The 56,577-nt window shown below is 70.2% G+C and carries 49 protein-coding genes and 1 pseudogene (1 of these 50 only partly in view); 22 read left to right on the top strand and 28 right to left on the bottom strand.

Translation table 11 applies throughout. The annotated features are described in order from the left end of the window. The 3 genes in view from RCO28_RS36925 to RCO28_RS36915 are tightly spaced (at most 1 nt apart) and all read right to left on the bottom strand, a layout consistent with a single transcriptional unit that may run on beyond the window. Positions 1-668 carry the start of an urease subunit alpha gene (locus RCO28_RS36925; RefSeq protein WP_308945759.1) on the bottom strand. Its footprint begins 1,036 nt before the window's first position, so 668 of the gene's 1,704 nt are visible here — the first part of the coding sequence; it begins with the start codon at positions 666-668; its stop codon lies off the left edge, out of view. A 1-nt stretch (position 669) separates the two neighbouring features. Beyond that, positions 670-990, bottom strand: coding sequence for an urease subunit beta (locus RCO28_RS36920; RefSeq protein ID WP_308945758.1), 321 nt, complete (start codon positions 988-990; stop codon positions 670-672). Then, positions 987-1,289 carry an urease subunit gamma gene (locus RCO28_RS36915; RefSeq protein ID WP_308945757.1) on the bottom strand — a complete coding sequence of 101 codons (303 nt, stop codon included), beginning with the start codon at positions 1,287-1,289 and terminating at the stop codon, positions 987-989. The genes RCO28_RS36920 and RCO28_RS36915 overlap by 4 nt, the downstream gene beginning before the upstream one ends. Positions 1,290-2,019: 730 nt before the next feature. Here RCO28_RS36915 and sigJ point away from each other — a divergent pair. The 3 genes from sigJ (at position 2,020) to RCO28_RS36895 (ending at position 5,069) form a co-directional block, all read left to right on the top strand. Continuing rightward, positions 2,020-2,910 carry an RNA polymerase sigma factor SigJ gene (sigJ, locus tag RCO28_RS36905; protein ID WP_308945756.1) on the top strand — a complete coding sequence of 297 codons (891 nt, stop codon included), beginning with the start codon at positions 2,020-2,022 and terminating at the stop codon, positions 2,908-2,910. Between the two features lie 201 nt (positions 2,911-3,111). Then, positions 3,112-4,032: an NADP-dependent oxidoreductase gene (locus RCO28_RS36900; protein WP_308945755.1), complete on the top strand. Its 921-nt coding sequence runs from the start codon at positions 3,112-3,114 to the stop codon at positions 4,030-4,032. A gap of 578 nt (positions 4,033-4,610) precedes the next feature. Further along, on the top strand, positions 4,611-5,069 hold the full coding sequence (locus RCO28_RS36895) for a carboxymuconolactone decarboxylase family protein (protein WP_308945754.1): 459 nt from the start codon (positions 4,611-4,613) through the stop codon (positions 5,067-5,069). A 1,252-nt stretch (positions 5,070-6,321) separates the two neighbouring features. On the opposite strand, the gene RCO28_RS36890 is transcribed toward RCO28_RS36895, so the two are convergent. From RCO28_RS36890 to ald, 3 genes are all read right to left on the bottom strand, one after another. Beyond that, entirely contained in the window at positions 6,322-7,827 is a 1,506-nt protein-coding gene (locus tag RCO28_RS36890) for an amino acid permease (RefSeq protein ID WP_308945753.1), read from the bottom strand. Positions 7,828-8,236: 409 nt separating this feature from the next. Then, positions 8,237-9,613, bottom strand: coding sequence for an aspartate aminotransferase family protein (locus RCO28_RS36885; RefSeq protein WP_308945752.1), 1,377 nt, complete (start codon positions 9,611-9,613; stop codon positions 8,237-8,239). A 96-nt stretch (positions 9,614-9,709) separates the two neighbouring features. After that, on the bottom strand, positions 9,710-10,825 hold the full coding sequence (gene ald, locus RCO28_RS36880) for an alanine dehydrogenase (RefSeq protein WP_308945751.1): 1,116 nt from the start codon (positions 10,823-10,825) through the stop codon (positions 9,710-9,712). Between the two features lie 311 nt (positions 10,826-11,136). Here ald and RCO28_RS36875 point away from each other — a divergent pair, with 311 nt between their 5' ends. Then, the gene (locus RCO28_RS36875; protein ID WP_308945750.1) at positions 11,137-12,597 is read left to right on the top strand and encodes a PLP-dependent aminotransferase family protein; all 1,461 of its coding nucleotides are present in this window, start codon (positions 11,137-11,139) and stop codon (positions 12,595-12,597) included. A gap of 13 nt (positions 12,598-12,610) precedes the next feature. On the opposite strand, the gene RCO28_RS36870 is transcribed toward RCO28_RS36875, so the two are convergent. The 3 genes from RCO28_RS36870 to RCO28_RS36860 all read right to left on the bottom strand — a co-directional run bounded on the left by RCO28_RS36870 (position 12,611) and on the right by RCO28_RS36860 (position 16,310). Further along, entirely contained in the window at positions 12,611-14,356 is a 1,746-nt protein-coding gene (locus RCO28_RS36870; RefSeq protein ID WP_308945749.1) for a cobalt chelatase, read from the bottom strand. Then, positions 14,353-15,360, bottom strand: a complete 1,008-nt coding sequence (locus tag RCO28_RS36865; RefSeq protein WP_308945748.1) for an AAA family ATPase — start codon at positions 15,358-15,360, stop codon at positions 14,353-14,355. Before RCO28_RS36865 ends, RCO28_RS36870 begins: the two co-directional genes overlap by 4 nt. A gap of 152 nt (positions 15,361-15,512) precedes the next feature. Further along, entirely contained in the window at positions 15,513-16,310 is a 798-nt protein-coding gene (locus RCO28_RS36860; protein ID WP_308945747.1) for an IclR family transcriptional regulator, read from the bottom strand. A gap of 182 nt (positions 16,311-16,492) precedes the next feature. Here RCO28_RS36860 and xsc point away from each other — a divergent pair, with 182 nt between their 5' ends. From xsc to RCO28_RS36845, 3 genes are all read left to right on the top strand, one after another. Continuing rightward, positions 16,493-18,301 carry a sulfoacetaldehyde acetyltransferase gene (gene xsc / locus RCO28_RS36855; protein ID WP_308945746.1) on the top strand — a complete coding sequence of 603 codons (1,809 nt, stop codon included), beginning with the start codon at positions 16,493-16,495 and terminating at the stop codon, positions 18,299-18,301. Positions 18,302-18,565: 264 nt separating this feature from the next. Beyond that, the gene (locus tag RCO28_RS36850; protein ID WP_308945745.1) at positions 18,566-19,822 is read left to right on the top strand and encodes a phosphotransacetylase; all 1,257 of its coding nucleotides are present in this window, start codon (positions 18,566-18,568) and stop codon (positions 19,820-19,822) included. Then, the gene (locus RCO28_RS36845) at positions 19,813-20,514 is read left to right on the top strand and encodes a phosphonatase-like hydrolase (RefSeq protein WP_308945744.1); all 702 of its coding nucleotides are present in this window, start codon (positions 19,813-19,815) and stop codon (positions 20,512-20,514) included. Before RCO28_RS36850 ends, RCO28_RS36845 begins: the two co-directional genes overlap by 10 nt. 155 nt (positions 20,515-20,669) lie before the next feature. On the opposite strand, the gene RCO28_RS36840 is transcribed toward RCO28_RS36845, so the two are convergent. After that, entirely contained in the window at positions 20,670-21,578 is a 909-nt protein-coding gene (locus tag RCO28_RS36840) for a LysR family transcriptional regulator (RefSeq protein ID WP_308945743.1), read from the bottom strand. 108 nt (positions 21,579-21,686) lie between these two features. On the opposite strand from RCO28_RS36840, the gene RCO28_RS36835 reads away from it, so the two are divergent. Continuing rightward, positions 21,687-22,841, top strand: a complete 1,155-nt coding sequence (locus RCO28_RS36835; protein WP_308945742.1) for a YeiH family protein — start codon at positions 21,687-21,689, stop codon at positions 22,839-22,841. An 80-nt stretch (positions 22,842-22,921) separates the two neighbouring features. Here RCO28_RS36835 and RCO28_RS36830 read toward each other — a convergent pair whose 3' ends face one another. From RCO28_RS36830 to RCO28_RS36810, 5 genes are all read right to left on the bottom strand, one after another. Beyond that, positions 22,922-23,644: a hypothetical protein gene (locus RCO28_RS36830; RefSeq protein WP_308945741.1), complete on the bottom strand. Its 723-nt coding sequence runs from the start codon at positions 23,642-23,644 to the stop codon at positions 22,922-22,924. 91 nt (positions 23,645-23,735) lie between these two features. Then, complete coding sequence (locus RCO28_RS36825; protein ID WP_308945740.1) at positions 23,736-25,253, bottom strand: beta-propeller fold lactonase family protein; 1,518 nt, start codon at positions 25,251-25,253, stop codon at positions 23,736-23,738. 427 nt (positions 25,254-25,680) lie between these two features. Beyond that, a complete protein-coding gene (locus RCO28_RS36820) occupies positions 25,681-26,376 on the bottom strand; it encodes a zf-HC2 domain-containing protein (protein ID WP_308945739.1) in 696 nt (231 codons plus the stop codon). Beyond that, positions 26,373-26,882, bottom strand: a complete 510-nt coding sequence (locus RCO28_RS36815; protein ID WP_308945738.1) for a sigma-70 family RNA polymerase sigma factor — start codon at positions 26,880-26,882, stop codon at positions 26,373-26,375. Before RCO28_RS36815 ends, RCO28_RS36820 begins: the two co-directional genes overlap by 4 nt. A 601-nt stretch (positions 26,883-27,483) precedes the next feature. After that, complete coding sequence (locus tag RCO28_RS36810) at positions 27,484-28,104, bottom strand: DUF6461 domain-containing protein (RefSeq protein ID WP_308945769.1); 621 nt, start codon at positions 28,102-28,104, stop codon at positions 27,484-27,486. A 150-nt stretch (positions 28,105-28,254) separates the two neighbouring features. On the opposite strand from RCO28_RS36810, the pseudogene RCO28_RS36805 reads away from it, so the two are divergent. Together RCO28_RS36805 and RCO28_RS36800 are read left to right on the top strand one after the other, a co-directional pair. Next, positions 28,255-28,476: pseudogene (locus RCO28_RS36805) on the top strand (leucine zipper domain-containing protein); the annotation flags it as partial. A 1,003-nt stretch (positions 28,477-29,479) separates the two neighbouring features. After that, positions 29,480-30,022 (top strand): ricin-type beta-trefoil lectin domain protein, encoded by a 543-nt coding sequence (locus RCO28_RS36800; protein WP_308945737.1) that lies wholly within the window; start codon positions 29,480-29,482, stop codon positions 30,020-30,022. 112 nt (positions 30,023-30,134) lie between these two features. Here RCO28_RS36800 and RCO28_RS36795 read toward each other — a convergent pair whose 3' ends face one another. Further along, on the bottom strand, positions 30,135-32,000 hold the full coding sequence (locus RCO28_RS36795; protein WP_308945736.1) for a bifunctional metallophosphatase/5'-nucleotidase: 1,866 nt from the start codon (positions 31,998-32,000) through the stop codon (positions 30,135-30,137). 248 nt (positions 32,001-32,248) lie between these two features. Here RCO28_RS36795 and RCO28_RS36790 point away from each other — a divergent pair, with 248 nt between their 5' ends. After that, positions 32,249-32,491, top strand: a complete 243-nt coding sequence (locus RCO28_RS36790) for an ATP-binding protein (protein WP_308945735.1) — start codon at positions 32,249-32,251, stop codon at positions 32,489-32,491. Positions 32,492-32,978: 487 nt separating this feature from the next. Here RCO28_RS36790 and RCO28_RS36785 read toward each other — a convergent pair whose 3' ends face one another. The 3 genes from RCO28_RS36785 to RCO28_RS36775 all read right to left on the bottom strand — a co-directional run bounded on the left by RCO28_RS36785 (position 32,979) and on the right by RCO28_RS36775 (position 36,143). After that, a complete protein-coding gene (locus tag RCO28_RS36785; protein ID WP_308945734.1) occupies positions 32,979-33,494 on the bottom strand; it encodes a transglycosylase SLT domain-containing protein in 516 nt (171 codons plus the stop codon). A gap of 345 nt (positions 33,495-33,839) precedes the next feature. Continuing rightward, a complete protein-coding gene (locus RCO28_RS36780) occupies positions 33,840-35,213 on the bottom strand; it encodes an APC family permease (protein WP_308945733.1) in 1,374 nt (457 codons plus the stop codon). 48 nt (positions 35,214-35,261) lie between these two features. Further along, a complete protein-coding gene (locus tag RCO28_RS36775) occupies positions 35,262-36,143 on the bottom strand; it encodes a carbon-nitrogen hydrolase family protein (protein WP_308945732.1) in 882 nt (293 codons plus the stop codon). Positions 36,144-36,250: 107 nt separating this feature from the next. Here RCO28_RS36775 and RCO28_RS36770 point away from each other — a divergent pair, with 107 nt between their 5' ends. The 3 genes from RCO28_RS36770 (at position 36,251) to RCO28_RS36760 (ending at position 38,155) form a co-directional block, all read left to right on the top strand. Then, positions 36,251-36,985, top strand: a complete 735-nt coding sequence (locus RCO28_RS36770) for an FCD domain-containing protein (protein WP_308945731.1) — start codon at positions 36,251-36,253, stop codon at positions 36,983-36,985. A 95-nt stretch (positions 36,986-37,080) separates the two neighbouring features. After that, positions 37,081-37,449, top strand: coding sequence for a hypothetical protein (locus tag RCO28_RS36765; protein ID WP_308945730.1), 369 nt, complete (start codon positions 37,081-37,083; stop codon positions 37,447-37,449). Positions 37,450-37,576: 127 nt separating this feature from the next. Then, positions 37,577-38,155, top strand: coding sequence for a PIG-L family deacetylase (locus tag RCO28_RS36760; protein WP_308945729.1), 579 nt, complete (start codon positions 37,577-37,579; stop codon positions 38,153-38,155). A gap of 81 nt (positions 38,156-38,236) precedes the next feature. On the opposite strand, the gene RCO28_RS36755 is transcribed toward RCO28_RS36760, so the two are convergent. Together RCO28_RS36755 and RCO28_RS36750 are read right to left on the bottom strand one after the other, a co-directional pair. Further along, on the bottom strand, positions 38,237-38,572 hold the full coding sequence (locus RCO28_RS36755) for a hypothetical protein (protein WP_308945728.1): 336 nt from the start codon (positions 38,570-38,572) through the stop codon (positions 38,237-38,239). Further along, positions 38,539-38,811 (bottom strand): hypothetical protein, encoded by a 273-nt coding sequence (locus RCO28_RS36750; protein WP_308945727.1) that lies wholly within the window; start codon positions 38,809-38,811, stop codon positions 38,539-38,541. Before RCO28_RS36750 ends, RCO28_RS36755 begins: the two co-directional genes overlap by 34 nt. A gap of 292 nt (positions 38,812-39,103) precedes the next feature. Here RCO28_RS36750 and RCO28_RS36745 point away from each other — a divergent pair, with 292 nt between their 5' ends. Both RCO28_RS36745 and RCO28_RS36740 read left to right on the top strand, forming a co-directional pair. After that, positions 39,104-40,306 carry an FAD-dependent oxidoreductase gene (locus RCO28_RS36745; protein WP_308945726.1) on the top strand — a complete coding sequence of 401 codons (1,203 nt, stop codon included), beginning with the start codon at positions 39,104-39,106 and terminating at the stop codon, positions 40,304-40,306. A 10-nt stretch (positions 40,307-40,316) separates the two neighbouring features. Then, the gene (locus tag RCO28_RS36740; protein ID WP_308945725.1) at positions 40,317-41,255 is read left to right on the top strand and encodes a sigma-70 family RNA polymerase sigma factor; all 939 of its coding nucleotides are present in this window, start codon (positions 40,317-40,319) and stop codon (positions 41,253-41,255) included. A 114-nt stretch (positions 41,256-41,369) separates the two neighbouring features. Here the strand turns inward: RCO28_RS36740 and RCO28_RS36735 are convergent, their stop codons facing one another. The 3 genes from RCO28_RS36735 to RCO28_RS36725 form a co-directional block, all read right to left on the bottom strand. After that, the gene (locus RCO28_RS36735) at positions 41,370-43,277 is read right to left on the bottom strand and encodes a family 20 glycosylhydrolase (protein ID WP_308945724.1); all 1,908 of its coding nucleotides are present in this window, start codon (positions 43,275-43,277) and stop codon (positions 41,370-41,372) included. A gap of 251 nt (positions 43,278-43,528) precedes the next feature. Next, positions 43,529-45,553: a beta-N-acetylglucosaminidase domain-containing protein gene (locus RCO28_RS36730; protein ID WP_308945723.1), complete on the bottom strand. Its 2,025-nt coding sequence runs from the start codon at positions 45,551-45,553 to the stop codon at positions 43,529-43,531. 248 nt (positions 45,554-45,801) lie between these two features. Then, positions 45,802-46,368: a fasciclin domain-containing protein gene (locus RCO28_RS36725; protein ID WP_308945722.1), complete on the bottom strand. Its 567-nt coding sequence runs from the start codon at positions 46,366-46,368 to the stop codon at positions 45,802-45,804. 395 nt (positions 46,369-46,763) lie between these two features. Between RCO28_RS36725 and RCO28_RS36720 the strand changes: the two genes are divergently transcribed. Further along, complete coding sequence (locus RCO28_RS36720) at positions 46,764-48,404, top strand: molybdopterin-dependent oxidoreductase (RefSeq protein ID WP_308945721.1); 1,641 nt, start codon at positions 46,764-46,766, stop codon at positions 48,402-48,404. A gap of 68 nt (positions 48,405-48,472) precedes the next feature. Here the strand turns inward: RCO28_RS36720 and RCO28_RS36715 are convergent, their stop codons facing one another. From RCO28_RS36715 to RCO28_RS36705, 3 genes are all read right to left on the bottom strand, one after another. Continuing rightward, positions 48,473-49,708: a serine hydrolase domain-containing protein gene (locus tag RCO28_RS36715; protein WP_308945720.1), complete on the bottom strand. Its 1,236-nt coding sequence runs from the start codon at positions 49,706-49,708 to the stop codon at positions 48,473-48,475. Positions 49,709-49,858: 150 nt separating this feature from the next. Beyond that, positions 49,859-50,248, bottom strand: coding sequence for a DUF1048 domain-containing protein (locus tag RCO28_RS36710; protein ID WP_308945719.1), 390 nt, complete (start codon positions 50,246-50,248; stop codon positions 49,859-49,861). Between the two features lie 2 nt (positions 50,249-50,250). Further along, complete coding sequence (locus tag RCO28_RS36705) at positions 50,251-50,580, bottom strand: PadR family transcriptional regulator (RefSeq protein WP_308945718.1); 330 nt, start codon at positions 50,578-50,580, stop codon at positions 50,251-50,253. A 399-nt stretch (positions 50,581-50,979) separates the two neighbouring features. On the opposite strand from RCO28_RS36705, the gene RCO28_RS36700 reads away from it, so the two are divergent. The 4 genes from RCO28_RS36700 (at position 50,980) to RCO28_RS36685 (ending at position 54,016) form a co-directional block, all read left to right on the top strand. After that, the gene (locus tag RCO28_RS36700; protein WP_308945717.1) at positions 50,980-52,134 is read left to right on the top strand and encodes an oxygenase MpaB family protein; all 1,155 of its coding nucleotides are present in this window, start codon (positions 50,980-50,982) and stop codon (positions 52,132-52,134) included. A gap of 51 nt (positions 52,135-52,185) precedes the next feature. Then, positions 52,186-52,752: a hypothetical protein gene (locus RCO28_RS36695; RefSeq protein ID WP_308945716.1), complete on the top strand. Its 567-nt coding sequence runs from the start codon at positions 52,186-52,188 to the stop codon at positions 52,750-52,752. Between the two features lie 113 nt (positions 52,753-52,865). Beyond that, complete coding sequence (locus RCO28_RS36690) at positions 52,866-53,471, top strand: TetR/AcrR family transcriptional regulator (protein ID WP_308945714.1); 606 nt, start codon at positions 52,866-52,868, stop codon at positions 53,469-53,471. Next, the gene (locus RCO28_RS36685) at positions 53,468-54,016 is read left to right on the top strand and encodes a hypothetical protein (RefSeq protein WP_308945713.1); all 549 of its coding nucleotides are present in this window, start codon (positions 53,468-53,470) and stop codon (positions 54,014-54,016) included. Before RCO28_RS36690 ends, RCO28_RS36685 begins: the two co-directional genes overlap by 4 nt. A 25-nt stretch (positions 54,017-54,041) precedes the next feature. Here RCO28_RS36685 and RCO28_RS36680 read toward each other — a convergent pair whose 3' ends face one another. Further along, on the bottom strand, positions 54,042-54,908 hold the full coding sequence (locus tag RCO28_RS36680; RefSeq protein WP_308945712.1) for a methyltransferase domain-containing protein: 867 nt from the start codon (positions 54,906-54,908) through the stop codon (positions 54,042-54,044). Positions 54,909-55,069: 161 nt separating this feature from the next. On the opposite strand from RCO28_RS36680, the gene RCO28_RS36675 reads away from it, so the two are divergent. Then, positions 55,070-56,278 (top strand): glycosyltransferase, encoded by a 1,209-nt coding sequence (locus RCO28_RS36675; RefSeq protein WP_308945768.1) that lies wholly within the window; start codon positions 55,070-55,072, stop codon positions 56,276-56,278. Positions 56,279-56,577: the final 299 nt, after the last annotated feature.

Here is a 56,577-nt window from a genome sequence, read left to right as displayed (position 1 = left end):
TCGTGGACCTTGTAGCCTCCGGCGCCGCCGAGCGCCGCTTCGCGCAGGGCTTCTTCGCCGACGGTCGAACCCTTGGCGAACAGCATGATGTTGAGCGGTACGCGGTCCAGGGAGCGGTGCATCATCGCGAGGTTCCAGGCGCCCGGGGTGACCGTGGTGGCCTTCGATCCCTCGGTGGCGCCGGTGCCGCCGCCGATGACGGTGGTGGTGCCGGTGGCGAGGGCCTCGTGCAGGGTCTCGGGCATCAGGAAGTGCACGTGGGTGTCGATGGCTCCGGCGGTGAGGATGCGGCCCTCGCCGGACACCACATCGGTGCCGGGGCCGATCACCAGGTCGGGGTGGACGCCGTCGCTGATGTCGGGGTTGCCGGAGCGTCCGAGGGCCACGATCCTGCCCGCCCGGATACCGACGTCGGTCTTGACGACGCCCCAGTGGTCGAGGACGACGGCATTGGTGATGACGAGGTCGAGGGCGCCGTCGGCGCGCGAGGCGGTGGCCTGGCCCATGGATTCACGGATGGACTTGCCGCCGCCGAACACGGCCTCGTCCCCGCCGAAGCAGCGGTCCTCCTCAACCTCGATCCAGAGGTCGGTGTCGGCGAGGCGGACGCGGTCGCCGGTGGTGGGTCCGTAGAGCGACGCGTAGCCGGCTCGGGTCAGTTGTGCCATGTCACCTGTTGTCCGTTCGTGCGGTCCGGGTGCCGGGCACGACGATGCCGGGCACCGCCCGACGGCCGCCCAGCTCGACGAGGCTGACCTCGGCACCGACTCCGGGTTCAAAACGCAGAGACGTACCGGAGGGAATATCGAGCCGGAAACCTTCGGCCAGGGAGCGGTCGAAGGAAAGTGCTGGATTCGCGTCGGGGAAATGAAGATGCGAACCGACCTGAATGGGGCGGTCGCCCTCGTTCACGACGGTCACCTGCCGTTGAGTGCGGGTGTCATTTATTTTCAGTACACCGGATCCGGTCCGGATCTCGCCGGGGATCACGGGATCGGCGCGGTGATCGTGACGAGCTTGCGGCCGTCGGGGAAAGTCGCCTCGACCTGCACGTCATGGAGCATCTCCGGAATGCCTTCGAGCACGTCAGCGCGGGTGAGAACCTGTCGCCCCTCGGCCATCAGGTCACTCACGCGGGCGCCCTCGCGGGCCCGTTCCATCGCCCAGCACGCAAGCAGCGCGACGGCCTCCGGGTAATTCAGCCGCACGCCGCGGGCTCGCCGGTCACGAGCCACCATTCCGGCGACATTCAAAAGCAGCTTTTCCGTGTCGGACGGAGTCAAAAACATGGGGAACCTCCACAGGAGGTCGTCACCGGAATTCCCGGAATTACGTCACTCACGCTCTCCTTATAAGCCTCCCGACGTCACCGTGGCAACTCGCCCCACGCCTCGATAAGTCCTTTTCTACCCTTATCAATCTCCATATACGGGCAAACCAGGCAAAATTTTTTACTTTTGATCCCGCCCACCCGCCTCGTCGAGCCCTCACGGAGGTGCAGTCGACGAGCAGGCGGTAACGGGCGACGAGGTTCGACACATCGGCCGTCACCATGGCCCGGGCTCTGTGGACGGCCTCGACCAGGTCGGCGAAGGTGCTGCCATCCGGTCGCGGTCGCGCGGTTGCGTCGGCGGGGCGATCGAGGCCCCCGCGCCGACCAGGAAGGCGCCCCGAAACGCCGCCACTGTCGCCCTGGGCATGTAGATCGCAGGCGTACGCAGGTTCGCGGACCAACTCACCGACCAAATCCGAGCCGACCTCAACCAGTTGGGCATGCGCTGGTGAGAGAAGGGGTGTTGGAGCGGTCTGAGGAACTCGTCGTGGAGGTCAGCGCCATCAGCCGCGTCGGCTGCATCGTGCGCGTCACAGGAACTGGCTCCGAAGCCTCATCGACCAGTCACAGCACCCTTCATGGGGCGGTGATGCCGAGCCCCCACAGGTCGGCGACAAACCTGTCTACGAAGAGCTGGGTTCGGATGGCTACGCTGAATCCGCAAGCTGGAGGAGGTTGCGATCTGCATGGGTGACGGGCACGGACCAGAACGGTCTGAGCAGGAGGACTCGCTCGGAGCCGGATGGGAGCGGTACCGGCCCGCGGTTTTCGGGGTGGCCTACCGGCTGCTGGGGAGTGTGGCCGATGCCGAGGACGTGGCCCAGGATGTGTGGCTGCGGGCGGCCGGAGCGGATCTGCAGCGCGTCGATGATCTGCGGGCCTGGCTGGTGACGGTGGCTGCGCGGCGGTCGTACGACATCCTCAGGAGTGCCAGGGTCCGTCGGGAGACCTATGTCGGGCCGTGGCTTCCGGAACCACTGCTGACCGGGCCGGACGCATCGCAGGCGGTCCTCGTCGATGAGTCCGTCAGTTCGGCGATGCTCCTGATCATGGAGGAGCTGTCCCCGCCGGAGCGGGTGGCTTTCGTCCTGCACGATGTCTTCGGTCTTGAGTTCGGCCGGATCGCCGACGTACTGGACGTCTCCGTGCCGGGCGCCCGGCAGCTTGCCTCCAGGGCGCGACGGCGGGTGGCCAAGGCGAAGCAGTCCATGCCCCGGGCGTCGAAGGCGGAGCGCGAACGCGTCCTCAAGGTTTTCCGCGCCGCCTACGAGGCCGGGGACCTGGCCGGCCTGGTCAGGCTCCTGCACCCGGACGCCGTCTATGTCACCGACGGCGGCGGCAAGGTCTCCGCGGCGCGCAAGCTCATCCACGGCGGTGAGCGTGTCGCCGAGGTCATGGTGCGGGTGGGGCGCCAGTGGCATCCGGACCGCATCGGCTTCGCCGAGGTCGGCGGCGAGCTCGCCTTGGTGTTCTACCGCGAAGGCCGGGTCTACTCCGTCGACACCGTCCAGATCACGGACGGTCTGATCACCGCGTACCGCAGGGTCATCAACCCGGACAAACTCGTGCGCCTGTGAGTGTCACACCCGGAGGGGCTACCTCGTCTCCCTGATGAGAAAGCAGAACGGGCGACGAAGGAACACGTGCGAGCAGGTGAGATCGATCGTGCGGAACGGCATACATCCACCTGCTGCGTCTTCTCGACGGAGGGCCGCCATGAGCCCTGCGCGTGAAGGGCTGCGTGCTCGAGTCGCCCCTCCGAGGTAAGGACCACCTGTATGCAAGCCATCACTGTGCGAGACCGTGATGCCGGTGTTGCCGGGATGTCCCTGACGGACATGCCCTACCCCCATGCGGCCGAGAACGACGTCGTCGTGCGGGTGCACGCCGCGGGCTTCACCACTGGAGAGCTGGACTGGCCGGGCACCTGGACCGATCGCGCCGGCCGTGTTCGGACGCCGAGCGTGCCCGGGCACGAGCTGTCGGGTGTCGTCGTGGAGCTGGGATACGGCACTACCGGCCTGAGCGTCGGCCAGCGGGTGTTCGGCCTGGCCGACTGGACCCGCAACGGCACGCTCGCGGAGTACACCGCGGTGGAAGCCCGCAACCTCGCCCCGCTGCCGGCGGACATCGACCACACCGTAGCCGCCGCGCTGCCGGTCTCCGGGCTGACCGCTTGGCAGGGCCTGTTCCACCACGGCCGCCTCACCAGCGGCCAGACCGTCCTGATCCACGGCGCTGCGGGCGGCGTCGGCTCGATCGCGGTCCAGCTCGCCCGCGAGGCCGGCGCCCGCGTCATCGGCACCGGCCGCGCCTCCGACCGGGACAGGGCACTCGCACTCGGCGTCGACACCTTCATCGACCTGGAGGCCGAGAAGCTGGAGGACGCCGGCGAGGCCGACGTCGTGTTCGACGTGATCGGCGGCGACATCCTCGACCGCTCGGCCGCCCTGGTCCGGGCCGGCGGCACGCTCGTCACGATCGCCATGCCGCCCACGGTCCAGCCCAAGGAGGGGCGGGCGGTCTTCTTCGTCGTCGAACCCGACCGCGCCCGGCTCGCCGACCTCGCCACGCGGGTAAGGGACGGCCGGCTCACGCCGACCGTTGGCGCCGTGCGTCCGCTCGCCGAGGCACCCACCGCATTCACTCCAGGTGCGCGCATCCCAGGCAAGACGATCATCCGTGTCACCGAAGACTGAACCAGGAGCCCCATCGTGATGGGAATGCGGATCGCCGGCGCCCTGCTGGCCGTCGCCACGCTGGCTGCGGCCACGGCCTGCACCACCTCGACCCCAGCCGCCCACGCCCAGGCTCCTGCCTCGGCCATGGCATCGGAGCACCCCGCCGAAACCTTCAAGCCCCTGCTCCAGCAGGCCCTTCCGAAGGTGAAGGGTAAGACGTTCACCTCGGCGGTCGTCGACTTCCCGCCCGACGCGCGCGCGACACCGCACCGGCACGGCCAGGCCTTCGTCCACGCGTACGTCCTGGAAGGCACCGTGCGCAGCAGGCTCGACGACAGGGCGAGAACTGGGTCGAGCAGCCGGGCGCCCACCACGTGCTCACGGAGAACACCAGCCGGACCGAGCCGGCCAAGCTCCTGGTCGTCTTCGTCTCCGACACCGGAGACGAACTCAAGGTCGACGACCCGAGGTCGTAGCCCGGGGCACACGGCGGGCGGCAACGCTCCGCACGAACTCTGACCCTGTCGCAACCACCGCGGCCACCAAAAGGCGCCCGAAGGGCGCAGCGCAGGCCACACGAACGAATCGAAGGAACCATGACCGACCCCCAGCGCGTCAACATCGGCAAGCAGCACCCGGCCGCCTACAAGGCACTCATCGCCCTGTCGGCGGAGGCGGAAAAGGCCGTGGCCACAGCGGGTCTTGACCCGCTCCTGGTCGAGCTGCTGAAGATCCGTACCTCCCAGATCAACGGCTGCGCGTTCTGCCTGCGCATGCACACCCGCGACGCCCTCAAGAAGGGCGAGAACCCCGACCGGATCGCCGTCCTGCCCGCATGGGAAGAGACCGGCTACTTCTCCGAGACCGACCGCGCTGCCCTCCGCCTGACCGAGGCAATCACACACGTACCGGACGGACATGTCAGCGACGAGGACTACAGCGCCGCCGCGGTCGTACTCACCGAAGGCCAGATCTCGGCAACCGCCTGGCTGGCAACTGTGATGAACGCCTTCAACCGCGTCGCGATCACCAGCCGGTACCCCGTCGGCAACTGACCTCGAGGGTGACACCGGCAGTGATACGGGCTGCCGGAGTCTCCACCGTCGGGAAGGTCATGGTGGAACCAGTCCTGCAACTCGCGCGCGCTGCCTCGGCGCACACAGGCGCGGAGGCGTCCGGCGGTGTACGAGCACGGGGATTGGCCAGGGGAACCAGGTCGACCTCGGACAGGGGGCAGACGAGCGCGGCTACGGCGACGACATCGACGAATACACCAACGCAGGCTTCCCAGTCCCGACCTGTGGTGGTGGCGGCGACGCCCTCGAATCCTCACCGGAGAACTCGGACGTTCGCTTCACTCGACCGGTGCCATCGCCTGTCGCGAGGACCGGCGGAGTGGCCCCGGTTCGCCGGGCCATCGCGACCCGAAACGGGTGAACGCAGCACTCCTGCACGGGTCTTGAATTGGCCTCACCACGCTTGCCCCGTCGGCCCCTGGTGGCGCACCGGGTCGGTTATGGAGCCGAGGTGCAGTGGACGACGGTGGTCTCGCAGCCCTTGGCTTCGGCCCTGGTCCGCGCTCAGGCACCAGCGGAGATTCATGGCGGTCCACTCGGCGATGTAGCAGCAATGGGTATTCGGGTGCGGGGGCATCCACTGCGCCGGTTCCTGGTCAGCTTTCTGACGGTTCGTTCGCGCGGTCACGGCCACGAGAGAAGCCTCGGCGTCCAGGTCGTTCGCGTGGGCCTCCCGGCGCTTGGGGGTCCACTGCGGGGCTCCTTGGACTCCCGGCTCTCAGAGCGGCACCATGTGGTCGATGTCCAAGGCCTGAAGATTCATTGACGGTTACTCCATCGTCGTACGAGAACCAACTACCCCTGAGGACCTTGCACTTGCCCTCGACCCCGGCCGGAGTCCGGGACTCCGCGATGAGCCCTTCGGAACACGGGTGTTGCAGCCGTCGTCCGCGTCCAGGCCCCTGCGGGCGCCTTCGGAGCTGAGGGGCGCTGGCGATTCCTCCCTCCCCGCGGCACCGTGCTGCAGGCCGGCTCGCTGCGCGCCGCCTCGATCTGTGGGGGGCGTGGCCCACACTTCCCCCGCAAGAGTGCGAGCTGATCGGCCGCCTGTGGAGGGCCGTCGGGACCGCGGGGGACCTGGCGCGGCGCGAGGAGTTTCTCGCGGCCTGACGTGCGTATCCGGCGGCCGGCCGCCCGAGGCCGACCGTGGCGCGCGGGCGCCGCGTGGCCCGAGGGGCCGCCACAGAAGGAATCTGCGACGGCCCGGCCACGGACACGCGCGGCGGCTCCCTCACTGCTCCTTGGCCGGGACCCGTGGCCGCTGGGAGTCGGCGGTGGGGCCGGTCGGTCCCGGTAGCGGGGCGGGCCGCGGTCCGTCGGACGGCGGTGTCGGGGCGGGCCCGTCCTCGGCTCGGCGACGCAGGCGGATCACGCCGTACGCGCCGAGCACCGTGAGGAGCGTCAGGAGGCTGGTGCCGAAGTCGAGGCGGGTCGAGGGCAGCACCGCCATGGTGAGGATCACCAGGGTCATGGCGGCGACCGTAAACCAGCTCAGATAGGGATAGCCCCACATCTTCAGGGTCAGCGCCCCCGGGTCCTCACGCTCCAGGCGGCGGCGCAGGCGCAGTTGGGACAACGCGACCAGGAGGTAGACGAACAGCGCCACCGCTCCGTACGAGTGGACGATGAAGGAGAACACCGTCTCGGGCGACACGTAGGCGAAGACCACGGAGACGTAGCCGAGCACGGTGGCGAGCAGGATCGCGCGCTGCGGCACACCGCGTCGGCTGAGCTTCGTCAGCCCGCTCGGCGCGTCGCGGTGCCGGGTGAGGGCGAAGACGATGCGCGAGGCGCTATAGAGGCCGGCGTTGAGGGAGGACAGCACGGCGACGAGGACGAGGATGCGCATCAGGGTTCCGGCGTACGGGATCCCGATGTGCTGGAGGGCGGAGATGTACGGCCCGTCGGTGATGCTGCCGTCGTTCCACGGCACGATGGCGACGACGAGGAAGATCGAGCCGACGTAGAAGAGCAGCACGCGCAGGACGACCGAGCGGGTGGCCCTGGCCACGTTCCGCCCCGGCTCCTTGGACTCGGCCGCGGCCAGCGCCGCGATCTCCGCGCCGGTGAAGAAGCCGACCGCCGGGATAACCGCGGTGAGCACCGGGCCGATACCGTGCGGAGCGAATCCCTGATGTGCCGTCAGGTTCCCCACGTCCGCGTGCGCTCCGGGCCACAGGCCGACGACGAAGACCAGACCCAGAATGAGGAACACGCTGATCGCGGCGACCTTGATGGACGAGAACCAGTACTCGAACTCACCGAACGACTTCACCGAGAACATGTTCACCCCGGTGAGCAACAACATCAGGCCGAGACTGATCACCCACAACGGCACCCCCGGAAGCCAGGCATGGATCTGAGTGGCGCCGGCCACCGCTTCGAGCGCGACCACGTTGACCCAGAAGTACCAGTACAGCCAGCCGATGGTGAAGCCGCCCCAGGGGCCGAGGGCGAGCCGCGCGTACTCGTAGAAGGAGCCCGCGGAGGGGCGGGCGACCGCCATCTCGCCGAGCATCCGCATCACCAGGATGACGAGGCCGCCGGCCAGGACGAACGAGATGATCGCTGCCGGACCGGTCTCCTGGATGACGACGCCGCTGCCGACGAAGAGGCCGGCTCCGATCACCCCGCCGAGGGCTATGAGCGTCATATGCCTCTGTTTGAGCTCGCTGCGCAGTCCGGCTGTCTCGCCCTGCTCGGGCTTGTCGCCGTCCACGAGTTTGTTCTCTCCCACAGGTAACCCATTTCGTTCAGGAATCGCGGCGCTGCCGCACCACCTCGGCCGGAATGCGCGGGTGGCCGCCGCGGAATTAAGCAGTGCCGGGATAATGGCCGCTCCCCGTATTCCAGGGAAAGCGCCAGAACTGGACCTACTAGGGGTGCCAGTTCGGGATTTCATGGAAATACCGATCGCCCGTGCGCGAGGGGTGCGCGACGGACATCGAGAAAGTTGGGTAATGCACGAAAAAAGGGTGGGGCGGAATTTCCGACGGCCCCACGGCGGCCCCACGGCGGCCCCACGCCGGGAGAATGGCACGACTCGAAGGCGGTACGCCCCGGCAGCCCAACGGCGCGAATCGGGCACGGCGGCGCCCTGCGACGGGCCCGGCCCCTCTCGGACCGGACCCGCCCACCCTTGCGCCTCAGCCGCTGACGCTGACGCTGCGCTGCACGTCGCCGACCATCACGTCGATACCGGCGAGCAGTTCGTCGAGCACGGCGCGATCGGCGACGAGCGGCGGCGAGACCATGATCATCGTGGCGCCGCGGTCGTCCGGGCGCAGGATGACCCCGGTCTTCTTGAACGCCGCCGGGAGCACCTCGCGCAGGATCTTGGCCGACTGCTCCGCCGAGAGTTCCCGGTCCGTCTCACGGTCGGCCATGAGCTCGATCGCGTAGAAGAAGCCCAAGCCGCGGACGTCCTTGACGACGCGGTGGCGGTTCTTGATCTCCTCGAGCCCCGCGCGGAGTTCGGGCCCGAGGGTGCAGACGTTGCCCAGGACGTCCTCGTCGCGCATGGCCTTGATGTTGGCGACGGCGACGGCGGTGGAGACCGGGTGGCCGCCCCAGGTCGCGCCGTGGGTGAACGTGCCGCCCTTGGGGGAGTCGAAGAGCTCCTGGACCAGCTGCTCCCGGGCGATCATGCCGCCGAGCGGGGCGTATCCCGAGGTGGCGCCCTTGGCGAAGGTGACCATGTCGGGCACCACGCCGAAGTAGCCGCTGCCGAACCAGTGGCCGAGGCGTCCGAAGGAGCAGATGACCTCGTCCGCGACGAGCAGGACGCCGTACTTGTCGCAGATCTTGCGCAGCTCCCGCCAGTACCCGTCCGGCGGGACCAGTGCGCCGCGGCCGTTCTGCACCGGCTCGGCGAAGACCGCGGCGACGGTCTCGGGGCCTTCTTCGATGATGGCCTGCTCGATCGCGCGTACGCAGTCGAGCTCGGCGGCGGGGCCGCAGTCGCCGGTGTGGCCGAAGGTGTTGGGGACGTGGCGGATGCCCGGCAGCAGCGGGAGGAACGGGTCGCGGATCTTCGGGAGGCCGGTCACCGACAGGGCGCCGAGGGTGACGCCGTGGTAGGCCATCTCCCGGCTGATGATCTTGGTGCGCTCGGGGTTGCCCTGGCTCTTGTGGTACTGGCGGGCGAACTTGATGGCCGTCTCGACGGCCTCCGAGCCGGAGTTGACGAAGAACGTCACCCCGAGGTCACCGGGCGCCAGCTCGGCTATGAGACTGGCCGCTTCGATGGACGGCGGGTGGGCGGCGCCCCAGTTGGTGGAGTACGGCAGGGTCTCCATCTGCTTGCTCGCGGCGGCCACGATGTCGCTGCGGCCATGGCCGATGTTCACACAGAACAGGCCCGCCAGACCGTCGAGGAACCGCCGGCCCCGGTCGTCGTACAGGTGGCAGCCCTCGCTGCGCACGAAGACGGGCAGCTCGGCGTCCTGCCAGACGTCCTTGCGGGTGAAGTGCGGACCGAGGTGGCGCCGCGCCTTGGCGCGGAGGCCGGAATCGGTGGTCACGTGGGTCTCCCCTCCTGGCCCGGCGGACGGCCGGGCGGGTGTTGGATGCGGTGTTGCGGGCCTCCGGAGAGGTCTTCCGGAGAGGTCGCGGTACGCCTAGACGAGGGCCTCGTCGACCTCGACGTGCTTGAGGTCGTGCGCCTCCGCAACAGGCCGGTAGGTGACCTGGCCGCCCACCACGTTGATGCCGCGCTTGACCGCTGCGTCCGCCCGCGCGGCCGCGGCAAGCCCGTTGTTCGCGATGGCGAGGACGTACGGCAGGGTGACGTTGGTGAGGGCGTACGTGGAGGTGTTCGGCACGGCGCCCGGCATGTTCGCGACGCAGTAGAAGACCGAGTCGTGGACGTCGTAGACCGGGTCCGCGTGGGTCGTCGGCCGGGAGTCCTCGAAGCAGCCGCCCTGGTCGACCGCGATGTCGACGAGCACCGAGCCCGGCTTCATGCGGGAGACGAGTTCGTTGCTGATCAGCTTCGGCGCCTTCGCACCGGGCACGAGGACCGCGCCGATGACCAGGTCGGCTTCGAGCACGGCCTGCTCCAGCTCGTAGCCGTTGGAGGCGACGGTCGCAATGCTCCCCTGGTACATGCGGTCGGCGGCGCGCAGCTTGTCGATGTTCTTGTCGAGCAGCACCACGTCGGACCACATGCCGGTCGCGACGGCCACCGCGTTCATCCCCGACACCCCGGCGCCGATGACGACGGTCTTCGCGGGGTGCGTGCCGGAGACGCCGCCCATCAGGACGCCGCGCCCGCCGGCCGCCCGCATCAGGTGGTACGCGCCCACCTGCGGGGCGAGCCGGCCGGCGACCTCGGACATCGGGAACAGCAGCGGCAGCGTGCCGTCGGCGGGCTGCACCGTCTCGTACGCGACACCGGTGACCCCGGCCGCGAGCATCGCCTGGGTGCACTCCCGGGAGGCCGCCAAGTGCAGGTAGGTGAAGAGCACTTGGCCGGGGCGCATGCGGTGGTACTCCTCCGCGACGGGCTCCTTCACCTTGAGCAGCAGGTCGCCCTCGGCCCAGACCTCGTCGGCCGTCCTCAGGACGGTGGCGCCGGCGGCCTGGTAGTGCGCGTCCGCGATGACCGAACCGGCCCCGGCGCCCTGCTCGATGTACACCGTGTGGCCGGCCTGGACCAGCTCGTGGACGCCGGAGGGGGTGATGGCCACGCGGTACTCGTGGTTCTTGACCTCGCGCGGAATTCCGATCTTCACGAAGAACTCCCATCTGGGATGAGGGGGTTGGCGTCGGACTCTCGTCTGGAGCCGCCGATGGCGCTAGATTGCAGAGCCAACTGGTCCGGCGAGAAGCACCAGAACCGGTCCCTTTGATGGGTCCAGGAGGAAATCGCCGCGTAGGCGACCGTTTACGTCCCGTATACGACCGGTTTTACGGCCGGTTGCGCGACCGGCTGGGTCACCCGTCCTGTACGGCCGGTGAGGTCACCGGTGGTGCGCCCAGGGGGCGGACCCGGTCGCGCGCACATCCCGTCCGGCACAGGCCGCGAGAGCTCAGGAGGCATGCCATGCCACGCACGTTGATCGAGGTCGACCGGGAGTCGAGCGAGCCGCTGTACCGGCAGATCCGCAAGGCCATCGAGCACGGCATCGCCGTGGGGACGATCGACTCCAGCCGTCGGCTCCCCTCGTCCCGCGAGCTGGCGCGCGAGTTGGGCCTCTCCCGGAACACCGTCAACGCCGCCTACCAGGAGCTGGTGGCCGAGGGTTTCGTCGAGAGCCGGGTCCGCCAGGGGATCTTCGTCAACCGCGAGATACGCGCGTACTGCACCGCCGAGGAACGGCCCGCGACCCAGCGCTTCGACTGGGCCGCGCGGCTGCGCGGGCACCCCGAGGACACCCTGCCGCATATCGAGAAGCGGCCCGACTGGGCCCGCTATCCGTACCCGTTCCTCGCAGGTCAGGTCGACCTGCGGGCGTTCCCGGCGCGGGACTGGTCGCGGGCGCTCAACAAGGCGCTGTACCAGCCGCACGTCCAGTACAGCCTGCAGGACGGCATCGCGGCCGACGACCCGCTCCTGGTCGAGATGGTCTGCCACCACCTGCTGCCGGCCCGCGGGGTGGAGGCGTCGCCGGAGGAGGTGCTGATCACCGTCGGCTCGCAGCAGGGGCTCGACCTGCTGAGCCGGGCGCTGCTCGGCCGGGGATCCGTGGTGGCGGTGGAGGATCCCGGCTATCTGGACGCCCGGCACATCTTCGTACGGGCGGGGGCCTCGCTGCTGCCGATCAGGGCGAACGAGGCGGGGCTGATGCCGGCGAAGAGCCTGGCGGGCGTGGACCTGCTGCATGTGACGCCCAGTCACCAGCATCCGACGAACGCGACGTTGAGCATCGGTCGCCGACGGGAGCTGCTGTCCCTCGTCCGGGAGAGCGGGACGGTGATCGTGGAGGACGACTACGACAGCGAGTTCCGCTACCAGGGCAGCCCGACGCCCGCGCTGAAGGGCTTGGACGAGACCGAACAGGTCGTCTATCTGGGCACGTTCTCGAAGTTCCTCGCACCGGGGCTGCGCATCGGGTACCTCGTGGGCTCGCGGGAGCTCGTCCGGGAGCTGCGCGACCTGCGCCGCTACTCCGTGCGGCACCCGTCCGGGCACATCCAGCGCGCCCTGGCCCTGCTCATCGAGTCCGGGGAGTACCACCGGGCGGTGCGCAGGTACCGGGGCCAGCTGATGCACAAGTGGGAGGCGGCGAGCCGGGCGGTCAACACCTATCTGCCGTGGCACACGACGCCGCCCCCGGGCGGGGTGAGCCTGTGGATGTCGGGGCCGCCGGAGCTGGACTGCCGCCGACTCGTGGACCTGGCGCAGGAGCGCGGGGTGCTCATCGAGCGCGGCGACATCTACTTCCTGTCGGAGAACCCGCCCCTGAACCACTTCCGCATCGGCTTCGCGGCACCCCCGCTCTCCGTGATCGACCCGGGCATCCGCATCCTGGGGGAACTGGTCGACGGGGCGATGGTCGCGTAGGGGAAGACGAGTCCTACCGGCGGGGGTGGCGCGCGAGCAGCGTGACCGTCTCCCGGATCATCTCCCTGCCGGTGGTCCGGGACGGGTCGAGGGCGTGGCAGTTGCTGTAGTAGGGGCTCAGGTCGAGCCCCACGCCGAGGCCGTGGACCTCGACCTCGCCGGACCGTTCAAGGCCCGCGACCACGTCCTTGAGGTGGTGGTCCAGGTAGTGGCGGTCGTTGACCAGATGGGTGGCGGTGTCCATGGGGCTGCCGTCGGACAGGACGACAAGGAGCCGCCGCCGCTCCGGCCGGGCCTGTGCGCGCCGCGCGGCCCAGGCCACCGCCTCGCCGTCCACGCCCTCGCGGTACAGGTCGACCTTGAGCAGCGCGGCGATGTCCCGGCGGGCCCTGCGCCACGGTGTTTCCGCGTCCTTGAACACCAGGTGGCACTGCTCGTTGAGGCGGCCGGGGTGTGCGGGGCGCCCGGCGCGCAGCCAGGCGCGGCGGGCCCGGCCGCCGTTCCAGGCGCCGGTGGTGTAGCCGAGGATCTCGCAGCTCGCGCCGGCCTGTTCGAGCGCTCGGGCGAAGATATCGACCAGCATGGCCACCGGCTCGCCGTGCTCCTTCATGGAGCCCGAGCAGTCGATGAGGAACGTCACGAGGGCGTCGGGAACGGGTGCGATGCGTTCGGTCCGGAAGAGGCGGCGCTCGCTCGGCGAGCTGATCAGCCGGGCCAGGAGGCGCCCGTCGACCTGGCCCTCCTCCTGGCCGCTGTCCCAGCCGTCGCGTACGGGGTCGGCGAGCAGCGCCGTCAGCTCGCGGGCGAGCCGGCCGACGTTCACGCCCTGCGCGGCGATGCGCCGGTCGAGCCCTTCCCGGTACTCCCTGAGCAGCTCCGGCCGGACCAGCCGGCCCGCGGGGTGCTGCCGGTCGTAGGCGGTGGTGAAGACGCGGTACCCGTCAGTGGCGTCCTCCAGTACGCGGCTTCGGCCCCGGGAGGCGGTGCCGAGCTGCTCGTCGTCGCCGAAGTCCGTCAGGAGGGTGAAGCGGGACCGGTCGTGGGACCGGTCGTCGGGGTCGTCGTCCGCGCGCGCGTCCTCGTCTCCGGCACCGCCCTCGCCTTCGGCGGGCGTGAGCAGCGCGGCCACGGTCCGGGCGAGGGACAGGGCGTGGTCGGCGAACGCGGCCTGGTCGTCCCGGTGCCGCCGCAGCCCGGCGAGGTCGTGCCCGATCGCAGTGGCGAGGGCGGCGCGCGTGTCCTCGATCAGGTCCTCGGTCTCCGCGACGACGGGTTGCGCGGTGATCCGGGAGCGGCATACCTGCGCGACCGTGTAGAGCAGCAGCCCGCGTGCCGTCTCGGTGAGGCCCGAGCGGTGGAAGGCGAGCGACCACTGCTCATGGCGGTGGCGCAGGTTGCGGGCGATGCCGGGCATCGCCGCCGGGGCCAGCGCCTCGACGCGGAACTGCTCAAGCATCTCGAAGACCAGCCGTTCCACCGGTTCGGCAGGGCGCTCCCGGCGATGCAGCCCGGCGTCCGACCGTGTAAGGCGCAGGGCCATGCCGTCGGCCGCGCCCCGGAACGAGCCGAAGTCGTCCTCGGGGGTGGGGTGCAGATGCGGGGCGTGCAGTGGCAGCGGGCGCCGTCCGCGGTGCAGTCGGGGCCCGCGGAACCGCAGGTCGGGGTCGGCGCTGAGGGCTCGTACGGCTGCGGCGCAGAGCTCTTCGACGCGTTGCCGGTGGCGGGGGTCGGCGGGGGCGCCGGTGTGGGCGTCGGTCACGACGCACCCTGGGCCGACTCGGCGGTGAGTGCGTACGACACGTCGAGCTCACGGTCGAAGCAGCGCTGGAAGTACTCGGCGACCACGGCGCGTTCGGCCTCGTCGCACCTGTTGAGGAAGGACACGCGGAACGCGAGTTCGAGGTCGCCGAAGATCTCCAGGTTCTCCGCCCAGGTGATGACCGTACGGGGCGACATCAGCGTCGACACGTCACCGGCGTGGAAGCCCGTGCGGGTCAGGGCGGCGACCGCGACCATCGAGGCGATCAGCTCCGCGCCCCGCTCATCGGCCAGCGACGGGACGCGCGCCCGCACGATCGCCGCCTCCTCCTCCGGCGGCAGGTAGTCGAGCGAGGTGACGATGTTCCAGCGGTCGATCTGTGCGTGGTTGAGGCGCTGCGCCCCGTGGTAGAGGCCGTTGAGGTTGCCGAGCCCGACCGTGTTGGCGGTGGCGAAGAGCCGGAAGTACGGGTGGGGGCTGATGACCTTGTTCTGGTCCATGAGCGTCAACTTGCCGTCGCGCTCCAGGATCCGCTGGATGACGAACATGACGTCGGGGCGGCCTGCGTCGTACTCGTCCAGGATCAGCGCCACGGGCCGTTGCAGCGCCCAGGGCACGATGCCCTCCTGGAACTCGGTCACCTGACGGCCGTCCCGCAGGACCACCGCGTCCTTGCCGATCAGGTCGGGGCGCCCGAGGTGACCGTCCAGGTTGACGCGTACGCAGGGCCAGTTGAGCCGGGCGGCGATCTGCTCGACGTGGGTGGACTTGCCGGTGCCGTGCAGGCCCTGCACCAGCACCCGCCGGTCGCGCAGGAACCCGGCGAGCAGGGCCAGGGTCACATCGGGGTTGAACCGGTAGGCGTCGTCGGTCTCGGGGACGTGCTCGGTGCGCTCACTGAAGGCGGGGACGACCAGCGGCGAGTCGATGCCGAAGACGTCCTTGACGGCGAGCCGCAGGTCCGGCCGGTCGGGGGTGGTCGGGTGGGTCACCGGGTGTGCCATGTGCGGCCCTTCGGGTCGGGTGAGGTCACGGGGTGGCCACAGGTGCGGTCACGGCTGTGGTCACAGGTCGGCGGCGGGGTGGCCACAGGTGCGGTCACGGCTGTGGTCACAGGTCGGCGGCGGGGTGGCCACAGGTGCGGTCACGGCTGTGGTCACAGGTCGGCGGCGGGGGTGCCCTCGGACTCCACGCGGGCGATCGCCTCGGCGGCGCGCTGCAGGGCGGGGAGGAGCTGCAGCGCCTTGTCGGGGGTGAGTCGCATGACGGGGGCCTGGACGGCGACGCACAGGTTGGCGCGTCCGGGCACGAGTACGGCCACACAGACCAGGCCGGGCAGGAACTCCTCGTCGTCGAGGGCGTAGCCGTTGCGCCGGACGCGCTTGAACTCCTCCTCCAGCGCGTCGAGTTCGGTCACCGTCGTGGGCGTGTACTGCTTGAGCGGGGCGTGGGCCAGGAGTTTGCGGCGCTGGGCCGGGCTCATCTGGGACAGGATCATCTTGCCGCTGGCGGAGCAGTGGACGGGGACGCGCGAGCCCGGCCGCAGGTAGAAGCGCAGCGGCTCCGGGGTCTCGACGCGGTCGAGGTAGACCACCTCGTTGCCCGAGAGCGTGGTGATGTTGCAGCTCTCCCCCAACTCCTCGACGAGGTTGCGCAGTACGGCGTGCCGGGCGCCGTGGTGGGTGGCGTTCAGGAGCAGGTTCTCGGCGAGGCGGCGCAGCCGCGCGCCGGTGCCGTAGTGGCGGCCGTCCGCCTGGCGGATGAGGAGCCCGGCGGCCTCCAGCTGCTGGAGCATGCGGTGCAGCGTCGGCTTGGGCATGCCGGTCTCCTCGACCAGGCCCTGCAGCGAGACCAACTGGTCCTTGGCCGCGATCAGTTCGAGCAGCGAGAACAGGCGCATCGTCGGCGTATCGCCGTTCAGCGCGGTCGGATCGGGCTCGCGAGTCAGGTCCACGACTCCCCCACTTGTAGGGATCACAACGATTCAGGTTCCGGAATTTAGGCTAGCAGATCTCGTTTTCCCGAATGTTTCGTTGACGACCCCGGTGAAGCACCCTACAGTCCAGCCAGATCCTGATTTCAGGAACGCCACGTACCGATTTCTTCATCTGATGAGCCTGTCGAAGGAGTGGAACCATGAGTGAGAAGCAGACGGACGCCAGCCGTGCCGTCGTCACCGGCGTCCAGAAGATGACCCCCTCGGAGGCCTTCGTCGAGACTCTGGTGGCCAATGGGGTCACCGACATGTTCGGCATCATGGGCTCGGCGTTCATGGACGCCATGGACATCTTCGCCCCGGCCGGCATCCGCCTGATCCCGGTGGTCCACGAGCAGGGCGCCGGCCACATGGCCGACGGCTACGCCCGCGTGAGCGGCCGGCACGGCGTCGTGATCGGCCAGAACGGCCCCGGCATCAGCAACTGCGTCACCGCGATCGCCGCCGCGTACTGGGCGCACAGCCCGGTGGTCATCGTGACCCCGGAGGCGGGCACCATGGGCACCGGCCTGGGCGGCTTCCAGGAGGCCAACCAGCTGCCGATGTTCCAGGAGTTCACCAAGTACCAGGCGCACGTCAACAACCCGAAGCGGATGGCCGAGTACACCGGCCGCGCCTTCGACCGGGCCATGTCCGAGATCGGCCCCACGCAGCTCAACATCCCGCGCGACCACTTCTACGGCGAGATCGAGGCCGAGATCCCGCAGCCAAGCCGCCTCGACCGCGGCCCCGGCGGCGAGCAGAGCCTGAACGACGCGGCCGAGCTGCTCGCCACCGCCGAGTTCCCGGTGATCATCTCCGGCGGCGGTGTGGTCATGGCCGACGCCGTGGAGGAGTGCAAGGCGCTCGCCGAACGCCTCGGCGCCCCCGTGGTCAACAGCTATCTGCACAACGACTCGTTCCCGGCGAGCCACCCGCAGTGGTGCGGACCGCTCGGCTACCAGGGCTCCAAGGCCGCGATGAAGCTGATCTCCCAGGCCGACGTGGTCATCGCCCTGGGCTCTCGCCTCGGCCCGTTCGGCACGCTGCCGCAGCACGGCATGGACTACTGGCCCAAGAACGCGAAGATCATCCAGATAGACGCCGACCACAAGATGCTCGGCCTGGTCAAGAAGATCACCGTCGGCATCTGCGGCGACGCCAAGGCCGCGGCCTCGGCCCTCACCGAGCGGCTGACCGAGAAGGCCCTCGCCTGCGACACCACCCGCGCGGAGCGCGCCACCAAGATCCAGGCGGAGAAGGACGCGTGGGAGCAGGAGCTCACCGCCTGGACCCACGAGACCGACCCGTTCAGCCTCGACATGATCGCGGAGCAGGAGCGGGAGGAGGGCGACTGGCTGCACCCGCGCGAGGTGCTGCGCGAGCTGGAGAAGGCCATGCCGCCGCGCGTCATGGTCTCCACCGACATCGGCAACATCAACTCCGTGGCCAACAGCTACCTGCGCTTCGAGGAGCCCCGCTCCTTCTTCGCGCCGATGAGCTTCGGCAACTGCGGCTACGCGCTGCCGACCATCATCGGCGCGAAGGCCGCGGCCATGGACCGCCCGGCCATCGCGTACGCGGGTGACGGGGCCTGGGGCATGAGCATGGGCGAGATCATGACCGCCGTACGCCACGACATCCCCGTCACCGCCGTGGTCTTCCACAACCGGCAGTGGGGCGCGGAGAAGAAGAACCAGGTCGACTTCTACAACCGCCGCTTCGTTGCGGGCGAGTTGGAGAGCGAGAGCTTCGCCGGGATCGCCCAGGCCATGGGCGCCGACGGCATCGTCGTGGAGAAGCTGGACGACGTCGGCCCGGCGCTGCGCCAGGCCGTCGACGCCCAGATGAACGAGGGCCGGACCACGGTCATCGAGATCATGTGCACCCGCGAGCTGGGCGACCCGTTCCGCCGCGACGCGCTGTCCAAGCCGGTCCGGTTCCTGGAGAAGTACCAGGACTACGTCTGACCGGTCGACGGCACGACAGCCGGCGGCCCCGGCATCCCGATCGGCCGCCCGCAGCACAACCCGCCCACCCGGCTGCCCTGCTCTGTGCGGCGGGTCCCGTACCGCGGGCGTGCCCCGGCGCCGTGTGCGTTCCCTCCTCGGGCATGCGGCGCCGGACCGGCCGGACCAGGCACGGACCTGGTCCGGCCACGCCGGTCGGCGCGGTGTCCCAGCGCGAGAACGCGTAACCCTCCGCCGTCCTCCCTCCCAACGGAGCCCCGAACCATGCTCGTTGATCCGCTCGCCCCGGCGCGGCCGCCCGCAGGACAGGCCGGGCCCGCCGTACACCACCTGGTCGAATCGTGGGCCGCACGGCTGCGCCGGTGCGACCGCCGGCCGCGCGTCGCGCTCGCCGACGGGACCGATTCGCGGGCCCTGTGGGCCGCCGCCCGCCTCGCCGCCCAGGGCGCCGTCACCCCGGTCCTGGTCGGCGACCCCGCCCGCGTGCAGGCGCTCGCCGCCGACATCGGGCTGCAACTACCGGACGACCCCGACGTGTTCGACATCCTCGACCCCGCCCGGATGGCAGCCGACCCCCGCTATGCGGACACCCTCGGCGCCGCCCTGGACGCCCGCCGCCGACTCTCGGCCGGCGAACGCCGCGAACTGGCCGCCGACCCGCTGTACCTCGCCGCCACGGCGCTGCGCCTCGGCGACGTGCAGGCCTGCGTCGCGGGCAGCACCCGCCCCACCGCGGACGTGCTGCGGGCCGGGCTGTACGTCGTGGGCCTGGCGTCCGGCATCCGCACCCTCTCCAGCAGCTTTCTGATGGTCCGTCCGGACGGCCGCACCCTCGCCTACGGGGACTGCGCCGTGGTCGTCGACCCGGACCCGGCACAACTCGCCGACATCGCCCAGGCCACCGGCGCCACCTACCGCGCGCTGGCGGGGGAGGACCCGCGGGTCGCCTTCCTGTCGTTCAGCACCCGCGGCAGCGCCTCGCATCCACGCGTCGAGCGGGTACGCGAGGCCGTACGACTGGTCCGTGCCGCCGCGCCCGACCTGGCCGTCGACGGCGATCTGCAGTACGACGCGGCGGCGGTCCCCGCCATCGGCCGGTCCAAGGCACCCGCCTCACCGGTCGCGGGCAGCGCCAACACCTTCGTCTTCCCGAGCCTGGAGGCCGGCAACATCGGCTACAAGATCGCCCAGTGGGCCGGTGGCGCCGCGGCCATCGGCCCCCTGCTGCAGGGCCTGGCGGCGCCGCTGCACGACCTGTCCCGGGGCTGCTCGGGCTCGGACATCGCGGCGATCGCGCTGGTGGGCGGGTTGCAGGCGGTGGAACGGGCGGCTCCTGCGGCCGACCCGGCCCCCTCGGCCGCTTCGGCCGCTTCTGGCGCTTCTGCCCCTTCTGCCCCTTCGGCCGCGTCCCTCCCTTCGCCCCCTTCGGCCGCTTCGACCCATCCGACCTGTCCAGCAACTCCGGTTGACCCCAGCGCACCCGTCTCGTCGCATCAGGAGGAGTCCACCCCATGCCGCTGACCCGTACGCCTGCCCCGGACGACATCCGCCTCGCCGTCCTCGACCTCGCCGGTACCACCGTCACCGACGCCGGGGCCGTCGAGGAGGCCTTCGCCCACGCCCTGCGCCGGGCGGGGGTGGCCGAGCGCTCGGAGCGTTGGGCCCGCATGACGGAGCACGTCCGCGCCACCATGGGCGAGTCCAAGATCGCGGTGTTCCGCCACCTGTTCGGCGATGACCGGGCCGCCGAGGAGGCCAACCTGGCCTTCGAGCAGGCGTACGCCGAGCTGGTCACCGGTGGCCGCTGCGCGCCGATTCCCGGCGCCCGAGGGGCCGTTGAGGAACTCCGCTCGGCGGGCGTCGCCGTCGTACTGAACACCGGCTTCTCCCCCCGCACCCGGGACGGTCTGCTCTCCGCCCTCGGCTGGCAGGACCTGGCCGACGCGGTCCTCTCCCCGGCCGACGCCGGGCGCGGCCGCCCGTACCCGGACATGGTCCTGACCGCACTGCTGCGCACCGAGGCCCCGTCGGTGCGGCAGACCGCCGTGGTCGGAGACACCCCCTACGACATGGAGGCGGGCCTGCGCGCGGGCGCGGGTCTCGTCGTCGGTGTGCTGACCGGAGCCCACGACAAGGACGACCTGCGAACGGCGGGCGCGCACCACGTCCTCGACTCCGTGGCACAGCTCCCCGGCCTGCTCCGGGAACGCTGAACAGCACGCTCCCGGGGTCCCGCGCGGGGACCGCGTCACGAGCGAACAATTGCGGCGTGCTCCCGTACGAGGAGCACGCCGCAGTCGTGCGGGCTGCGGGGCGGCGCCGGCGCCACGTGACGGGCCGGGCCCCGCCCCCCTCACCACTCCCCCGGTCACCCTTTCTTGCCGCGGCGTCTCGTCACGGCGAGGAGTTCCGCGGCGGGCCCCACGAGGGTGCGCCCCGTGGCCCAGACCGCGCGCAGGACGCGGCGCAATTCGATGCCCTCGACCTCCACCGGCAGCAGCCGGCCGTCGGCGAGGTCGGCGCGTACGGCGAGTTCGCTGATCACCGCCGGGCCGGTGCCGGCGATCACGGCGTTGCGTACCGCGGTCGCCGAGCCCAGCTCGAGGAGCGGCAGCGGCTCGCCCACACCGGCCTTGCGCAGCGCCTGGTCCAGCGTTTCCCTGGTGCCCGATCCGCGTTCGCGCAGCACCAGCGGTGCGGCGGCGAGCTCGGCGATGCCCAGCGGGCGGCGGCGCCGCGTCCAGGGGTGCCCCGGCGGGACCACCACGAGCAGCCGGTCGCAGGCGACCTGACAGGCGGTCAGCCCTGTCGGTGCCAGCGGTGACTCGACGAACCCGAGGTCCGCCGCCCCGCTGCGCAGCAGCTCGGGGACGTGCTCGCTGTTGGTCACCTGGAGGCCGATGTACAGCTCCGGCCTTGTCCGGCGCAGTTCGCCGATCCAGCCCGGGACCAGGCACTCGGCCACGGTCATGCTGGCTGCCACCCGCAGCTCGGCGTCCCGCTTCGTCCGGAGCGCCTCCGCGCCGGTCAGCAGCCCCTCCATCTCCTGCTGGACCCGCTGGGCCCAGCCGGCCACCGCCCGGCCCGCGTCGGTGAGTTGCGACCCCCGCCGCGTCCGGTCCACCAGGACCAGGCCCAGCTTGCGCTCCAGCATGGACAGCCGCTTGCTCGCCGACGGTTGCGCCAGTCCGAGCTGCGCTGCCGCACTGCTCAGGCTTCCCGCATCTCCGACCAGGACGAGCAGCCGCAGGGACTCCAGATCAGGCAACTGGCTCATGGCTCCAGGGTATGGGCCGGATCCGGTCCGGAGTCATATCGGTTGGCTATGACCTCCTCACTAACTCGGGGCTACAACCGCGCTACGGAGCGTCCCAGAGTCGAGGCCATGAGCGAAGATCTGGACCGTCAGGTCACCCCGTCGAAGGCCGAGTCCGCGTCGGCGGCCCCGCCCTCCGGGCACCACCCCGAGCCGCCCCGCCCGTCCACGAGCACCACCACGGGCACCAGCACGAGCAGCATCACGACCACGAGCTCAGCGGGAGCGGCCGCTCTCGTACCGGGTCTCGCCCTCGCCCTGGCCATCGCCGTGGCGGCCACGGCGATCGGCAAGGTGTTCCCGCTAGTCGGCGGCCCGGTGGCCGGGATCGTTCTCGGCGTGCTGATCGCCGCCCTGCTGAAGCCGGGCCCACGCTGGCGTCCCGGCATCGCGTTCGGCGCCAAGCGGGTCCTGCAGATATCGGTCGTCGTACTGGGCTCCCAGCTGTCTCTGACGCAGATGGTCCAGGTGGGCGTCAGCTCGCTGCCGGTGATGATCGGCTCGTTGGTGATCTGTCTGGCCTGCGCGTACGGCATCGGCCGCTGGCTCGGCGTCGTCAGGGACCTGCGTACGCTGATCGGCGTGGGCACCGGCGTCTGCGGCGCGTCGGCGATCGCGGCCACCGCCCCGGTGATCCGCGCGGCCGGCGTCGATGTGGCCTACGCGGTCTCCACCATCTTCCTGTTCAACGTCGCGGCCGTGCTCACCTTCCCCTTGATCGGCCACCTGCTCGGGATGAGCCAGCAGAGCTTCGGCCTCTTCGCGGGCACGGCGGTCAACGACACGTCCTCCGTGGTCGCGGCGGCCGCCACGTACGGTCCGATCGCTTCGAACCACGCGGTCGTCGTCAAACTCACCCGCACCCTCATGATCATCCCCATCTGTCTGGGGCTTGCCTGGCTGGTGCGGCGCCGCGACCGGGCCGCGTCGGACACCGCGGCCGGTCCCCGGCTCCGGGTGGTCAAGCTGGTGCCGGTGTTCCTGGTCGGCTTCCTGCTGATGACCGCGGCCAACAGCCTCGGCCTCATCCCGGCGGCCGCCCAGCCCGCACTCAGCGAGCTCTCGGTCTTCCTCATCACCGTCGCGCTCGCCGCCACGGGGCTCTCCACCGACCTCGCCGGACTGCGCCGCACCGGCCCGCGGCCGCTCGTCCTCGGCGCCTGCCTGTGGATCGTCGTCTCCGTCACCAGCCTCGTCCTCCAGTACCTGACCGGAACCCTGTGACCGAACCCCGCGGATGAACGGCCGACCGGCCCCCACCCTGTGCATCGGTGGGGGCCGGTCGGCCTCGTGCTCGTGCGGGGTCAGGCGGCGGGCGCGCCGTTCAGACGGAAGTGGACCTTCTCGACGTCCGAGGCAACGCCCAGGGCCTTGAGGTCCTTTCCGTCGACGCGCCCGTCACCGTTCAGGTCCTTCACGACGTCGGGGGCGTCGTCGTACACCCCGTTGTGGTCGAGGTCGTCGACCACGGCGACGGTCAGGACGGTGTCGACGTCCTTGCCCATGATGGAGTCGCCGACGATCCAGGTGTCCCACAGCCTGGTCGCGTCGGCGGTCCGGTCGCTGATGCCCGTCACGTTGAACAGGTCGGCCAGGTTGGTGCCGGGGCCGGCGAACTTGCGGTCCGGGTCGTCGATCGTCGTGGAACCGAGGACGACCAGGCCGGGAAGACGGTCGTCCTGCCCGGGGGAGAACGTGCCGGGCAGGGGCGGCACGTTGTTGTGCCCGGCCGGGCCGGTGAGCTGCGCGCCGCTGAACCCGGCCCGGCGCAGCCCGTCCGGGCCGCCGGGGTAGGAGACCTCCAGGTCCACGAACCAGCCCTTGCCCTCGGCTCCGGCGACGTCGCCGCCGGCGGGGGCGAACACCTCGACCTCGACGGGCCGGTCGTCCTTCGGCCGGGCAACGGAGCCGGACTCGGAGCCGGACTCGGGGGCGGCCACGGCGGACGCGACCGCGGTGGCCGCGGCGATCACCCCGGCAGTGGCGGCGGCGGTGAACAGGGTGCGCTTGGACAGCTTGTTACGCATGTCTACTCCTCGTGTGCTGATGGGGTACGGGGTCTGCGGTACGGGATGTGCTGGGTGATGCGGCTGAGGGGGTGTTCCGGGCGGGGCGCCATCAGTCGTCGTGCGGGTGCGCCCCGTGGTGCCCGTGGCCCGCGTTGGCGGACGTTCCGGTGGCGCGCGCGACGGCCAGACGGTCGTCGTACACGCCGGTGAAGCGGGCGAAGACCAGCACCTGGGGTGCGGCGCCCTTGGCGTCGGTGGTGAAGTCGACCAGCGGGACGCGCTCCCCCGCTCGGCGGGCGTAGAGGGTGTACGCGGTCGAGGGCTCAAGTTTCCTTGCGGAGAGCTGGAGTTGGTCGAGTCCGTCGACGGGGCGTGCGGTCACTTCGACATCGGCGTCCCCCGGTGCGTCGACCGGGACGTCGCGGGTGGCCGCGGACAGGCCCTGGCGTCCGAGTCCGGAGTTCGCGGCGGGCGCCGACCGCGCCACGTACACCAGGGCCTGCGGATCCTGGCCGACGTCGAGGGACTTGGTCACGCGGCGGGTGCGGGTGTCGATGACGTCCACCCCGTCGCCGCGCTCAAGCGCCACGTAGACCTTGCTGTTGTCCGGGCTGGGCCAGATGCCGTGGGGTGTGGAGCCGGAGTTGCGGATGCGGTCCACCCGTTCGGGGTGCGCGCCGCGGCGTTCGTAGACCAGCGTCTCGTCCCGGCCGCCGACGGTCACGTACGCGTAGGCGGTGTCGGCCGTGGTGACGAAGTTGATGTGGTTGGTCTCCGGCCCGGTGTCGAGCACCGTCAGGACGCGTCCGGCGCGCACGTCGACGACGGTCACCTTGCCGGCCTTCTTCTGGCCGACCCACAACTCCCGTCCGTCCGGGGAGAGCGCGGCGTCCGGGGAGAACACGTCGGCGATGCCGCGGATGCGCTGTACGACCTTCTTCTGCGCGGTGTCCACGACGGTGACCTCGGCGGTCCCGATGTGGTTGACGTAGGCCCGCTTGCCGTCCGGGCTGAACAGCACCTTGCTCGGGCCCTGCCCGGTACGGATCCGCTTCTTGACGCCGCCGTGCCGCACGTCGACCACGGATACGGTGTCCTGCCCGCGCTCGGCGACCCAGAACTCGCTGCCGTCCGCGCTGAAGAAGCCCTCGTGGGCGGCCCGTCCGACGTACGTCTTGGACACGATCTCGTTGGTCGCCGTGTCGATGACGACCGCCGAGTTGGTGGTGACGCTGACCACGCCGAGGTGGCGTCCGTCGCGGGAGAAGCCGAGCCCGTGGACGCCGACCTCCTTCAGGTACTGCGCGCCCAGGACGCCGTCGAGCCGTTGCGAGCCCAGGGCGAGGGTGCCCAGGACACGGTCCTTCGAGGGGTCGATGACGGTGACGGTGTTGGAGGTCTGGTCCGCCGTATAGACCCGGTCGGACGAGGAAATCGCCTGGGCGCCCGGCAGCGCCGGCGCCTGGACCGGGGCGTTCGTCCGTCCTGCCGCCGGGGCCGTGTCGGGCGACCGCGGCGCCGTCGCACCGCCGCGGTCCACCGACGCCACCCCGACCCCTCCCGCGGCCACGACCGCCGCAGCCGCGGATGCCGCGACCACGTTCCTGCGGAACTTTCTCGTTCCCACTTCGACCTCCTCCGATGACCGGTTCCGGGGCGTGTACGCCGGGAGCCGCCGTCCGGTTCACCGGAGGAGGGAGTGGATTCGAGCCGCTTCGTTCCGGATTCCGAGATCTGAACCGAGGGGGCGGCATGCAGATCCCGGGGTTGAGGCGAGAGCCGTCCGGGCTCCGGGGTCGAGGCACGGGTCGTCCCGGTTCACGACCCGGGCGCCGGTCGTCAGGGCTCCGTGAGGCGGGTGCGCACCATGGGGATTCCGAGTCCAGGCCGGGGCCCACCCGAACCCCGCGCCCCGCGCCCCGCGCCAGCCCACGGACTCAAGTCCAGGCCACGGACCGCCCGCACGCCGCACCCGCACCCGTTATCCGCATGCGCACGCGCACGCGGATGCGCACGCCAACCAAGCACGGCCCGTCCCCACTTCGGGCCGACGTTCAGGGCCGCATCTCCAGCAAGGGCTTGCCGTCGCGGGTAGCCACGCGCAGGGTCGCGACCCGGTCGCGCGGGATCGAGGAGGCGCCGCGCAGCCGGGCGCTGCCGTTCGGCGTGGACGTCCAGACGGCGGCCTGCTCCCGGCGCCCCTCCCGGTCGACCACCCAGGCGACGAAGTGCTCGCCGGCCGGCAAGTCCTCGACGTGCAGGGCGACTTCGGTGCCCCAGGCCCGGGCCTCCAGGCTCCCGTGACCGCTCGCGGGGCTGCCCGCGAGGGCGGTCAGCGGCTCGCCGTCCGGTCCCGGCCCGGCGGGCGCGGCGCGGTGGTCGCCGTTGAGGCCGACGACGCCGACAGTCCCGCCGCCGATGACCAGGCCCGCTGCCGCCGCCGCGGCCGCCAAGGCCAGGCGCGGTCGCCGGCCCCAGCGGCCGCGACGGCCGTCGGACCGCTCGGCGCGGGCCGTGGCGACCAGCCCCTCCCACGTGGACTCCGGCGGCGGAACGTCCCCCGGCGGTGGCCCCGCCTGATGGAGCAGGCCGGGCAGGACGGCGTACGCGGACAGCTCCTCCCGGCAGGAGTCGCACCGCGCCAGATGGGATTCGAGGCGCTCCCGGTCCCCCGCGCCCAGGCCGCCGAGCACATAGGCCCCGAGCAGCGTGCGCAGCTCCTCGTGCTGCCGCCGGCTCTGCTCCTTCACCGCACCACTCCCATTTCCTCCAGCACCGTCCGCAGCGACCGGACGGCGTAGTACGCGCGGGACTTCACGGTCCCGGCGGGAATCCCGAGCTTCGCGGCGGCCTCGGCGATGCTGCGTCCCCCGTAGTACAGCTCGACGATCGTCGCACGGTGCTCGGGCGAGAGCCGGGCCAGCGCCTCGGTCACCAGCCAGCCGTCGAGCATCCGCTCCAGGTCGTCGGCGGCCGCCGCGGACTGAATCGCCTCGTCGTTCTGGACCAGGCGCGGCCTGCGCTGCTCGGCGCGCCACTGGTCGGTCAGGACGTTGCGCGCGACCGAGAACAGATAGGAGCGCGGATTGCCCTGGTTCGGGTCGATGGCGTCCAGATTCCGCCAGGCCCGCAGCAGCGTCTCCTGCACCACGTCCTCCGCGCGCTGTCGGTCGGACACATAGCGCAGCACGAAGGCGTGCAGGACGCCCGCATGCTCGTCGTAGAGCGCGCGCAGCAGCTGTTCATCCGCCGTCATGACCCACTTCCGCTCCGCTGTCATCGGCTTACCACGGGGGGTGTACGACAGAACGGCGCCCGCGGTTCACCACTTTGCGGGCTTCCGGACGACAGCACAGCCGGCCCCTGCTCCTGGAACGACACCCACGGCTGGCATGCCGACCGCAGGATCCACCTGGAGAGCACCCGCGGCACGACGCGCCTGGGCACCGGCGCAAAGCCGATCCCGGAGGCTTCCGGCCGGAGCAACAGCGCCTGGAGGAGCGAGTGTTCCTCAGCTCGCTGGAATTCCGGAACGTCCCCACCTCTACCCCTGTGCATCCGGTTCGTCTCCCCCGAGCCCGGCGGCGCGACGTACGGCTGACGCCGCGCGGTTCGCTGCGCGGCTCCTGGCGGCCCGAGCGCCAGTTGGCTACGACGCGGCCTGCCTGCTCGTGCACTCCGTCCAAGTGCCCGACACCGCCGACGATGTCGGCGCGGAGGACGGCGCTCGTGCGGGCGCGAGACCCTGCGATGGATGCACCGGGCAGTTCCCCCGAACGCGGCCGACAGGATCACGTCGACGATGCGCGTTCCGTCCCGAGCCTCCAAAGCAAGAGCCGGTGCCCCGACTCGCGTGGCTACGGGGCGTCCGGTAGATAGGCCGTGAGCAAGGGCCCGCTGAGCGTGGCTGGGTCGGGGAGGTCGCCGTACTGGTCGTGCACCAGGCGCAAGGCGTCCTGTAGGTCTGTTCTCCGGTCGGCCTCGTCGTCTGTAGCTCGCTCGGCGATGACGCGCTGCAGGAGTTCCGCGAAGGTGTGCGGTCCCGGGCCGCTCCGGGTTTCCTGGGGGGCGTCCGGCTCGAAGCTGCTGAGCGGGACGCCGTCGCGGGCATGTTTGACGGAGGTCATGCCGTCAGCGGTTGCTGTGAGCGCGATGGTCTCGGTGTGGGAGCACAGGTGGGCGAGCACCGGGTTCTGGCCGCCCGTCGTGCCGATGTATTCGAGTGAGAAGGCGGTGACGCCGCTGTGCCCGAACCTGATGACCGTGCCCTCGTCGGCGCCGGTGCCGCCGGGGTCGACCTCCAGGAAGTCGTCCAGGGGCAGCAGTCTGGCCTGTGCCGGGTCGATCCCGTAGGCCCGGATCACATCCTCGGTTATCCGGTCCCTGGTCAGGGTCAGGCAGAATCCCAGATCGCTGAACTCCATCAGCCACGCGGCGAGTTCCTCCGCAGGGTCCAGAGCCCCGGCCGTCTCCGGCATATCGGTCACCTTTCTCTCCGGCCGTGGCACACGTGATTGCGCGCACTAGGTGTATTGAGCACGAGCGTTGTTGACACTCGTGGGTCTTGATCATGGCGAAGACCTCCGGTGCGGTGGAGCTGTCTAGGACTGCACCGCACGGAGGTCTTCGTGTCCCACCGTAATGCCCGGCTGACCGTCTTCGGGAGACGGCTCCTTGCCGAGCGGGTCTGTTCCGGCCGTACGGTTGCTCATGTGGCCGCCGAGATGGGGATCTCACGGGCAACTGCCCACAAGTGGATGCGCCGGTGGCGGGCGGAGGGAGACCCGGGCCTGCAAGACCGCTCCAGCAGGCCGCACACCACTCCTGAGGGTGATCGACGACTCGGGCCGTACGGGCAAGTCCCGCGATGCAGGACGCGATCCTTGAGGCGACTGAGCGGTTCGGCAAGGACAGGCGGTGACGTACCCGGCGGCGCCGGGCGGCCCCGACCCGTTCGCGCTGGACCAACTGACCACCGACGCGGCCGCCCGCGCGCACGCTCTGCTCGCCACCGGCCGGGACCCGGTCGCCGAACTGACGCTGCGGCAGGACGGTCAGAATCGCCGCCGCCCGCCCGGTTGGGGCCTGACCACCTCCTCCTCCCCCCCGGAGTGGCACCCTCCAACCTCACAGGGCTGTCCCCACCAGAGTTCGGCATATATATGCATGCTCCTGAATTCTCTGCGAGGAGGAAGGAGACGTCGGTCGCTGACGGCGTGACTCTGCGACGGACGCTCGAGGACATCTTCGAGCGAGCCGTCGACTTGTCCCGTGCTGACGAGACCCCGGATGACGCATGGTGCGAGTTGCGGTCGGTCCCGTCGGCGTGGGCGGCCGCGGACAGGGTCGCGAGGAACGCCGATGGACCTGCCACCAGGGTCGCTCGGCGCACCCAACTCCGTTGGTAGCGGAGGGGGTTGCGCTTCGCGCTGCCCCTTCGCGCGGGCCCTGGGCAGATCGTCGTTCCAGTGCGCCCCTCCCCATCGCGGACCACGGAGTCACGGGGCGCGGCCACGTGTACCCGCATGATCGTTTCGCCGCCGACGACCTGGTCGAGCAGAACCGTTACCCCTCTCGGCCAGTCGCGTGACGTCGGCGGTTTCCGGGCGTTGAGCGGTTCGTGGCATGCATAAATATGGCGTCGGATCACGCGCCGGTGGGTTCCCCACTGGCCGACCCGATGCACGATCCGGCTTGTGACCCGGTTCACGAGCCGAAGTCGGCCCCGCAACGGCCGGGCGTCCACCGGCAGAAGGCAGCGGCAAGTCAATCCCCCTGATGTGCCGTCACCTCATCCGTACCGCCCGGCCGTTACGCCGGTACCACTCGTCACCGACCAGAACGGAGCACCCCATGCGACGTCGTCTCGCCACGACCCGCCACGCATTCGCCCAGGACAGGTCCGCGCCACGCCGGGGCGCTACCGTCGCGCTGCTGGCCGTCCTGGCGGCGACGTTCTCGCTGGCCGCGGGTTCGGCCACGTCCACGGCCTCGGAGGCCCCCTCCCCTGCGCACCTGCTCAACCCGCACTCGGGGCTGTGCCTGAATGTCAAGGGCGGCGGTGACTCGCCGGGCACGCCCACGGAGATCTGGGAGTGCGACAGCAAGGCTTCCCAGCAATGGGTCATCCGCGAGGACGGCACCGTCTACAACACGGCCACCGCGATGTGCCTCAGCGTGGAGAACAACAGCACGCACGAAGGTGCCCGTACCGAGATCTGGAAGTGCACCGGCGACGAAGCCATGCAGTGGGAGTACCGGGACGACGGCACGTTGTACAACGCGAACTCCAGTCTGTGCCTCAACACCCGGAGCCACCGCACCACTCCGGGCACGCCCACCGAGATCTGGCACTGCGACAAGAGCCGTTCGGAGCGGTGGGTGACGCACCACTAGGACTGCCCTCCTGCCACGACAGCGCACCGGGGCCCGCCCCCTCAAGGGCGGGCCCCGGCGCGCAGTTGCAGGCGCACGGTCGTAGCCGAAGCCGGTGCGTACGGCCGGCCGTCTACCTGCCTGTGAAAGTGATCCGTCCGGGAGCCGGCGGTGCAAGGGGTGCGTCGGCGGTGGAGTGGTGGCCGAGGTAGTCGACCAGTGCGTCCAGGTCCGTGATGTCGCCGCCTTCGCGGTCCGTGCCCTTCGTGAAGGTCGTGAAGCCGTTGCCGCCGTCGGCGAGGAACTCGTTCGCGGTCACGCGGTAGGAGTCGGTGGGCTGTACGCGCTTGCCCTTCACCTCGACCGTGTCGACCAGGAGCCGGTCGGCGCCGGTGCGGGACATGTCCACGGAGTAGCTGAGTGCCGACGACAGCTGCAGGAAGCGCGGGGCCTGGGCGTTGGCGCCGCTGAACTGTTCCTGCAGGACGTCGATCAGCTGCTCACCGGTGAGCGTCATCGTCCACATGCGGGTCCCGAACGGCTGGGTGCGGTAGGCGTCGGCGTAGGTGACGGCTCCGTCGCCCTTGTGCACGAGGTCGGCGCGCAGGCCACCGGGGTTGAGGAGGGCCAGGTCGGCGCCGTGTCCTCGGGTGGCCTCCGTCTGCGCGTCGGCGATCAGACTGCCGAGAGGCTTCTCCTCCTTCGTGGAACCGCGGCCCGGGATGTCGGCGGAGATGTGCCCGACGATTCGGTTGGCGGCAGCCGCTGAGCGGTCGCGCCAGGTCTCGACGAGCTCGGTCATCGCGGGCTGCTTCGGGGTGGTGACGGGCACGACGTGATTGGTCGCGCGCACCGACTCGCGGATGACCTCGCCCTCGCCGTCCAGGCTGAAGCGCAGATCGGTGAACGAGCGGCCGAAGGAATCGGCCTGCGTCACCATCCGGGGCCGCCCGGCGGGGTCGGTGACGGTGCACTCGTACGAGTCGTGCGAGTGGCCGCTGACGATGAGGTCCACCGCGCTGGGCGTCTGCTCGGCGATGTCCTTGATCCGGCCGCGCAGCCGGGCGCCGGGCCCGTCGGTGTCGCAGCCGCGTCCGGCCACTCCGTTGGTGGTCTCGCCCTCGTGGATCAGCAGGACCTGGGCCTCGACCCCCTGCTGCTTCAGCTCCTTCGAATAGCGCTGGATGACGGCGCGCTCGTCGTGGAACTCCACGTCGCGGACCGAGGAGGCGTTGATCGCCTCGGGTGCGGTCCTGGTGACCAGGCCGATGAACCCGATCTTCTGCCCGCCGGGCAGGGTATTGACCGTGTACGGCCGCAACAGCGGATCGGTGCTGCCCTTGCGGGTCACGTTGGCGGCGAGATACGGGAAGTCCGCACCGTCGTAGGCGCCCCCGGGCGCGCAGCCGTCGGTGGGGTGACAGCCTCCGCCGTCCATGCGCTTCAGTTCTTCAGGTCCTTCGTCGAACTCATGGTTGCCGACGGAGCTGACGTCGAGCCCGAGTTGCTCCAGGGCGTGCACGGTCGGTTCGTCGTGGTAGTACGCGGACACCAGCGGGCTGCCACCGATCATGTCCCCGGCCCCCACGACGAGGGAGTTCGGTCGGCCATCGCGGACCGTGTCCATCAGCGTGGCCAGTTGCGGCAGCCCACCTGCCTGGACTCCGGCCCCATCGCCACGCTGTACGCGCCCGGCCGGGCCCTCGACGGGGTCCAGATTGCCGTGCAGGTCGTTCAACGCGAGCAGTTGGACGGGTACTTCCTCGCCCGGAGCGGCCCGTTCGGACCCGGCGGCGGTTGCGGAGGCGGCGGGCACGCACAGGACGAGCCCCACAGCGGCCGCACCGTAGCCGAAGAGAGTCCGCTTGAGCCGCGAGCCGGGGCGGGAGGTGGAGTTGGAGGTGGAGTTGGAGGTGGAGTTGGACGCGGAGGCGGAGGTGGACGTGGTGCGGATGGCGGGCGGAGGAGGAGCCACCGGACCATTCGAAATGTCTGACATGCGCCGAACTTATGTATCGGCTGGACGTTCCCCTGTCGGACACGCCATCAACGTGGACGGCTCCTCCGAACAGACCCTGGCCTTCCCGCCCGCGTCAGCCTGACGGGCTGACCGGTCCTCACGGCCGCCACCGTCGCCCGCACGACGGGCACCAGGCCGAGGCCGAGCGTGCCGAACTGCTCTGAAGAGTTTCCCCTCGATCACGGCGTCGTTACGTCCTATGACAGGTCACCGATCAAGGAGAAGCCATGCGCATCCGCGCCACACTCGCCACTGCAGTCGTAGCCGCCGCTGCCCTCGTCGGCGCCGCCGGTACCGCCAGCGCCGGCGAGGCCTCGACGGGCCCCATCACGAAGGGCGATCTGCCGACCGGTCCGGTCAGTGGCGCGCTGACCACGGACGGCCTGGCCGTGGGCGGGGTCCCGGTCGATGCGCTCACCAAGGGCGGACTGCCCACCGACGCGCTGCTCGGCGGCGGGCTGCCGCTCTAGCCCCCGAGACAGTTCGAAGGGTCCGGGAGCTCGGAGCTCCCGGACCCTTCTGCATGCCTGAGTCGCATGGCGGCGGACGCACGGCGTAGACCGGGCGCGTCTACAGACGTGGTGCGGCCGCGGGCAGTCGCAGATCGGATTGCAGTCGGCATCACCGTCACCGGCGTGGACCGACGCACCCGGGGAAGGGTATGAACCGGCTTGCGGCCAAGAGGCTCTGCGTAAGCCGGTAGGGCCGTCGTTTCAACCGCTCGATGTTCAGCAGACGTGCGACAGCTTGCAGGGGCGTACGCCCGCTTCGTAGGTGGCGATGTACTGACCACATGCGGAGTACGCATCTTCGGCGGCCCACACGTTCGCGCCTGTCCAAGTCGACGTCGGCGGGACCGAGTTCGCGCCCAGCCGGGCAGACGAACCCCCGTCGGATTCCGCGTTACCACCGGCGCCGCAGGTCCGGTCGGCGCGCCCCGTTTCTCGACCCGGTGGCTCAGTACGCGGAGTCGACGTTGTCGATCGAACCGTACCTGTCGGCTGCGTAGTTGGCGGCCGCGGTGATGTTGGCCACGGGGTCGGTCAGGTCGTTCGGCGTTCCGGCGACGTGGTAGGTGTCGAACGTCGGCTGGATCACCTGGAGCAGCCCCTTGGACGGGGTGCCGTTCTGGGCGTTGATGTCCCAGCCGTTCTGCGCGTCGGGGTCACCAGCGGACTCGCGCATGATGTTGCGGTGCAGCCCCTCGTAGCTGCCCGGGATGCCCTTGGCCTTCATGATGTCGAGGGACTCGCGGATCCAGCCGTCGAGATTGTCGGGGTAGCTCTTCTCGGCCGCCACGGCGGCGGACTTCGACGCCGGAACGGTGGATGCCGTCGGCTCGGCGGCCTGAGCGGGCGAAGGAATCAGCGTGAGGGCGGCGGCCGCGGTTCCTGCGGTGGCTATTCCGGCGACAGAGATCTTGCGGAATCGCGCAGTGCGGCCGGCGCGGGTCTTCGTCTGCGTGCTGGCCATGAGGATCAAGCTCCAATGCGTACGTCATGCGGTGACCGGGCGATCTGCCCGATTGCTCCGGTTGTCCCGGAACGACAGCCAGGGTTAGCGCCCACGAGGGAAGGGCGCAAAGGTGTGACGTACTACCCCGGTACGCAGCGGGTCCCAGCCCCTGCGGTCTCCGATGCCTCAACGCCCGCACGGCCTCCGGCGGGCCTCTACTACCGCCGATAGCATGTGCGTGAGGTCATATGGGCGGGCTCACAGTCCTCACGCAGTCCAGCTTCCGTGCGCAGGAGCCGGAGTGAGGGGACTTCCGCCCCTGCGTGCTCTCGCCATCGCCGCCGCCCCGCAGGCACCTGACAGCTACACGGACGCGGTGGCCTGGCCGTTCTCTGCCGTATGGAACGCCATACCAGGCGGCGCGTTGCGGAACATGCGGGTGAGGTAGGCGAGGTAGGCGAGCCCGAGGGTCAGCCAGACGGCGCCGAGGGTGAGGGCGGTGCCGTCGAGGTTGTACAGCAGGTAGAGGTCCACGGCCGCGCCGATCGAGGGCGCGACGAGGTACGTCAGCGGGTTCGGCCGGTCGCCTTCGCGACGCATGCGGAGGTACGTGGCGATGACCGCGACGTTGACGAACGTGAAGGCCACGAAGGCGCCGAAGTTGATGAACGAGGTCGACGTGGCGACGTCCAGGCCCAGCGCGACGAGCCCGATGGCGCCGGTCAGCAGGACGTTGAGCGCGGGCGTGCGGTAGCGGGGGTGGACGCGGGCGAAGAACCTGCGGGGCAGGGAGCCGTCGCGCCCCATGGCGAACAGCAGGCGGGACGCGCTGGCCTGAGCGGCGATGCCGGAGGCGAACTGGGCCACGACCAGTCCGGCGAGGAAGACCGACGAGAACAGGTCGCCCCCGATCGTTCCGGCGATCTCGAAGGCGGCCGAGCCCGCGTCGTCGAAGTGGTCGCCGGGGTGGGCGAGTTGGGTGGCGTAGGCGACCGTGACGAAGATCGCGCCGCCGATGAGGGCGATCAGGAGGATCGCGCGCGGCATCGTGCGCTTCGGGTCGACCGTCTCTTCCGTGAGGGTGGTGACGGCGTCGAAACCGAGGAAGGAGTACGCGGCGATGGCGGCCCCGGCCGAGATGCCCGCCAGTGTGGTGGCGCCGTTGCCGAACGGTGCGGTGCTCGCGAGGGCGCCCGCGCCGCCGAGGTCGAAGACGTGCCGCAGGGACAGGGCGACGAACAGGGCGATGACAAGGACCTGGAAGATCATCAACAGGTCGTTGACCCGTTCCGCGGTCTTGATGCCCCGCACGTTCAGCGCCGTGGTGACGGCTATGAATCCGACGATCCAGACCCAGAACGGGACGCCGGGGAACTGCGCCTGGAGGTAGGCGCCGCCGATGAGCCAGATGACCATCGGCAGGAAGAAGTAGTCGAGCAGGGTGACCCAGCCGACGAGGAAGCCGAGGCGGGAGTCGAGGGCCTTGCGTACGTACGTGTAGGAGGAGCCGGCGACCGGATGGGCGGCGGCCATGCGTCCGTAGCTCTGCGCGGTGAACAGCATGGCGATCAGCGCCAGCAGGTAGGCGGTCGGCACGGCGCCGCCGGTCGTGGTGGCGACCACGCCGAAGGTGCCGAGGACGATCATCGGCGTCATGTAGGCGAGACCGAACAGGACAACGGATCTGAGCCCGAGGGTGCGGGCGAGTGCGGGCGCGGCGTCGTTGCCGTGGGACATGGAGTGCTCCGGGAGCTCGGAGGGCGGGGGTGGGGGCGGGGGCGGGGCTCAGGTACGCGGATGGCCGTGCGGACGCCAGGTCCGCGGGTCGATGCGGCCGCCGTAGAGCGGTAGCTCGATGGGTGCGTCGTCGTCGGTGAACTGATCCCACATGCGGGTCACGCCTGCGGTGCCGTACGTCCGGACGCGGGTGACGTCGTCCAGGTCGATCACGTCGGTCAGGACGGTGCTGCCCTCGCCCGGTGCCTCCGCCCGCACTCGGCCCTCGGGGTCGACGACGATGCTGTGGCCGCGGCCCACGGGGCCGGCGGTGTTGACGCTGACCACATGCACCTGGTTGGCGATGGCGTTGGCGCGGGCCAGGACGGTTTCCTGGGCCCGGTCGGAGGTCGTCGTCATCACGGGGTTGACGATGACCTCGGCGCCCATCCAGGCGAGGTGGCGGGCGACCTCGGGGAACCAGGCGTCGTAGCAGATCGAGAGTCCGACCCGCCCCGTGCCCGGGATGTCGAAGACCACGAACCGGTCCCCGGGGTCGTAGGGCTCGCTGGGACGCCAGGGGAACACCTTGCGGTACGAGGCGGCCAGGCGGCCCTCGGGGGACAGGACGACGGCGGTGTTGTACAGCTGCCCCTCGGGGCCCCGCTCGCACACCGTGCCCGGAAGCAGCCACAGGCCAAGGTCTCCGGCGAGCTCCGCCAGCGCCTTGACGCGGGGGCCGTCCAGCGGCTCGGCGATCTCGCGGAGCTGCTCGTGCGCCTCGGGGCCGAGGCCCTCCACGCCGCAGAGGTGCAGCTCGGGGAAGACCGCCATGCGGGTCTGCGGAAAGCGTGAATGGATCTCCTCCACCTCGGTGGCAAAGCCGCTGAACTGGGCTTCTGCTGGGCGGGGAGGAAGCTGCGCGAGGGCAAGTGGAAGGGCTCGGGACATGAGCAAGAAATTAGATCATAATGAGCAGTTAAACAAGGGTTCCCTGAGCGTCGGGCTCCATGAGCCATCCCGCCGCCTTCCGAGTCAGCCCCGTTAGGGTGATCGCCATGGCCCGCACCGACGACACCGGCACGCTCCCCTTCGCCACTCTGAACGGCGTGAGCAGGCTCTCCGCGCTGGAGGCCGTACGCGCCCGGATCGCCCTGGCCGTGGACCTGGGACTGCTCGCCCCGGGAGACCGGCTGCCCAGCACGGCGGACATCGCTGCCGGGCTCGAGGTCGGGGAGATCACCGTTCGCCGGGCCCTGGTCTCCCTGGTCGCCGACGGCGTGCTCGAACGCCGCCGGGGCCGCAACGGCGGCACTCACGTCGCCGAGAACCCGACGCGCGGCGCGGTCGCCGCGGCGGAGGCGTACCGCTCCGACAGCCCTGCCGTCCACGCTCTGATCGACCACCGGCTCGTCCTGGAATGCGGCATCGCGCACCTCGCCTCGGGCCACGTCTCGCAGGACAACCTGTCCCAACTGCAGGACCTGGTCGAGGAGATGGACCGGGTGCCGAGCTGGGCGGAGTTCCACGGCTGCGACGAACGCTTCCACCTGCGGCTGGCCGAGGCGACCGGCATCCCCTCGCTCACCACGCCCTACGGCGCCGTCCTGCGCGAGCTCTACCGCTACTACCTGCCCTACCCGCTGGAAGCACTGCGAGCATCCAACACGGAGCACCGCAGGCTCCTCGACGCCCTGCGCCGCAAGGACGCGGCAGAGGCCGGTGAAGTGGCCCGCCGACACGTCGAAGTACTCCACCGCACCATGTTCGTCGGCCTGATGAACACGGATTGAGGGTTCTTCTCCCGGCGTTGCCCGGAGCGCGTTGGGCGTGCCGTTCCTTCTGGGTGCCGGCCGCCGTTCTCAGCTTCCCTGTGCAGGATGGCAGCATGACCACTGAGCATCCCGTCGAGCGAGGCGGTGCCGGGCGCGACCGGTTCGCCGCCTTCTCCGAACGGGCGTCAAACGTCACCAGCTCGCCGCTGTTCTACGTCCTGTGCGTACTCATGGTCCTCGGCATGGCCGTCGTGCATTTCGTCCACCTGCCACTGCCCTGGCTGATCTTCGCGGGAGACGTCATGACGGCCACCAACCTGCTGTTGCTCACCCTGCTGAAGAACACGGAACGGCGTGACGCGCACGCCGTCCAGCGCAAATTGGACGCTATCGCCGCGGCCATCCTGGAACAGCGCGAGGGCACGGACCACACAGCGGCTGAGGAACTGCGACGCGCCATCCGCATGGAGGAGGAACAGTGATCGCACGGCAGAAGTCCGGGCAGCGCTTCACTCCTCCTCTCGAGAAGGCCATGCACGCCGGGCCGGCAGTGCGCCGCCGTGGGTGACATACCATCAGGCTCCCTTCGCGCTGGAAGGTGGTCCGTCCATGTCCGTGCCGAGCCTGCTCGCGGTCTTCGCTCACCCGGATGACGAGTCCTTGTCGGCAGGCGGAGTGCTGGCCCGGCACGCGGCTGCGGGCGCACGTACCGGGGTCGTCACGGCGACTTGGGCGGCGGACACCCCGCGGGCTGCCGAGTTGGCCGATGCGCTGGGCATCCTCGGCGCCGGCGAACCGCGGATGCTCGGCTACGCCGATGCGCGCGTACCGTGGTCTGCCCCGGGCCGCATACGGTTCTGCGAGGCACCGCTCGACGAGGCGGTACGGCGGTTGGTGAGGCACATCCGTGAATTCCGCCCGGAGATCATGGTCACCCACGACGCCTACGGCGGCCTGCCCGGCCACCCGGATCATGTGCACACCCACCGGGTGACCATGCTGGCCGCTCAAGCGGCCGGGCTTGCCCAGCTCTACCCAGATGCCGGTGGCCCCTGGCAGCCACGTGCCCTCTACCTGGCCACACATCCGCACTCGGCCGTCCCGGAGGAGCGGCTGTTCAAAACCGAGTGGTACATCCGCCACGCCCCCATCGCCGCGGCATCGGCACAGACCGAACTGACCGCCTGACCACACAGCCCAGTGACGAGGCTCGTTGAGGCCCATTGAGGCTTGCCTGCGGCCGCGTCGTCTCGGGTGCCGTCGCCGTGCTCATCGTACGAAGCTGATCTCCGGGAAGGACGCGGACGGACCGTCCAGCAGGTGTTGCGGACGGCCGCGCAGGTGTTGGTCGAAGAACGCGGCGATGTAGGCCCGTTGGGCGGCCGTGCTGCGCTCGGGGTCCACCGTTCCGACGTACTGCTCGCGGAGCTCTGCCGGGATGTCCAGGTGCTCGTCCAGAGCGGGCACGAACGACTGCGCGTCCGTGTAGCTGAAGTGGCTGCCGCGCTTCAGGCTCAAGTCACGTTTCCAGTCGGTCGATTGGCCCCAGAACGACTGCCAGGACGGGTTGTTCAGGTGTGTCTGGTTCGCCTTTCCCATGAGCATGCCGGGAACTCCACGGCTGGGGCCTCGTAGGTGGGGTCAAGGGTGACCACGATGTAGCCGCGGCTTGCCAGTTCCATCGGCGTCGACGTGCCGAGCGTCCGGGAGATCTGCAGGCCCGGCGAGTACAGCACGACCGGTCGGGCGCGGCGGCCCTCGACCGGAGCGGCCCTGCCCGCGTCCGTGCGGATGCCGGCCCAGCCGTAGTGGGTGGGGCGTCGGATGCCGTGGCGGGCGAGCAAGCCGTCCCTGCCCCGATGGCCAGGCACAGTGCAAGCGCCGCCGCGGCGGTCATCGCTGTATGGGTTCGCATGCCCGCCAATCTCGCCTGGAAGCGACTCCCGCGGCATCGGACCGTGGGCGGACCGGACCCTGAGAAACCACCGGGTGCATGACCTACCGGGGGTGGACCGCGGCGGCCCCCTCCCCTCAGGATGGCGCGACCGGAGAGTGATCCAGGTCACATGCGGCTGCTGTCAGCAATCGAGGGGCTATCTCGTTCAAGTGGCACGCGAACGAGACAGGAGCAACGCCATGAAGCACCGCATCGTCGTTCTCGGCGCCGGATACGCCGGGGCCTTCGCCGCCGGAAACCTGGCCCGCCGGCTCTCCCCCGCCGACACCGAGATCACCGTCGTCAACGCCGTGCCCGACTTCGTGGAGCGGATGCGGCTCCATCAGCTCGCGAGCGGCCAGGAACTCACGGTCCGCAAGCTCGCCGACGTGTTCGCGGGCACCGGGGTGCGGCTGCGTCTGGCGCGTGTCACCGGCGTCGACCCCGAGCGCAGGACCGTCTCCGTGACCGGTGAGGACGGCGACGCCGAGGTCGCGTACGACACGCTTCTCTACGCGCTCGGCAGCTCCGTCGCGCATCACGGCGTCCCCGGCGTGGTCGAGTACGCCTTCGATGTGACCAGCCGGTCCTCGGCGCTGCGGCTGCGCGAGCGCCTGGGGCAGCTGGGCGCGGGCGGCACCGTGCTGGTGGTCGGTGAGGGGCTGACCGGGATCGAGACGGCCACCGAGCTCGCCGAGTCCCGGCCCGATCTGTCGGTCGCGCTCGCCGCCCGGGGGGAGCTGGGTGCCTGGCTCTCCCCGAAGGCCCGCCGCCATCTGCGCCGGGCCTTCGACCGGCTCGGCGTCACCGTCCACGAGTACACCGGTGTCGCAGCCGTCGAGCCGGGCCGGGCGATCGCCGACAGTGCCGCCGGGCCGTCCATCCCGGCCGACGTGACCGTGTGGTCGGCCGGGTTCGCCGTGCACCCCATCGCCGCCTCCAGTGGCCTGGAGGTCGCGGAGAGCGGCCAGATCGTCGTCGACCGCACCATGCGCTCGGTCTCGCACCCGGACGTCTACGCCGCGGGTGACTCCGCGTACGCGATCGGCGAGAACGGCCGGCCGCTGCCGATGTCCTGCGCCTCGGCCGGACTCACCAACATGCAGGCGACCGCCGCGATCATCGCGCGACTGACGGGCGGGGCGGTCCCGACGGTCGGGCTGAAGTACTTCGGCAACCACATCAGCCTCGGGCGGCGGGACGCGATCTTCCAGATGGTGGACGGGGACGTCCGGTCGAAGTCCTGGTACCTGGGCGGCCGGGCCGCCGCGCAGCTCAAGGCGGGCGTGCTCAGCGGGGCCGGATTCGGCATCGCCCACCCGACCTTCGGCATGCCGAAGCGCAAGCGCCGCCTGACCACCGGGACCGTGGCCGACGGGTCCGGTGTGCGGGTCGCCGCCTAGGCTGCTGCGCATGGACAGTGCGGACATCGATCGGTTCGAGGCGAGCCGGGGCCGGCTCGCCTCGCTCGCCTACCGTCTGCTCGGCTCGGCCGCCGACGCGGAGGACGCCGTGCAGGACACGTTCCTGCGCTGGCAGGCCGCGGACCGCGAACGGGTCGAGGTGCCGGAGGCGTGGCTGACCAAGGTCGTCACCCGTCTCTGCCTCGACCGGCTGCGCTCTGCGCAGGCGCGCCACGAGCGGGTGGCGGGTGCCTGGCTGCCCGAGCCGCTGCTCGATGGTGATCCGATGCTCGGCCCCGCCGACACTTTCGTGCAGCGTGAGTCGGTGTCCTTGGCCGTACTGCTGCTCCTGGAGCGGCTCTCGCCCGTCGAGCGGGCTGTCTACGTCCTGCGTGAGGCCTTCTCGTACAGCCATGCCGAGATCGCCGGGATCCTCGACATCAGCGAGTCCGGGAGCCAGCAGCATGTGCACCGGGCCCGGAGCCGGGTGGCCGCCGAGCGTCGCCGTGGCGGCGAGGCCGACCCCGCGTCCGCGCGCCGGGTGGTCGAGGAGTTCCTCTCCGCCGCCGTGTCGGGGCGCACCGAGCGGCTGGTGGCGCTGCTCACCGACGATGTGACGGCGGTGTCGGACGGCGCCGGGCGGGCCAAGCGGCTGCTGCGGTACACGACGCGTGAGCGGGTCGCCTCCTTTGTGCGGGCCGGGTTCAGGGCCACGCCGGCGAAGCGGCGGCTCGCCGGTGGCTCGCCCGCGTTGCATATCGCGTGGGTCAACGGGTCCCCGGCGGTCATCGCGGTGGTCGACGAGCGGGTCGTGGGCGCCGTGGTGTTCGACGTCAGTGACGGCAAGGTCGCGGGCCTGCAGGGCATCGCCGCCGCTGACCGGCTCGCGCGGCTCGGTGCGGCCTGGCGGCGGCACGGACCCGAGACTCCGGTCATCGACGCGTGGTGACCGGAGCCATCGGAATGCCGCGCACCGGAATGCTGCGGCCTTGCGGTGACCAGGTCACGCTCGCCGTGGTCACCGCCTGACGACCCCCGCAACTGGCGGCCGTACGCCCGGCCTTCAGGACTTGGCAGTCTTCCGAGCGGTCAACGTCCATACAGCGGGCTCCTGTTGATCGGCCGGGTACTGCACGATCCGTCCGTCGTCCGTGACATGCGCGGCCATCTGCGTGATCGCGTTGGTGAGGCGATAGCCTGCGGCCGTTTTCGTCAACCGCCACCGCTGCAGGGTGTTCTTCGCGTCGCACGTCTCCTCGGTGACGGCGGTCCCCGGCTGCAGTGGGACGTTGAGGGTGAGCTTGCCGCTGCGGGTCTCCAGGCACCCACCGCCCGCGGTGGCCTTCAACGTGACGTAGCCGTCGGCGGTGCGCCGGATCTCGAAGTCGGCGGGCTTCGTGGCGCCCTTGGTGTCGCGCAGTGTGTACGTTCCGTCGGTGACCGGCACCTGCGTCAGGTCCCGTACGCCGGGCGCGTGGCCGATGGTCCCGGCGCGCTCGGTGAACTCGGCGTAGGTCGGGTCGGGGTGTGCGTCACCCCAGGTCACCTGGGCGATGTGGTTCAGCGGAGCTGCCATGGCGGACGCGACCTCGTTCTCGGTCTCGCCGCGCCCGTTGTCGGGCCACAGGCTGATCTTCGCGCCGGTGATCCCGTCGCGCGAGGCCAGCTTCTCGCCCTCGAAGGAGCGCGGGTCCCACTGCTCGTCGTACAGCTTCCGGGTGTTGGTGTGGAAGCCGCCGCGGACGAGATAGAGGGAGTACGCGGCGTTCATCAACGGGTGGCCCTGGGCGCGGAGTTCGCTGGGTTTGGTCGGGACGTCGAGCCAGTGCTCGACGGTCGTCCCGGCCGCCACGGGTACGGTGTTGGCGCCGGTCAGGCCGTCGTTCCAGATGCGCAGGCGCTTGCCCTTCTTCGCCGTGTAGGCGTGGACGCGGTTGACGAAGTCGATGAAGGCGTCCTGCGGGGTGGCGTTCTCGCCGTACTTCTTCTTCGCGTACGCGAGGATCTGCGGGTACTTGGCGAAGTCGGAGCCGAGCATGTACTCGTCGGCGCCCATGTGCCAGGACGTGGTGGGGAACACCTCCGCGTACTCGTCGATCAGGCTCGTGTAGTAGTCGAAGGACGCGTCCTGGGTGATGTCGAGCCGTGAGGGCTGCAACTTGCCGTCGGAGTCGGCGAGTTGCAGGTCGGGCCGGTTCTCCAGCCAGGGGTCCATGTGGCCCGGGGAGTTGATCTCCGGAACGATGGTGACGTGGTACTTCTCGCCGAGGGCTACGAGGCGGCGCAGCTCGGACCTGGTGTAGTAGCCCCAGGAGTTGGCCTCCGGGTGCTGGTCGCTCTTCACCTTCAGCTCGAGCAGGAGCTGGTTCTGCTTGCGGAAGGCCATCTCGCGGACGAGGTTCTCCAGCCAGTCCGTGGTGATGTGGATGTAGCAGGCGCAGACGCCGACGCCGCGCTCCTTGTACCGGGGTACGTCGATGGTCCGCCCGGCCGGGACCTGGTTCCCCTGGGTGAGCAGTTGGAGGAGGGTGCGAGTGCCGTAGAAGGCTCCGGTCTCGTCGGCCCCGGTGATCGTCAGGCGGGTGCCTGAGTGGAGTTCGTAGCCTTCGGCGCCGAGGCGGGTGCGTGTGGAGTCGACGCCGATCACGATGTCGCCGGGGCGCGCGGCGCCGTCGACGACGGGTGGGGTGCCCTTGCCCGCGGCGCCGAGATCTTCGGCGAGCGTGGTGGCGACGCGCCGGGCCGGGGCGCTGCGGGCGACCAGACGGGTCCCGTCCTCGTACCGGTAACTCTCCTTGCCCGGTGTCCAGTTGGAGAGGGCGGGGATGGTGCGGGGTGGTGGTTCCGGTGTCGACGGTGCGGCCTGTGCCGCCGGGAGGGGTGCGGCGAGGAGCAGGGCGGTGGCGACGGCTGCGAGGCGACGGCGGCGCAACCGTGGTCCGGGCTTGAAGAGGGAGCGAGCATCTGCCATGAGGTCCGATGATTCAAGCGGTACGGAAGGGGCGTCAATGCAGCGGTCGCGCTGAAAGCTTGGACTTTCGCGCGCTGTCGGTTGCACATTTGGACCTTCGCACCTATCGCCTCCACACATTCATCGGAGCCATCGGATGTGTTGCCGTGATCCGCGCGGCGGGCCGCATCTCAGCGCAGCCCGCCGCGCGTGGACCTGGAGCCTGGGCCCTGGAGCTTGGCCCCTAGAGCTTGGCCCCTAGAGCTTGGCCCTTAGAGCTTGGGCGCGTCCGTCAGGAAGGTGTCCAGGACGCCGTCCGCGACCTTGATCGGGCCCTCCGGGCGGGTCTCACCCTCGTCGGGCATGACGGCTGCGGCCTTCTCGGCGAGTTTCGCGGAGGACGCGAAGTGCTTCTCGGCCTGTGCGTCGTCGCCTTCCGCCCGGGCCTCGAGGCCGTCGAGGGTGGCAAGGAGGGCGTCGCCCCAGAGGTCGAGTGACTTCAGCCAGGGTTCGCTGTCCGCGACGAAGCCCGCGTCGGACACCCCGCTGCGGATCTGCTCCGGGGCACCGGCCAGCAGGTCGGCGTAGTCCCGCAGTTCGCGCAGGGCCTTGCTGCGGTCGCCGTCGCCGTCGCCGTCGCCGTCACCGTCGCTGTCGGCCCACGCGGTCTTGAACTCGGCCAGCCTGCGGTCGAGTTCGGGCGCCTGCGGCTGCCAGGGCTTGGGCGGGTCGGTGAACGTCGAGCCGTAGTGCTGGGTGTCGAAGAAGGCAAGGAGCGCCTTCACCGTGTCGGGCGAGCCGTCGGCGAGATACGAGGCGGACGCCCGCCAGGCGCGCCGGGCGTCGTAGTCGGCGGTGTTCCAGCTGAAGTCGGCGCCGCCGTACAGGGCCACCTTCGAAGCGGCGGCCTGGTTCATCGGGTTGAGGACGATGCCGGACAGCTCCTGCTCGAGCCCGGCCTCGCGCTTGTCGTAGGGCGCCAGGTGGAGCCGTCCCGCGCTCTGGCCGAAGTCGTTGACCGGGTAGTTGTCCCAGAGGAAGACCTTGCGTCCCCAGACCTTCTCGGCGGCGGCGGCCGCGTCGCGGGTGATCTCGAACGGTACGACGTCCGGGCCGGTCCACATGATCTCGACGTCGGGGTCGAGGTTCTCCCGGATCTGCGTCTTGTAGGCCGTGTCCTTGGCGTCCCAGTACTCGGTGGGCACCATCTGGAGCGGCTTCGTGCCGTCCAGGCCGGCGAGGAACTCCTGGACGCTGTTGAGGAGTTCGACCTGCGCCTTGCCCGCGCCCTCTTGGCCGGGATCGCCGTACTTCGCCTGGTCGGCGTCGCAGTTCCACTCGCCGTACTGGATGTCGTCGAGGGGTACGGAGAAGCTGCGCACGCCCAGGTCGTACATCGAACGCAGCTTGGCCTCGAGGGCCTTCAGGTCGGCTGCGTCGCTGAAGCAGATCGACTCGCCCGGCGAGACGGCGAACGTGAAGCGGACGTGGTGGTCCGTGGCCTGCCGGACGAGCTCGCCGAGTTCGGCCAGCTTGTCCGCCGGGTATGGCTCGCGCCACTTCTCGCGGTGGTAGGGGTCGTCCTTCGGCGCGTAGATGTACGTGTTCATCTTGACGTCGCCGTAGAACGCGAGTTGGTCCATGCGCTCTTCGTGCGTCCAGGGCGAGCCGTAGAAGCCCTCGATCCCGCCGCGCAGGGCCATCGTCGGATGGTCGGTGACGGAGACACCGGCGATGGAGCGGTCCCGCGTCAGTTGCTTGAGGGTCTGGGCCGCGTAGTACGTGCCGTCCGCGTCGACGCCGGCGAGAACGGCGGTGCCGGACTTGGCGGACGTCGCCAACGCGTAGCCCTCGGCGTGCTCCCCCGGGTCCTGGCCACCGGCGTCCTCGAGGGCGCTGACAACGTTGTTGTCACGGGTGGAGCCGACGATGACGGTGAGGCTGCGGGCTTCGGAATCCGATGCAGCTTCAGAATCTGCTGCGGCTGCGGTTTCGGCTTCGGCTTCGGCTTCGGCTTCGGCGAGGTCGACTTCTTCGATCCTCTTGGCTCCCGCCTCCCTCAGCGTGCCGGTGACGAGCTCACGCGTGGGCTCGTCCACGTCGTCACCGAGCGCCAGACGGACGGTTCGGGGTACTTCGAGGGCGCGCCCGTTGGCGTCCAGCTTCTGGGGCTGCGGGGTGAGGGCAGGGATCGGGGGGTCGTGCTTCGTCTCGGCCACCGACGGCGCGGCGGGGGCGAGCAGCCCGGCGACAGCCAGTCCGGTGACCAGACAGGCCGTCCTGCGGGTTCTCGGCATGGGAACCTCCACGTGGGATCGAGGCCGACACGGTAAGTGGTTCAGACCACTCCGCGTCAAGGTCCCGGACGTCGCCGTCCTGAGAGCCCACTGCAGCGCGGCGGAGCCCCGAAGGCATCCAAGCCTTCGGGGCTCCGCCGCGCCTGAACAGGCAACCGGAGGTGGCCAGTTGTCTTCCCAACAGGTCGATCCAACAGGTCGTCCCACCAGGCCGATCCAACAGGCCGATCCAACAGGCCGATTCGGCTCTACTTCGGCATCAGTACGGTGTCGATCAGGTTCACCGTCGCGTTTGCTGTCGCCACGTCACCGCACACGATGTTCGCCGAGTCGTTCACCTTGTACTTCATGTCCGAACCCGAGGTGGTGAGGGTGCCGCCCTCCAGGGTCTTGAACGAGCCGTCCGCCAGCTTGTCCGGGGTGATCTTCTCGCCCACGACGTGGTAGGTCAGCACCTTCGTCAACTGCTCCTTGTCGGCGAGCAGTTTGTCCAGGTCCGCCTTGGGGACCTTCGCGAACGCATCGTTGGTCGGCGCGAACACCGTGATGTTCTTGGCGTTGTTGAGGGTGTCCACAAGACCGGCCTTCTTGACGGCGGTTACGAGAGTGGACAGTTCCGGGTTGTTCGACGCGGCTGTCGCGACGGGGTCGTCGGCCATGCCCGTGGCGCTGCCTTCGCCTTCCGTCGGCAGGGACGAACATGCGGGCCCGTACGGTTCGTTGGCGGCGCCGGCCGCTGGACCGGCGAGGCTCAGGGAGAGTGCGAGGGCAGCGGCGGCAGCCACCGACGCCCGGGAAAGGCCAAGGGTGCTCATGGGAGGTTCCTCCCGGGAGTGGGGTTGGGCCGACGTAATCGTCAGGCCCCGGGGAAGTGGGACGCGGGCCGACGGGCCTCGCGCCGCGCCCGGATTTCGGCGTCCCCCGCAGCAGGCACTGCGCCAACCGTGATCCAGGCTCGCTCCCACAGCCTAACCAGGCGGGGTGTGCCACGCATGTGGAGCGTCGCGACCAGCGAAAACACCGTCGCGACCAGCGAAAACACCGTTGCGGCCAGCGAAAACACCTTGAGCGAGAGCACCTTCCCCCAGCGCCGGGCCCGTTGTCCCTCGCCCCTGCGGATACGTCAGGCGAGTGGGCGCGCGCGTGGCATGAGGGTGGGCCCTGGCCCGTCGGCAGGCGCGGATCGTGTGCACCGGGTTCGAATCGAGCCGTGACGACAACACCGAAACTCTGGGTCCGGCTGCCGCTCGGCGCGTTGAGTGGTCTGCTCGCGGGATTCGCGGCCCTCGCTGTCGCGCAGTTGGTGTCCGCCGCAGTCCGTCCCGAGGCCGGGCCGATCACGGCCGTCGGCGGGGCTGCCATCGACCGGACCCCAACTCCCGTCAAGGACTGGGCGATCCGCCATTTCGGCGAGAACGACAAGGCGGTTCTCCAGCTGGGGATCGTCGCCACTTTGGCGGTGCTGGCTCTCGTACTGGGTGTCCTGGCGTTGCGGTTCCGGCGGGCCGGTGCGGCGGGTGTGCTGCTCTTCGGTGTGATCGGTGGGGCCGCCGCCGTGACGCGACCCGATGCGTCGGGGTTCGCCGATGCGCTGCCCTCCGTGGCGGGTGCGGTGGTGGGCGCGGCTTTGCTCTACTTCCTCATCGGACGGCTGACCGTGTCCGCACGCCCCGGCCGCGCGGATACGGGGTCCGACCAGGCGGCCGGGGCGGACCAAGACGCCGGGCCGGACCAGGGCTCGGGGCCGGACCACGGCGCCGGGTGGGACCGGCGCGGGTTCGTGATGGCCGCTGTCGGGGCCGCCGCTGCGTCCGTCGGTATCGGGGCGCTCGGCCGCCATCTCACCGGCAATGTGTCCCAGGCGGCGATCGCCTCCCGGAAGGCGGTGCGACTGCCCGCTCCCGCGTCCCCGGCGCCTGCGCTGCCCGCCGGCACGCAGCTCGCAACTCCGGGCATCAGTGCGTTCACGACGTCGAACAAGGCCTTCTACCGTGTCGACACCGCTCTGGTGGTACCGAAGGTCAACGCCGACACCTGGCGCCTGCGCATCCACGGGAAGGGCGTCTCCCGCCCGGTCACCCTCACCTTCGACGACCTTCTGCAGCGCGAACTGATCGAGCGCGACATCACCCTGACCTGCGTGTCCAATGAGGTCGGCGGCCCCTACGTCGGCAATGCGCGGTGGCTCGGCGTGCGACTGGCCGACGTTCTCTCCGAAGCCGGCGTACGCCCGCCGTCCAAGGGCGGTCCCGCCGATCAGCTCGTCTCACGTTCCGTGGACGGCATGACACTCGGCACGCCCGTAGAGACCGTCATGGACGGCCGGGACGCGATGCTCGTCGTGGGGATGAACGGACAGCCGCTGCCGTTCACGCACGGCTTCCCGGTCCGGATGCTCGTCCCCGGCCTCTACGGCTACGTATCGGCATGCAAATGGATCGAGGACATCGAGCTCACCACCTTCGCCGACTACGACGCGTACTGGGTAAAGCGGGACTGGGCCGAGAAGGCGCCGATCAAGACGCAGAGCCGCATCGACACGCCCCAACCCCTGGTCCGGCTGAAGCGCGGCACGGTGATGGTGGCCGGGGTGGCCTGGGCCCAGCACCGTGGCATCGACCGAGTGCAGGTACGCGTCGACGACGGCCCCTGGCAGGACGCCGAACTCGCCGCCGAAGCGAACATCGACACCTGGCGCCAGTGGTCCTTCGCCTGGAAAGCGACGCCCGGCAGCCACACCCTGACCGCCCGCGCCACCGAACGCGGCGGCGACGTGCAGACCGAGAAGCGCACCGGCACCGTCCCCGACGGGGCCAGTGGCTGGCCGTCCGTCGTCGTCACCGTCGACTGACCGCTGCGCGGGCAGAGGGGAGCCTGGTCGAGGTCTTCTGCCGGACCGACCTCGACCAGGTAGGCCGGTCAGTCGTCGATCGCCTGGTAGAGAGTGGTCCAGAAGTCGTGCATGGCCCGCGCCGAGTCGGGGGTGGACATCCCGGTCTGGGTGAGCAGGATGCCGACGAGCCCGTTCTGCGGGTCGGCGTAGGTGGTGGTGCCGGCTCCGCCGTCCCAGCCGAACTGGCCGACGGGCGCGTAGTCGCCTCGGTAGGTGCGCACCGCCATCCCGAAGCCCCAGCCACCGTGCTGCCCCGTGCCGTGTGACACATGGACGACGCTGCGGCCCCAGGCTTCTCGGGCGGCCAACTGCTCGGGCGTGAGGCGGTTGGTGGTCATCAGCTCGACGGCCGGCCGGGACAGGATCCGCTCGGTGCCGTGCATCCCGTGGTTGAGCAGCATCCGGAAGTAGGCGTGGTAGTCGTCGACGGTCGAATCGAGTCCGCCGCCGCTGGACGGGAACGCCGGAGGCTCGCTGTGGTGTCCCCCTTCGGCCTCGTCCCCCACGGTGAATTCTCCGGTCTGCGGATCGGGGGCGTACAGGGGCGGCAGCCGGTGAATCTTGTCGGCCGGTACGTGGAACCCGGTGTCCTTCATCCCCAGCGGTTCGAAGATGCGCTCCCGGAGGAACGCCTCGAACGGCCGGCCGGTGACCCTGGCCACAAGGACACCGAGGATGTCGTCGCTGACGTTGTACAGCCACCGCTCTCCGGGCTGGTACATCAGCGGAAGCGTGCCCAGGCGGCTCATCCACTCATCCGGCTCCACCGCCGGCAGCAGCCAGCCGTTCTCGCCGTAGACCTTCTGCTCGAAGTACGCGCTCATCATCGGGGAGCCCATCGCCGTCGTATCGAGGCCGAGCCCGCAGGTGGAGGTGAGCAGGTCCCGTACGGTGATCGGGCGCCGCGCCGGGACGGTGTCGTCCAGCGGGCTGTCGGGCCGCTTGAGTACCTGCCGGTCGGCCAGTTCCGGCAGCCACGGATCTATCGGGTCGTCAAGTCGCAGTCGGCACTCGTCCAGCAGGACCATGGTCGCGGAGACCGCGACGGGCTTGGTCGTCGAGGCCATCCGGAAGATGGTGTCCCGGCGCATCGGCGGCTCGCCGTCATGACGCATCGTCCCGATCGCTTCGACATGGGTCTCCTCGCCCCGGCCGACCAGGGCGACGAGTCCGGGGATCTTCCCGGACTCCACATGCGCCTCCAGTACCTCGCGCAGCCGGCGCAGCCCTGCTTCGGACAGGCCGTTGTTGCTGTTTCCCATCACGAATCTCCTTGCACGCGTTGGTCGTTCTCGACGGTGCCGCAGGCATGCGGCGAGAGACGGCCCGCGGGGCATGGCTCCGCGGCCGCGTGGTGCATACGGGCGATGAATGTGGTGCTCGGTCCCGGGGAGGGAGGTGCTGAGGGGTGGTCAGGCCGTGGGGTCTTCCGCTTCGGCCTCGTTGTCGGCTGCGCGCTCGATGTCGTCGGTCAGCTGCTTCCGGGCGCGGGCGGGGACGTAGCCACCCTCGGAGTAGTTCTGGGCGAATGCGTCGACGAACTCGACCGGGTCCTCTCCGACGACTTCGCGGATCGGCGTTCCGTCCGCCGCGGCTTGCTCGAAGAGGTCGGCGAGGTCGTCGAACATCGCCGCACTGCTGTCGCCGTCGGTCGGCACGAAGTGCATCAGGTACCGCTCGATCGATTCGACCGCGGTGCGGTGGTCCCCGGGAAGCTCCTTGACGCGCGCTTTGTACGCCCTCCAGCGCTTCTTGGGCCCGATCACCTTCCTGCGGAAGCCGCTCTTCTCGACATCGGACATGGTTACTCGCCCCCTTCGCGGAGCTGGTCCAGTCGTTCCGTGAGGAAGCTCCAGGTCCTCCAGAACTCTTCGAGGTACTCCCGTCCTTGAGCGTTGAGGGAGTGCACCTTGCGCGGCGGCCCCTTCTCGGAGGGGACCTTCTCCACGTCGACGAGGCCGCGCTTCTCCATCCTCAGGAGCAGCGCGTAGATGGTTCCTTCGGCGATCTGGGAGAAACCCTGCTCCCGCAGCCGTGCCGTGATCTCGTAGCCGTAGGCGGGCCGGCCGGACAGGGACGCGAGGATGATGCCCTCCAGCGTGCCTTTGAGCATCTCCGTCAGCAGCTTGGCCATGTGACACCTCCCCCCTGAGCTATTCGGTGTTGCTGAGTACTGGTACACCGTACCGCTGACTACCAGTACTCAGCAACACCGAATAGTCGGCCGCCGCGCCCCAACTGGCCGACGGATCAACGGTGTTGACCCCTGGGCAGTTCGCTCCTGTTCCTCGGTCTCAGGCCGTGCGCCTGAGACCGGCTGCGAGTGCGCCCTCTCACTCCCGCGCCCCCTGAATGGAGGATCGCGGGTCCGCGTCCGGCGCGGAAGGATCACTCACGGTGATCTTGATCGTGCCCCCGGCATAGGCGTATGCGCTTCGCCGCTGCCGGCCGCGGGACGACACCCCCTGGACCACCTGTGCTGCCGCCAGGGCCGCAGCACTACGCGTACCCACCTACCGAAAGGAGCGCGACTGTGACTCTGACAGCCGCCAACTTCGCCGCCGAGATCGAGGCGGCCAACCAGGCCGGTGACCCGACGGCGGACGAACTCGTGTCCGACCTGATCGACAACCGGGAGATCGACGGGGTCAACGCCCTGTTCCGTACCATCGGCACGCTCAAGCCGGACATGGACCTGTCCCAACTGCCGCCGCGGCTCGCGACGTTCCTGAAGGAGGCCGAGGCCGAGCCTCCGGGCTGGAGCGATGAGGACGTCCGCGCCGCGGAGGGCTTCTTCGCCCACCACCACGGGGAAGCGTCCATGCTCCAGGGCACTGCCGGGCTCATCGGCACCTACCTCGCCCCGACCGGCGCGTTCACACTGCGCTCGACCGGACGCCTGGGCGGCGTGGAAGGGCCGGGGCGGCGGCTGTCGCAGTCCTCCCGCCTGTTCGTCGACATGGGCAACAAGGGCGCCCTGACGGACGGTTCCCTCAAGGCGAACGTCACCAAGGTGCGCCTGGTCCACGCCTCCGTCCGGCAGCTGCACAAGAAGAGCGGCGAGTGGGACTACGCCAAGTGGGGCGAGCCGGTCTCACAGAAGTACACCACCGGCGCCATCTGCGTGTTCAGCGTCCAGATCCTCCAGGCGATGCGGAATTTGGGCCTGGAGGTCTCCAAGGATGACGCTCACGGGTTCATGTGCGCCTGGCACTACGTCAACCACTACCTCGGAACCCCCGAGAAGTGGCTCGTGCCCAAGGACGCCGAACTGGTCGACCGGATGTGGAGCTCGGTCCGCGACGACGAGTGGAAGAAGACCGACGACGGCGTCTTCATGACACGGCAGGCCCTCGAGTTCTACAAGAAGTTCCTCCCCGGCCCCTCCCACGACGCGTTCATCGCCATGGTCCGCACCGCCCTGACCGACAAGTACGCCGACATGGCCGGCCTGCCCAAGAGCGTCCTGGACCTGGCAGCCAAGCCCCTTGCGGCAGGCCACAGTCTGGTCAGCGGAGTCGGCGGCGGCCTGCTGGGCGGCGGCGCGCAGAAGGCCACCGGCGTCAACCCGTACAAGGAGATTCTCGGCGTCGCCTCGAAGGCGTTCAACGACGTCGAGCACTACGCCCTGACCCACGACCAGGACGACCAGCCCCAGATGCACCAGGAACTCGGCGACAACCGCTGACCCCTCCCCCGGCTGGGCACGCACGACACCCCTACGGAAAGGACGTCCGCCATGAGCGATCAGAGAGTCAATGCCTTCATCTCCCTGAGGATCCCCAGTGCGCTGGTGAATGCCCTCGTCGACCTACAACAAGAGTGCCGCGACCGCGTCGCTCCGCAGCATCCCGAGCACATCCACATCACGCTGGGATTCCTCCACGGCGCCGACGAGCAGAAGCTCGCCGACGTACGCGATCTGATCGGCCGAGGGACCTGGCCCGCTCCGTACATCCGCCTCACCGGCGAGGTACGGCACGGGAGCTGGGCCCGGCAGAAGGAACCGGCCTACCGCTACGACGACGCCGTCATCCAGAAGGACGAGCAGGTCCGCCTGGGCGTCGAACACAACAAGGAACTCGCCACTCTCCAGGAAGAGATCACGCAGCGCCTGGACATCGCCGAAGACGGCTTCTGGCCCCACGTCACGCTCGGCCTGGCACGAGAGGACCACCCGGCCGCCGCGGCCAAGGCTCTCCAACTCCCCTCGGTGAACGGTCCCGCCCCCTGCGTGGACGTCCAACGCGAAGTGTCAGCGACCGAGTTCAGCACGCTCATCCGTAAGGAACTCACGCCCGCCTGATCCGCGGTCCCTGAACTCCACCAGGGACTCCCCCTTGGACGCAGGCCCTCGCCCAAGGGCCCTCCTCTATCATGACTGACCAGTCAGCCATAATAGAGGAGGGGAACGCCGCGATGTCACCGAAGCAAGTGGACAGGGCCGCCCGGCGCCAGAAGGTGCTCGACGCCGCCGTGCGGGTCTTCGCCCGCAAGGGGTTCGCAGCGGCCAGGATCGAGGATGTCGCCACCGAGGCAGGGATCGGAAAGGGCAGCGTCTACCTGGAGTTCGGCAGCAGGGAGGAACTCCTCGGCGCCGCCTTCGAGGCGTACGCGGACAGGTCCGCCGCCGTCCTGCGGCAGGCGGCCGAGGGCAGCGGTCCGGCACTCGACCGGCTGGCCGCCCTGGTGGACGCGGTGGTCGAACTGCTCGCCGGAGAACCGGACCGGGCCCGGATCGTGCTCGACGTCTGGGCGGTCAGCCGCGACGGCACGACGTGCCCCATCGACATGGCAGGTGTCTACCGGGCCCACCGCGCGGCCATCACCGCCCTGCTGCGGGAAGCCGCCGCCGAAGGGACGGTTCGCGCCGGAGTCGGCGAGCGGCACGCGGCCGTGATCGTCGGAGCCATCGAGGGGTGCCTGCTGCAATGGCTGCTCGATCCACGGGTGCCGCTGGCCGAACTGGCCGCCCCGCTCACCGAGATGTGCCTCGAGGGGCTGCGCCCCAAGGAGGCGGCATGATCTCCGCACTGGCCCGCTGGGCCGACCGGCAGCTGATCGGACCGGGCGCGAGCGCCATGGAGCGGACGGTCGGCTACGCCACCGCGGTGGCGGGCTGCGCCCTGACAACCGCCGTGGTCGCCGCCGCCTCCATGCCGACGATCGCCGTGGTGGTCGTGGCCGTGGTCGCGTTCGACCTGTTCGGCGGCGCAGCGGTCAACGCCACGTCCACGGCCAAGCGCCACTTCCACCGACCGGGGCGTTCCGCACGGCACCACCTCGGCTTCGTCGCCGTCCATATCCAGCCGTTCCTGCTGGCACTCGCCGTCCCCGGCTTCGGCTGGGCCACGGCGGCGACCATCTACGTTCTGGCGCTGGTGGGAGCCGTCGTCGTCACCGCCGTGCCCGCCGCAGCTCGCCGCCCGGTGGCCTTCGCCGTGACCGTGCTCGCGATCACTGCCGTGGGGGCCCTGGTCACGGTGCCATCCGAACTGGCGTGGTTCACCCCCGTACTCCTCATCAAGCTGCTGCTCGCCCATCTGCTGCCGGAGGACGCGCCCCGGTGAGCCATGGGCGTGCGGGCGAATCGCCTCACGTCCCGGAATGCTGCTGGGGCTTGCGTGTGTGGAACAGGCCCCAGCGCACCAGGCCTTGGTGGGTGAGGTCCTTCCACAGGGGCAGGTTGGCCAGCAGGCCCTGGAGGTAGGCGGGGCTGATGAGGTCGCTCAGTTCCGCCGCACGTCGTCGCACTTCCTCCTCCAGGCGCGCGTAGTGCGTGGTGACGTCCTCGCTGCGGTCCTCGAACTCCGTGCGGGTGAAGCCGAGTGCCGACAGCTGTTCGCGGTAGAAGGAGGGGGTGGCCAGGGCCGGGATACCCAGGCGTCGGATGGCCGGTTGCAGGGCGTCGGCAGGGGCGTTCTCGGCGGCCATGATGTCGGAGAAGAGCAGTGCTCCGCCCGGACGCAGAACGCGCATCGCCTCGCTGAGGGCGCGGGTGCGGTCGGGAGCGTGGCAGAGGACCTCCAGGGACCAGGCGACGTCGAAGTGCTGTGCTGGATAGGGCAGTTCGTCCAGCGTGCCGGTGGTGACGTCGATGAGGGTGTCCAGGCCGCACTGGACGTTGGTGCGGCGATGGCGTCGGTTGTGGTGTTCGCTCAGGTCCAGCGCCGCGATATGGCAGCCGAAGCGGGTGGCCAGGGCGCGCGCTGAACCGCCGTATCCGGAGCCGAGATCCACGACCTTGCTGTGGGGGCCGAGGAGGTCCGCGGCCTTGTCGGCCGTGTGGCTGATGGTGCGTCGGGAGGCTGTGGCGATGTCCTCGTTCCGGTCGGCGTAGATGCCGATGTGAATGTCTTCGCCGCCCCATACGGAGTCGTAGAAGGCGTCGACGTCCGCGTTGTCGTAGTAGCGGCGGGTCTCGTTCGCATCGACATCGGTCTGTTCCCGGTTGTCTTCCATGGTTGCTGTCTTTCCTGCGCCACCGGCGTGTCATGCTCCCGTCCTGCCGGGACGGCTCGATCGGGTCATGTACGTCCGGTGGCGCCCGTTCACGGAACGCGGCAGGCCTTCTGTGGCGTCGCGTTCAGGTGGGCCACACTTGCGGCGTGCGAATCGTGATGATGACAGCGGGGTCGCGGGGTGACGTCGCGCCGTACACAGGTCTGGGAGCCGGTCTCGTACGGGCCGGGCACGAGGTGACGTTGGCCGCGCATGCGGTGTTCGAGCCGCTGGTGGCCGGATCGGGGGTGCGCTTTCATCCGCTGCCGGTGGATCCCCGTGCCGAGTTGCACTCCGAGCGGGGCCGGAGGCTGCATGACGCGAGGACGGGTGCGGGCAAGCTGGTGCGGCTGGTGTCCATGGCCCGGCAAGCGGCCGACGAGCTGACGGCGGCCCTGGTGGAGGTGTCGCGGAAGGGTGACGTCCTGCTCGTCGGCGGTGCGCTGGGGCCCCTCGGGGACGCCATCGCCGACGCCTTGTCCGTGCCCTCCGTGGGGCTGCACCTGCAACCCCTCCACCCGACCGGGGAGTTCCCCGCCCCGATACTGGGGACGCGGCCCCTCGGCGCGGTGGGCAACCGGCTGAGCGGACTCGCCGTCATGGCCTCGGTGGAGCTGGTGTTCGCCGGCTCCGTCCGGTCGTTGCGGCGGCACGGGCTCCCGGCGGCGGGCCGGTCCCGAGGCCGTCGGGCACGGCCGGTGCTGCACGGCTACAGCGAACTCGTCGTCCCCCGCCCCCGGGACTGGCCCGCCGGGCTCGATGTGGCCGGGTACTGGTGGCCGCACGACACCGGACAACTTCCCCGGACAGTGGAGGACTTCCTCGCCGCCGGGCCAAGCCCGGTCTTCGTCGGCTTGGGGAGCGCCACCGTCCCCGACCCCGAGCGGGTGAGCCGCGAGATCGTCTCCGCAGTGCGCGCGGCGGGAATGCGCGGTGTGATCCAGCGGGGCTGGGCTGGTCTGCATGCCGAGAGCGAGGACATCCTGACGGTCGACGAGGTGCCGCACTCCCTGCTCTTCCCGCGGATGGCGGCCGTCGTCCACCATGCGGGGGCGGGCACGACGGGTGCCGGACTGCGGGCCGGAGTGCCCACGGTGCCTGTGCCGGTCCAGTTCGACGCCGCCTTCTGGGCGTCCCGGCTGACCGCGTTGGGTACGGCACCCGGAGTGGTGCCGCTGCGCCGCCTCACCTCTCCTGCCCTGGCCGAGGCCCTGCGCCGGGCGACGACGGACAGCACCCACCGCATGCGCGCCCGTGCACTGGCCGACCGTCTGGCCGCAGAGGACGGCATCGCGCCGGTACTCGCCACGCTCGACCGGCTGGCGCGCTGACGCCGTTGCCGACGTGGTGATCGGTCAGGCGTGGGCCCGCCACCGGAACATGCTGAAAGGTCTCGTACGGCGCCGAGGCGGCCTCTTTGACCAGGCCGCCTCGCGTGACGAGTGCGTGAAGCTCGACGAGACCGCGCGACGTGAGGCCGTCCTGGAATGTCTCATCGACCAACTGCGTTGCCGAGCAGGCTGGTTCAGCCGGCGCTGTCCCCACGCCACTGAAGAGAAGAGGCCGCTCCACCATGACCGCCACACCCTCCGGCACACCGCCCGGCCCGCCCGCCTCCCCCTCCGCCGTC

The sequence above is a fragment of the Streptomyces sp. LHD-70 genome, from assembly GCF_031157275.1.
GTDB lineage: Bacteria > Actinomycetota > Actinomycetes > Streptomycetales > Streptomycetaceae > Streptomyces.
This window is presented reverse-complemented; position numbering and strand designations above follow the sequence as displayed.

Bases quoted from the DNA above. Each gene is read 5' to 3' on its own strand.
- RCO28_RS36915 (WP_308945757.1), bottom strand. From the start codon at position 1,289: ATGTTTTTGACTCCGTCCGACACGGAAAAGCTGCTTTTGAATGTCGCC.
- sigJ (WP_308945756.1), top strand. From the start codon at position 2,020: ATGGGTGACGGGCACGGACCAGAACGGTCTGAGCAGGAGGACTCGCTC.
- RCO28_RS36900 (WP_308945755.1), top strand. From the start codon at position 3,112: ATGCAAGCCATCACTGTGCGAGACCGTGATGCCGGTGTTGCCGGGATG.
- RCO28_RS36895 (WP_308945754.1), top strand. From the start codon at position 4,611: ATGACCGACCCCCAGCGCGTCAACATCGGCAAGCAGCACCCGGCCGCC.
- RCO28_RS36875 (WP_308945750.1), top strand. From the start codon at position 11,137: ATGCCACGCACGTTGATCGAGGTCGACCGGGAGTCGAGCGAGCCGCTG.
- RCO28_RS36865 (WP_308945748.1), bottom strand. From the start codon at position 15,360: ATGGCACACCCGGTGACCCACCCGACCACCCCCGACCGGCCGGACCTG.
- xsc (WP_308945746.1), top strand. From the start codon at position 16,493: ATGAGTGAGAAGCAGACGGACGCCAGCCGTGCCGTCGTCACCGGCGTC.
- RCO28_RS36850 (WP_308945745.1), top strand. From the start codon at position 18,566: ATGCTCGTTGATCCGCTCGCCCCGGCGCGGCCGCCCGCAGGACAGGCC.
- RCO28_RS36845 (WP_308945744.1), top strand. From the start codon at position 19,813: ATGCCGCTGACCCGTACGCCTGCCCCGGACGACATCCGCCTCGCCGTC.
- RCO28_RS36840 (WP_308945743.1), bottom strand. From the start codon at position 21,578: ATGAGCCAGTTGCCTGATCTGGAGTCCCTGCGGCTGCTCGTCCTGGTC.
- RCO28_RS36835 (WP_308945742.1), top strand. From the start codon at position 21,687: ATGAGCGAAGATCTGGACCGTCAGGTCACCCCGTCGAAGGCCGAGTCC.
- RCO28_RS36830 (WP_308945741.1), bottom strand. From the start codon at position 23,644: ATGCGTAACAAGCTGTCCAAGCGCACCCTGTTCACCGCCGCCGCCACT.
- RCO28_RS36815 (WP_308945738.1), bottom strand. From the start codon at position 26,882: ATGACGGCGGATGAACAGCTGCTGCGCGCGCTCTACGACGAGCATGCG.
- RCO28_RS36810 (WP_308945769.1), bottom strand. From the start codon at position 28,104: ATGCCGGAGACGGCCGGGGCTCTGGACCCTGCGGAGGAACTCGCCGCG.
- RCO28_RS36800 (WP_308945737.1), top strand. From the start codon at position 29,480: ATGCGACGTCGTCTCGCCACGACCCGCCACGCATTCGCCCAGGACAGG.
- RCO28_RS36795 (WP_308945736.1), bottom strand. From the start codon at position 32,000: ATGTCAGACATTTCGAATGGTCCGGTGGCTCCTCCTCCGCCCGCCATC.
- RCO28_RS36790 (WP_308945735.1), top strand. From the start codon at position 32,249: ATGCGCATCCGCGCCACACTCGCCACTGCAGTCGTAGCCGCCGCTGCC.
- RCO28_RS36785 (WP_308945734.1), bottom strand. From the start codon at position 33,494: ATGGCCAGCACGCAGACGAAGACCCGCGCCGGCCGCACTGCGCGATTC.
- RCO28_RS36780 (WP_308945733.1), bottom strand. From the start codon at position 35,213: ATGTCCCACGGCAACGACGCCGCGCCCGCACTCGCCCGCACCCTCGGG.
- RCO28_RS36775 (WP_308945732.1), bottom strand. From the start codon at position 36,143: ATGTCCCGAGCCCTTCCACTTGCCCTCGCGCAGCTTCCTCCCCGCCCA.
- RCO28_RS36770 (WP_308945731.1), top strand. From the start codon at position 36,251: ATGGCCCGCACCGACGACACCGGCACGCTCCCCTTCGCCACTCTGAAC.
- RCO28_RS36765 (WP_308945730.1), top strand. From the start codon at position 37,081: ATGACCACTGAGCATCCCGTCGAGCGAGGCGGTGCCGGGCGCGACCGG.
- RCO28_RS36760 (WP_308945729.1), top strand. From the start codon at position 37,577: ATGTCCGTGCCGAGCCTGCTCGCGGTCTTCGCTCACCCGGATGACGAG.
- RCO28_RS36755 (WP_308945728.1), bottom strand. From the start codon at position 38,572: ATGCTCATGGGAAAGGCGAACCAGACACACCTGAACAACCCGTCCTGG.
- RCO28_RS36745 (WP_308945726.1), top strand. From the start codon at position 39,104: ATGAAGCACCGCATCGTCGTTCTCGGCGCCGGATACGCCGGGGCCTTC.
- RCO28_RS36740 (WP_308945725.1), top strand. From the start codon at position 40,317: ATGGACAGTGCGGACATCGATCGGTTCGAGGCGAGCCGGGGCCGGCTC.
- RCO28_RS36735 (WP_308945724.1), bottom strand. From the start codon at position 43,277: ATGGCAGATGCTCGCTCCCTCTTCAAGCCCGGACCACGGTTGCGCCGC.
- RCO28_RS36730 (WP_308945723.1), bottom strand. From the start codon at position 45,553: ATGCCGAGAACCCGCAGGACGGCCTGTCTGGTCACCGGACTGGCTGTC.
- RCO28_RS36725 (WP_308945722.1), bottom strand. From the start codon at position 46,368: ATGAGCACCCTTGGCCTTTCCCGGGCGTCGGTGGCTGCCGCCGCTGCC.
- RCO28_RS36715 (WP_308945720.1), bottom strand. From the start codon at position 49,708: ATGGGAAACAGCAACAACGGCCTGTCCGAAGCAGGGCTGCGCCGGCTG.
- RCO28_RS36710 (WP_308945719.1), bottom strand. From the start codon at position 50,248: ATGTCCGATGTCGAGAAGAGCGGCTTCCGCAGGAAGGTGATCGGGCCC.
- RCO28_RS36705 (WP_308945718.1), bottom strand. From the start codon at position 50,580: ATGGCCAAGCTGCTGACGGAGATGCTCAAAGGCACGCTGGAGGGCATC.
- RCO28_RS36695 (WP_308945716.1), top strand. From the start codon at position 52,186: ATGAGCGATCAGAGAGTCAATGCCTTCATCTCCCTGAGGATCCCCAGT.
- RCO28_RS36690 (WP_308945714.1), top strand. From the start codon at position 52,866: ATGTCACCGAAGCAAGTGGACAGGGCCGCCCGGCGCCAGAAGGTGCTC.
- RCO28_RS36685 (WP_308945713.1), top strand. From the start codon at position 53,468: ATGATCTCCGCACTGGCCCGCTGGGCCGACCGGCAGCTGATCGGACCG.
- RCO28_RS36680 (WP_308945712.1), bottom strand. From the start codon at position 54,908: ATGGAAGACAACCGGGAACAGACCGATGTCGATGCGAACGAGACCCGC.
- RCO28_RS36675 (WP_308945768.1), top strand. From the start codon at position 55,070: ATGACAGCGGGGTCGCGGGGTGACGTCGCGCCGTACACAGGTCTGGGA.